The sequence below is a fragment of the Marisediminicola senii genome, assembly GCF_011057645.1.
In the GTDB taxonomy this organism is placed as follows: Bacteria; Actinomycetota; Actinomycetes; order Actinomycetales; family Microbacteriaceae; genus Marisediminicola; species Marisediminicola senii.
In genome coordinates this window covers 1-57,010 of record NZ_JAALGE010000015.1, presented here as the reverse complement: position 1 = coordinate 57,010, position 57,010 = coordinate 1, and the positions used below count along the sequence as shown (strand labels likewise).

Sequence of the window (57,010 nt, the reverse complement as noted above, 5' to 3'; positions counted from 1 at the left end):
ATGGCCGTGCTGTTCGGCCTGGCCATGGACTACGAGGTGTTCCTCGTCTCCGGCATGCGCGAGGAATTCGTCAAGAGCGGCAACGCGCGCTCCGCGGTGCGCCGTGGGTTCGGCAACGGGGCCCGCGTGGTCACCGCCGCCGCGCTCATCATGTTCTTCGTCTTCTTCGCCTTCGTTCCCGAGGGCTCCGGCACCATCAAGCCCATCGCGCTCGGGCTCGCCGTCGGTATCGCGTTCGACGCGTTCCTGGTGCGGATGACCCTGGTGCCCGCCGTGATGACCCTGCTGGGCCGCTCGGCCTGGTGGCTGCCTGCCTGGCTCGGCCGCCTCCTGCCCGACATGGACATCGAGGGCGAGAAGCTGCGCGAGCACCGCGAGGCCATCGAATGGGCCGAGACCCAGACCGCCGCCCAGATGACCGCGCGGGAGCTCGTCGTCGGAACCGCGGAGCGCGGCGTCGGGCCGATTGACCTCAGCGTGCCCCAGGGTGCCCTGGTGCTGACCTCCGGTGCCCCGCTCGACCGCCGGTTGCTCGCGGCGACGCTCGCCGGCCGCCTCGAACCCGTATCGGGCCTCGCGCAGGTGGCGGGGCATCCACTGCCGTCGGAGATGTCGGAGGTCGGCAGGCTCGTCGCCATCGCCGACACCGGCAGGAGCGACCGCGGCGACGGCGAGGTCACGATCGGTGAGCTCATCAGCGAACGCCTCGAACTGACCGGGTCGGTGTTCCGCAGCGGGTCGCTGCGCAGCCAGGCCGCGGCCTGGACGCAGCTGGTGACCGAGGCGATCGAGCGCTCGGCCGCGACCCGCACGGCCGGCGCCCACGCCGCCCAGGGTGCCGCGCGCACCCCCGTCGCCGTGACGCCGGACACCCTGGTGTCGCAGCTGCCCCAGCTCGAGCGGGCGGTCGCGCTCGCCGCGGCCGCGATCGCCGAACGCACCCCGGTGGTGATGCTCGACCTCAGCGACCCGTTCGCCGACCCGGCAGACACCGCCACGTTCCTCGACATCGTGTCGAGGCTCGCTCCCGTATCCACCACCGTCATCGTCGGATCCTCGGCGACCGCGGGCACCGGCACCCGCGACTCCGCGGGCAGGCCCGTCATCGTCGTCGCCATTCCGGGCGGCCCGCTTCCGTTGGCACCATCAGCCGCGGCATCCATCGCGAAAGGCAGCGCATCATGAGCCTGACCCCCGTCACCCCCGCGAAGCGCCGTCGGCGCCGCACGGCCGCGCTGGCCATCGTCACCGTGGTTCCCCTCGCCGTGGCCGGCTTCTTCATCGGTGCCCTCAGCCAGGCCGACGACCGTTTCGACACCATCCCGGCCGCGATCGTCAACTCCGACGAGCTCGTCTACCAGACGGCCGCCGACGGATCCGAGACGCCCGTATTCGCCGGACGGCAGCTCGTCACCGAGCTCACGAGCGAAGACAACGACGCGTTCGACTGGCAGATCACCAACGCAGAGGATGCAGAGGAGGCGCTCGCCGCCGGTGAGGTCTATGCCGTGCTGACAGTGCCGCAGGACTTCTCCGAGTCGATCCTGTCGCTGCAGTCCGACGACCCGCGCCAGGCACAGCTGTCGATCAGCACCGACGACGCGCACAGCTACCTCGCCTCGATCGCCGCCGAAACCGTCGGAACGGGCCTCGCCTCCACCTTCGGCCGTGAGATCACCGCCCAGTACCTCACCGGCATCTACTCGAGCATCGGCTCGGTGGGCGAATCGTTCGGAACGGCAGCCGACGGCGCCGACGGCATCGCCACCGGCGCCACCGACCTCGGCAACGGGCTCGGCGAACTCGCGACCGGCGCGGAGTCCGCCCAGACCGGTGCGACCAGCCTCGCCTCCGGCGTGCGCACCTATACCTCGGGGGTCTCCTCCCTCAGCAGCGGCCTCGCCCAGCTCGACACCGGGGCCAGCGGCCTCAGCGGCATCAGCACCGGCGTCACCGACTACACCTCGGGCGTCAGCGCCCTCGCCGGGCCGATTGCGGATGCCACGGCCCTGCTCACCGACGACAACCTGGCGAACGACCCCATCGCCGTCGCCACCCTGAGTGCCCTCTCGGGCAACCTCACCGGCCTCGCGGCCAACGGCCCGACGCTCGCCTCGCAGACCGCGAGCGGCATCACCGGCATCCAGGGCGGCATCTCGCAGAGCGCCACCGGGGCGTCGCGCCTGGCTGCCGGTTCGTCCGGGCTGACCACCGGAGCCGATTCGCTCGCCGGGGGACTCGGCGACCTCACGACGGGCGCGCAGTCTGCGGCATCCGGAGCCACCGCACTGGCCACCGGTGCCGGTGAACTCGCCGCTGGCCTGCGCACGGGTGCAGACTCGGTGCCCGCGATGGACGGAGATGCCGCGGCGGCGACCGTCGACGTCGTCACCGAACCCGTGGCCGTCGACGTGCAGCGCGAGAACGAGGTGTCGTCGATCGGCAGGATCATCGCGACCTTCCTCGTGCCCATCGGACTGTGGATCGGCGCCCTCGCCATCGTGATGGTGGCGCGCCGGGCAACCAGGAACGCGATGGCGTCGACGGGAAGCACTAGGCGCCTGGTGCTGTCGACACTCGCCAAGGCGGCGGGCATCGCGGCGATCCAGGCCGTCATCCTCGTCGCGATGCTGCACGTCGCGCTCGGCGTCGACTGGGCGCTGCTGCCACTGACCCTCGGGTTCAGCCTGCTCACCTCCATCGCGTTCACCGCGTTCCACCAGCTGCTGGTGGCGTGGTTCGGTCGAGCCGGCCTCGTCGTGTCGGTCGTGCTGCTCGCACTGCAGGTGACCGCGACGGGCGGCCTGTACCCGGTCGAGCTGCTCGCCGGCCCGTTCGAGGTGCTCAGCCCGCTGCTGCCGCTCACCTATGCCGTCTCGGGAATGCAGGCGATCATCGCCGGATCGGGTGCCAGCGTGCTGCTCACCTCGACCGTGGTGCTGCTCGGCTTCGGCGTCGTCAGCGCCATGCTCACCCTCAGCGCCGCCCGCCGTGCCCGCCGCACCAGCAATGCCGCGATCCTCGCGGTGCCCGTGACGGCGAGCCGGGAGGGCTCCACCACCGCCGGTCGAGTCAGGCCGGTTACGGCGGGCTGATAACCTTGGCAGCGCTCATGAGGCGACGCCACTCGGGCGATTCGACACAACGTGGGCACACTCGATGACACAGACAGCCGAACGTCCACCGGGGGACTACGACTTCGTCGTGGTGTCCAACCGACTGCCCGTCGACCGCGTCGTCGCGCCCGACGGATCCGCGAGCTGGCAGCAGTCGCCCGGGGGGCTCGTCACCGCCCTCGAGCCCGTGATGCGCGCCCGCGACGGCGCGTGGATCGGGTGGTCGGGGCAGCCTGACCTCGATTTCGAGCCGTTCGACAGTGACGGCATCCAGGTCGTCCCGGTTCGCCTGAGCGCCCGCGACGTCGAGAACTACTACGAGGGCTTCTCGAACGACACGCTCTGGCCGCTCTACCACGACGTCATCGCGCCGCCCACCTACCACCGCGAGTGGTGGGATACCTACGTCGAGGTGAACCAGCGGTTCGCCGAGGCTGCCGCCGCCGCGAGTGCGCCCGGTGCCGTCGTGTGGGTGCAGGACTACCAGCTGCAGCTCGTGCCCAAGATGCTGCGGCTGCTGCGCCCCGACCTCACGATCGGCTTCTTCGACCACATCCCGTTCCCGCCCTACGGCATCTACTCGCAGCTGCCCTGGCGCACCCAGATCATCGAGGGCCTCCTCGGCGCCGACGTGATCGGGTTCCAGCGGGTCGCCGATGCGAACAACTTCTCGCGCGCCGTGCGGCGGCTGAAGGGCTACACCACCAAGAGCCCGATCATCGAGGTGCCCCTCGTCGACGACTCCGAGGGCGTGCGGGTCACCGCCCCGATCCGCCGGGCCAAGGAATTCCGCCCGGTGATCGCCAAGGCGTTCCCGATCTCCATCGACTCCGCATCGTGGGAGGACCTCGCCCGTACCCCGTCGGTGCAGGCCCGCGCCAGGCAGATCCGCGCCGACCTCGGCAACCCCAAGACGATCATGCTCGGGGTCGACAGGCTCGACTACACGAAGGGCATCGGCCACCGGCTGAAGGCGTTCGGCGAGCTGCTCACCGACGGCAGCGTCGCGGTCGAAGACGTCACCCTCGTGCAGGTGGCCAGCCCGAGCCGCGAGCGCGTGCAGACCTACATGCGGCTACGCGACGAGATCGAACTCACCGTCGGCCGCATCAACGGCGACTTCGCGACCATCAGCCACACGGCGATCAGCTACCACCACCACGGCTACCCGCGCGAGGAGATGGCCGCGCTGTACCTTGCGGCCGACATCATGCTGGTCACCGCACTGCGCGACGGTATGAACCTCGTCGCCAAGGAATACGTCGCCACCCGCTTCGACGACGACGGCGTGCTCCTGCTCAGCGAGTTCGCCGGGGCGGCCGACGAGCTCAGCAAGGCCGTGCTGATCAACCCGCACGACATCGACGGCCTCAAGGAGGCCATCCTCGGCGCCATCGCGATGCCAGACCGCGAGCGGTCGGCGCGCATGCGCTCACTGCGCAAGCGCGTGCTCGGCAACGACGTCGAGAAGTGGTCGCGCGAATTCCTCGACGTACTGAACGACAGCGCAGCAGACGGCCGGAGAGGCTGAACCCCATGGTCGACGTAGACACCCCACCCCGGTACTCCCGCCTGCCGGAGCCCCTCGTCGGGGCGATGCGCGAACTCGCGAGGACCAGGCGCCTGCTGGTGGCCCTCGACTTCGACGGCACCCTCGCGCCCGAGGTCGACGACCCCGAGCGTGCGCGGGCGACCCCCGAAGCGCGCGAAGCGGTACTGCGTCTCCTCGCCATGCCCCACACCAGGGTCGCACTGGTCTCCGGGCGGGCCATCCGCAGCCTGGAGAAGGTCGCCGACCTGCCGGACACCACGCTGCTCGTGGGCTCGCACGGCATCGAGCTGCGCCTCGACACCCCCGACTTCACCGTCGACCTCGACACCCAGGAGATCAAGAACGTCGGGGTTCTGCACGACGTGCTCGCCGACGTCGCCGACTCGCTCGACGAGGTGTGGCTCGAGAAGAAGCCGGCCGGGTTCGCCCTGCACACCCGCCTCGCCACCGAGAAGGACAGCCGCATGGCGCACCTCGTCGCCATGAAGGAGACCGCGGCCGAGCTCGACGACCTCACCGTGCGCTCCGGCAAGAACGTGCTCGAATTCTCGGTGCGGTCAACCACCAAGGGCGAAGCCGTCGAACACCTCCGCGAGTACACGAAAGCCACCGCCGTGTTCTACGCCGGCGACGACGTCACCGACGAAGACGCCTTCGCGGCGCTCGGCGCCGACGACCTCGGTCTCAAGAGCGGGGAGGGATCGACCCTCGCCAACTACCGGGTTCCCGGACCGAAAGACGTCGCACGCGCTCTCGCGCTGCTCGCCGACCTGCGCGAGGGCGACGTTCACGAGCAGTAGCGGTACGCCGGCAATACCCCCGCGCGACGCCAGCGTGTCCCCCGGTCGGTCCACCGTCCGGGGGACCGCCGTCGGGGTCATCAGGGGGCGTCGGGTAGGCTTGACCCAGCTGCCGGAGGCTCCAGACACCCCTTCGCCAGTCCATTCGCCGATCTGACGAAGTGGGGGACACGTGACGATCCTCCTCGCCGTCTTCGCGATTGTTTCTGCATTCCTGCCCGCCCTGGCCAAGATTCTCGGCCGCCGGGTATTCCTGGTCGCCGCCACGGTGCCCCTCGCCGCATTCGTGCACACCATCTCGGTGGGCCCCGCGATCCTGCGCGGCGACGAGGTTCGCGAGAGCATCGCGTGGATCCCCGATCTCAGCGTGGTCATCGCCACCCGCCTCGACACGCTGTCGTGGGTGCTCGCCCTCATCGTCTCGGGCGTCGGCAGCCTCGTCATGCTCTACTGCGCCCAGTACTTCGGCAAGGACGAGAAGCACCTCGGGCGCTTCGCCGGCATCCTCCTCGCCTTCGCCGGGTCGATGTACGGACTGGTCGTCGCCGACGACGTCTTCGTGCTCTTCGTGTTCTGGGAGGCCACCAGCGTCTTCTCCTACCTGCTGATCGGCCACTACACCTCGAGCAAGACCAGCCGGGGTGCGGCCCTGCAGGCGCTGCTCGTCACCACCCTCGGCGGACTCGTCATGCTCGTGGGGCTCGTGATCCTGGCGGTCGAGACGGGAACGTCGCTGCTCTCGGAGATCATCGCGACCGCGCCATCCAATTCGCTCGTCACGACATCGGTCATGCTCGTACTCGTCGGGGCGCTCTCGAAGTCGGCGATCTTCCCGTTCCACTTCTGGCTGCCCGCCGCGATGGCGGCACCGACCCCGGTGAGTGCCTACCTGCACGCCGCGGCCATGGTGAAGGCCGGCATCTACCTCATCGCCCGCCTGTCGCCCGGGTTCGCCGAGACGCCGAGTTGGCAGCCCGTGCTCGTCGGCCTCGGCGTGTTCACCATGCTGCTCGGCGGCTGGACGGCCCTGCGCCAGACCGACCTCAAGCTCGTCCTCGCCTACGGCACCGTCAGCCAGCTCGGGTTCCTCACCGTGGTACTCGGATACGGGACCAGGGACGCCGCGCTGGCGGGCCTCGCGCTGCTGCTGGCCCACGCGCTGTTCAAGTCCGCGCTCTTCCTCCTCGTCGGCATCGTCGACCACCGCGTCGGAACGCGCGACCTGCGCAAGATCTCCGGGCTCGGCCGCCGGGAGCCCGTGCTCGCGACGCTCACCGTGCTCGCGCTCGCCTCGATGGCGGGCCTCCCGCCCACCTTCGGGTTCGTGGCCAAGGAAGCCATCTTCACCTCGCTGCTCGAGGGTGGGGAGGCGGGCGACGCCTGGGGCTGGATCGCGCTCGTCGGCGTCGCCATCGGCTCCGCCCTCACCGTCGCGTACAGCATCCGGTTCTTCTGGGGGGCGTTCGCCCGCAAGAAGGACGTCGACCCGGTCGGCGACGGCGACGCCGGTGCCGCGTTCATGTTCTCGCCGGCCCTCCTCGCCGCGAGCGGCCTGGTGCTCGGGTTCCTCGCGCCCGCCATCGACGACGCGATCGACGGGTACGCCGACAGCGTCGCCCCCGTCGAGGGCGAGGGGTACTACCTCGCGCTGTGGCACGGACTCGAGCCCGCCCTGTTCATCTCGGCAGGCAGCATCCTGGTCGGAATCCTGCTCTTCGTGGCGCGCAACCGCGTCATCGCCGTGCAGGAGCGCTTGAGCGGCGTGCCCACCGCCGATGGCGTCTACTGGCAGACCATGCGCTCGATCGACCGCATCTCGGCACGCACCACGAGCCTCACCCAGCGTGGCTCGCTGCCCTTCTACCTCGGCGTCATCCTGCTCGTCTTCGTCGTCGCGATGGGAACCGCGCTCGCCCTCAACGGCACCTGGCCGGCGGCGGTCCGCCCGTGGGACTCCACGGCCCAGGTCGCCATCGGCGTCGTGATGATCGTCGCCGCCATCGCGGCCACCCGCGCGGGCAAGCGGTTCCAGGGCGTGCTGCTGGTCGGCGTGACCGGGTTCGGAATGTCGGCCCTGTTCGCCCTGCAGGGTGCCCCCGACCTCGCCCTCACGCAGGCCCTGGTCGAAGTCGTGACCCTCGTCGCGTTCGTGCTCGTGCTGCGTCGCCTGCCCGCACGCCTCGGCCACCGCAACGGCACCGGCAGCCGCGGCATCCGCGCCGCCATCGGCATCTCGGTCGGACTCATCATGGGCGTCGCCGCGCTGGTCGCCCTCGGTGCCCGAACGGCCGACCCCATCTCGCTGGCCTGGCCAGAGCTGTCGTACATCGAGGCGCATGGACGCAACGTCGTCAACGTCGCGCTGGTCGACATCCGCGGCTGGGACACCATGGGCGAGCTGTCGGTCATCATCGCCGCCGCGACCGGCGTCGCCAGCCTCATCTTCATCAGTGGGCGCGCCGACGACGAGACCAAGGGCCGCCGCCGCGCCGCGAAGGCGGAGATGAAAGAGCGCCGCATCCAGGCCAAGGCCGAATCCGGCTCCGACAACCCCCGCACGTCCTGGCTGCTCGCCGGGCGCACCATCGCCCCCGAGAACCGTTCGATCCTGCTCGAGGTCGTCGTTCGCCTCACCTTCCACGCGACCATCGTGGTGTCGGTGTACCTGCTCTTCGCCGGCCACAACGCTCCCGGCGGCGGCTTCGCCGGTGGCCTGGTCGCCGGCCTCGCCCTCGTCGCCCGCTACCTCGCGGGCGGCAGGCACGAGCTCGCCGCCGCGGCACCGATCGACGCGGGCAAGATGCTCGGGGCAGGGCTCATCCTCGCCACCGGCGCGGCGGTCGTTCCCCTGTTCTTCGGACTCGACGCCCTCACCTCGCAGTTCTGGGAGGCGGAAGTGGCGCTGTTCGGGCACATCGAGTTCGTGTCATCCACCATCTTCGACGTCGGCGTCTACTTCGTCGTCGTCGGCCTGGTGCTTGACGTGCTGCGCAGCCTCGGCGCCCAGGTCGACCGCGACCTCGAAGAAGACGGCACTGCGAGGTCAGTGATGCCAGAAGCCGATGCCCCCGACACCACACCACAGACGGAAAGGACCGTCTCGTGAGCGCGTCACTGACCCTCGTCGTCATCATGGCGGTGCTGTACTCGTGCGGCATCTACCTGATGCTCGAACGCAGCCTCACCCGGGTGATCCTCGGATTCCTCATGGTGGGCAACGCCACCAACCTGCTGCTGATGATCGTCGCGGGGCCAGCCGGCCTCGCGCCGCTGGTCGGCGGGGGAGTCGACGCCGCCGAGATGACCGACCCGCTGCCGCAGGCACTCACCCTCACGGCGATCGTCATCACGTTCGGCGTCTCCGCCTTTCTGATGGCACTGCTCTACCGCTCGTGGCGGCTCTCGTCTGAAGACAACCTCGAAGACGACGTGGCCGACGTGGCCATGCGCGACAGCCCGGAGGCGCTGCCCGACGACGCGCCAGGTGTCGAACCACGCGTCGAAGCGGCAGACGAACCGGTCACCAGCGCAGACGGCACGACGAACGGAGGCACGCGATGATTTCGCTCGTTCCCCTCGTCGTCCTCATCCCGCTCGTCGCCTCGGCCCTCGCCCTCATCGTCGGACGTCGCCCCGGCGTGCAGCGCCTGCTCACCATCGGTGCGCTCACCGCGGTGCTCGTGATCAGCGTGATCCTGTTGGTCGTCGTCGACGGTGACGCCCCGCTGGTGATGGAGCTCGGCGGCTGGGAGGTGCCGTTCGGCATCGTGCTCGTCGTCGACCGGCTGTCGGCCCTCATGCTCGTCGTCTCGGCGACCGTGCTGCTCGCGGTGCTGATCTTCTCGGTCGGGCAGGGCCTCGCCGACGGTGACAGCGAGACCCCGGTCTCCATCTACTACCCGACCTACCTGATCCTGGCGGCGGGCGTATTCAACGCGTTCATCGCGGGCGACCTGTTCAACCTGTACGTCGGATTCGAGATCCTGCTGGTGGCGAGCTACGTTCTCATCACCCTCGGCGGCACCGAGCAGCGCATCCGTGCCGGCACGACCTACATCATCGTGAGCCTGCTCTCGTCGGTGCTGTTCCTCGCCTCGATCGCCATGATCTACGGCGCGGTCGGCACGGTGAACATCGCCCAGATCTCGGAGCGCATGGGCGGCATCCCCGTCGATGTGCAGATCATCCTGCACGTGAGCCTGCTGGTCGCGTTCGGCATCAAGGCGGCGGTGTTCCCGCTGTCGTTCTGGCTGCCGGACTCCTACCCGACGGCGCCCGCGCCGGTCACCGCGGTCTTCGCCGGCCTGCTCACCAAGGTCGGCGTCTACGCGATCATCCGCGCCGAGACCCTGATCTTCCCCGGCCCCGAACTCAACCCGGCGCTGATGGTGCTCGCCCTGCTGACCATGGTGATCGGCGTGCTCGGCGCCGTGGCGCAGGCCGACATCAAGCGGCTGCTCTCGTTCACCCTGGTCAGCCACATCGGCTACATGATCCTCGGCGTCGCCCTCGGCACCGCCGCGGGCACCTCGGCGGCGATCTTCTACATCGTCCATCACATCGTGGTTCAGACCACCCTGTTCCTCGCCGCCGGCCTGATCGAGCGCAGGGGCGGCAGCACGTCGATCAACCAGCTCGGCGGGCTGCTCAAGGCCGCCCCGCTGATCGCCGTGCTGTTCTTCGTGCCCGCGCTGAACCTGGGCGGCATCCCGCCGTTCTCGGGCTTCCTCGGCAAGCTCGCCCTCTTCCAGGCCAGCGCCGAGCAGGGCACCCCGCTCGCCTACATCCTGATGGCTGCGGGCGCCGCCGTGTCGCTGCTCACCCTGTACGCGTTGGTTAGGGTCTGGAACCTCGCGTTCTGGCGCCCCGCCTCCGACGTCGAGGGCTACGAGTCCGACCTGCTGGCCAATGTCAGCGAGGCCCCTGGGGCGACGACGACGCAGGTCAATCGCACCACCCCGAAGCTCATGACCGCAGCGACCGCCGGCATGGTCGTCGTCAGCGTCGCACTGACCGTGTTCGCCGGCCCGCTCTACGCGATCAGCGCCCGTGCCGGCGAGAACCTCGAGGGCCCGTCGTACTACGTCGACGTCGTCTTCCCCGGGTCGAACGATGAGTGACGGCAACGGCAACGGCAACGGCACCGTCGCGGTCGGCTCGGCGGTCGACGCCGGTGACCTCCACCCCTCGGTTCCCAGCGACCGCCGCACCTACTGGGAGCAGGCGCCCCTGTTCGTCGTGCTGGTCATCCTGTGGATGCTGCTGTGGGGCAATATCTCCTGGCTCAACCTCGCGACCGGCGCTGTGCTCGCCGTCGTGGTCATGCGGTTCTTCTACCTGCCGCCGATCCAGCTCTCCGGCCGCACGAACCCGCTCTGGTTCGTGGCGTTCCTCGGTCAGTTCCTGTTCGAGCTCACCATCGCGTCGTTCCAGGTCGCCGCGCAGGCGCTGCTCGGGCGCCGCGACGTGAAGAACTCGATCATCGCCGTGCAGCTCAGAACCCGCTCCGACATCGTGCTGACCCTCACCGCCATCGCGATGTCGCTGATGCCGGGCTCCTACGCCCTCGATGTCGACAGGAGGCGCTCCATCATCTACTTCCACGCCCTCAACACCCGTGACGCCGACGGGGTGCAGGCCGTTCGCGACGCAGCCCTGAAGACCGAACGGATGCTGGTGCGCGCGTTCGGCTCGTCAGCCGACCTGAGGAGCATCCGATGACCGTCACCCTGGGCGTGCTCTACATCACGATCGGCGTGCTCTTCACGGGCGGCGCTCTCGCCGCGCTGTACCGCATCGTCGTCGGGCCGTCGCTGCTCGACCGGCTGATCGCCTCCGACGTGCTGCTCACCACGCTGATCCTCGTCGTCGGAGCCGAGATGGTCTACAACGGCCACGAGCGCTCCATCCCGATGATGCTCGTGCTCGCCGCGACCGCCGTGCTCTCGACCATCGCGGTAGCGCGCTACGCATCAGGCCAGGGCACCAGAACGAAGGAGGGGTCATGAGCCTCGACGACGTCCTCGACATCATCTCCGCGCTGCTCGTGCTCGTCGGCGCGTTCCTCACCCTCGCGGCGGGCGTTGGCCTCGTGCGCTTCCCCGACGCGCTCGCGCGACTGCACGCCGCCACCAAGCCCCAGGTACTCGGCCTCATCGCGATCGTCATCGCGGTCGCCATCGAGGCGCGCAGCTGGCAGGTGCTCCTCACGCTCATTCCGGTGTTGCTGTTCCAGGTGCTGCTTGCACCCATCGCGGCGCAGATGGTCGGGCGTGCCGCCTACCGCACCGACAACTACCGCGCCGACCTGTCGCTCGTCGACGACCTCGCCGCCGACGTCGAGCGCGCGACGTCTGACGCCGAGCGCGCGAACGTCGATACCGACCGCACAGACCGCGACGATCGCGCCTGAGGGTCGCCGCCCCGGCGGGCAAACGCCGGGTGTGAGGGTTCTACACTCGTAACATGGCTGAAATAGACCCAAAACCCCGCTCCCGCGTCGTCACCGACGGCATCGAGGCGACGACCTCACGGGGCATGCTCCGGGCCGTCGGCATGGGCGACGCCGACTGGGACAAGCCGCAGATCGGCATCGCGAGCTCGTGGAACGAGATCACGCCATGCAACCTCTCCCTCGACCGTCTCGCGCAGGCCGCCAAGGAAGGCGTGCACGGCGGTGGCGGCTACCCGCTGCAGTTCGGCACGGTCTCCGTCTCCGACGGCATCTCGATGGGCCACGAGGGAATGCACTTCTCCCTGGTGAGCCGCGAGGTCATTGCCGACTCCGTCGAGGTCGTCATGCAGGCCGAGCGCCTCGACGGCTCCGTGCTCCTCGCCGGCTGTGACAAGTCGATCCCCGGCATGCTGATGGCATCGGCGAGGCTCGACCTGTCGTCGGTGTTCCTCTACGCGGGATCCATCGCGCCGGGCTGGGTCAAGCTCAGCGACGGTACCGAGAAGGACATCACGATCATTGACTCGTTCGAGGCGGTCGGCGCCGTCAAGGCCGGCCGGATGAGCCCAGAGGACGCCCACCGCATCGAGTGCGCATTCGCGCCCGGCGAGGGTGCCTGCGGCGGCATGTACACCGCGAACACCATGGCCAGCGTCGCCGAGGCCCTCGGGCTCAGCCTGCCCGGCTCGGCGTCGCCCGCCGCCGCCGACCGTCGGCGCGACTACTACGCGCACCGCTCGGGCGAGGCCGTCGTCAACCTGCTGCGCCTCGGCATCACCACCCGCGACATCCTCACCAAGCACGCCTTCGAGAACGCCATCGCCGTGGCCATGGCGCTCGGCGGATCGACCAACGTGATCCTCCACCTGCTGGCCATCGCCTACGAGGCCGAGGTCGACCTCACCCTCGACGACTTCAATCGCATCGGGGACAGGGTGCCGCACCTCGGCGACCTCAAGCCGTTCGGCAAGTACGTCATGAACGACGTCGACCGCCAGGGCGGTCTCCCCGTACTGATGAAGGCGCTGCTCGACGCCGGGCTCATGCACGGCGACGCGCTCACCGTCACCGGCAAGACGCTGGCCGAGAACCTCGCCGAACTCGCTGTCGACCCCCTCGACGGCGAGGTGCTGCGCACCCTCGACAACCCCATCCACGCGACCGGCGGACTCACGGTGCTGCACGGATCCCTCGCCCCCGAGGGCGCGGTGGTCAAGACCGCCGGTTTCGACGCCGACGTGTTCGAAGGACCCGCGAGGGTCTTCGAGCGCGAGCGCGCGGCGATGGATGCCCTCACCGAGGGCACCATCGGTGCGGGCGACGTCGTCGTGATTCGCTACGAAGGACCCAAGGGCGGTCCCGGCATGCGGGAGATGCTCGCCATCACCGCAGCCATCAAGGGGGCTGGCCTCGGCAAAGATGTATTACTCTTGACCGACGGGCGATTCTCAGGCGGCACAACCGGACTGTGCATCGGCCACGTAGCACCCGAAGCAGTGGACGCAGGGCCCATTGCCTTCGTGCGCGATGGTGATCTCATACGGGTCGATATCGCAGCTCGATCACTCGACCTCTTGGTCGACCCCGCGGAGCTGACCGCTCGCCGTGACGGCTGGAACCCCCTTCCCCCGCGCTACACCCGCGGCGTACTCGCCAAGTACTCGAAGCTCGTGCACTCCGCGGCCGTCGGCGCCATCACCGGGTAACCGGGCGTCGCCGCGACCACTCGCTACAACTAAGGACCCCCATACCCATGTCCACGGAATCCATCCCCGTGCCGACCGCCCGGCCCACCGCGCCGAGCGCTCCCACCGCGCCACGCGGCGCGACACCCGCAGAGCCGCTCGTGCTCACGGGGTCCGGCGCCATCCTCAAGTCCCTCGAGCACCTCGGCATCAAGGAGGTGTTCGGCCTCCCCGGCGGCGCGATCATGCCGTTCTACGACGAGCTCATGTCGTCGGAGGGCATCCGGCACATCCTCGTGCGGCACGAACAGGGTGCTGGCCACGCGGCGGAAGGCTACGCGTCATCCAGCAACCGACTCGGCGTGTGCATCGCCACGTCCGGGCCCGGCGCGACCAACCTCGTCACGGCGATCGCCGACGCGCACATGGACTCCGTGCCGCTGCTCGCGATCACCGGACAGGTGTTCAGCACATCGATGGGAACCGACGCGTTCCAGGAGGTGGACATCGTGGGCATCACGATGCCCATCACCAAGCACTCGTTCCTCGTCACCAAGCCGGAGGACATCCCGGCCACCCTGCAGGCCGCGTACCTCATCGCCACGACCGGGCGCCCCGGCCCCGTCCTCGTCGACGTGACCAAGGACTGCCAGCAAGCCAGCGCCGAATTCGTCTGGCCGCCCAAGGTCGACCTGCCCGGCTACCGCCCGGTCACCAAGGCGCACGGCAAGCAGATCCAGGCCGCGGCGCAGCTGCTCGCCGCAGCCAAGCGACCGGTGCTCTACGTCGGCGGCGGCGTCATCCGCGCGCAGGCGTCCGATGAGCTGCTGGCCCTCGCCGAGAGCACCGGCGCCCCGGTCGTCACCACCCTGATGGCCCGCGGCGCGTTCCCCGACTCTCACGACCAGCATCTCGGCATGCCCGGCATGCACGGCACCGTTCCCGCGGTGCTCGCCCTGCAGGAGGCCGACCTGCTGATCGCGCTCGGCGCCCGCTTCGACGACCGCGTCACCGGCAAGGCGAGTGAGTTCGCTCCCCACGCCAAGGTGGTGCACGTCGACATCGATCCGGCCGAGATCTCGAAGATCCGCCATGCCGACGTGCCGATCGTGGGCGATGCGAAAGACGTGATCGCCGATCTGACGGTCGCCTACGCGCTCGCTACCAGCGACGCACGCCCCGACATCGCGGAGTGGTGGACGCGCCTGAACGACCTGCGCACGCAGTTCCCGCTCGGTTACGACGAGCCAGACGACGGTCTGCTCTCTCCCCAGTACGTGATCGAGCGCATCGGCCAGATCACCGGCCCGGAGGGCGTCTACGCCAGCGGTGTCGGCCAGCACCAGATGTGGGCCGCGCAGTTCATCAAGTACGAGCGCCCGAACTCGTGGCTCAACTCCGGGGGAGCCGGCACCATGGGCTACGGCGTTCCCGCGGCGATGGGCGCGAAGGTGGCCCAGCCCGACCGCACCGTGTGGGCGATCGATGGTGATGGATGCTTCCAGATGACCAACCAGGAACTGGCGACCTGCACGATCAACAAGATCCCGATCAAGGTCGCGGTGATCAACAACTCGTCGCTCGGCATGGTGCGGCAGTGGCAGACCCTGTTCTACGAGGGCCGCCACTCGTTCACCGACCTCAACACCGGGCACGACACCGTGATGGTGCCGGACTTCGTCAAGCTCGCCGAGGCGTACGGCGCCCTGGGCATCCGCGTGACCCGCAAGGAAGACGTCGACGCCGCGATCAGGCTCGCCAACGAGACCAACGACCGCCCCGTCGTCCTCGACTTCATCGTGAGCCGCGACGCCATGGTGTGGCCGATGGTTCCGCAGGGGGTCGGTAATTCGTCCGTGCAGTACGCCAGGGAGCACGCTCCCGAATGGGAAGAGGAGTAGGCCATGAGCCACGTACTGTCGCTCCTCGTCGAGGACAAGCCGGGCCTGCTGACCAGGGTCGCCGGCCTGTTCGCCCGCCGCGGGTTCAACATCGAGAGCCTCGCCGTCGGCAAGAGCGAGATCGAGGGCCTGTCGCGCATCACGGTGGTCGTCGACGTCGAGGACCTCCCGCTCGAGCAGGTCACAAAGCAGCTCAACAAGCTGATCAACGTGATCAAGATCGTCGAGCTGGAGCCGTCGCAGACCGTCGAGCGCGAGCACATGCTCATCAAGGTGCGCGTCGACAACACCACCCGCAGCCAGATCCTCGAGGCCGCGAACCTGTTCAGGGCGCGCATCGTCGACGTGTCGACCGACGCCCTCGTGATCGAGGTCACCGGCGACACCCCGAAGACCCAGGCGCTGCTGCGCGTGCTCGAGCCCTACGGCATCAAGGAGATCGCGCAGTCCGGCCTCCTTGCCATCGGGCGCGGTTCGAAGAGCATCACCGAGCGCGTCTTCAAGAGCTGACCCGGAGGGCCCTCACGCGTCCAGGCGCGTCCACCAGCGTGCCCCGTCACGCACTCGACCACACCAAGCCCCGTCCAAACAAAGGAGTCATACCCATGACCGAAATCTTCTACGACAAAGACGCCGACCTGTCGATCATCCAGGGCAAGAAGGTCGCCGTCATCGGTTACGGTTCGCAGGGTCACGCCCACGCGCAGAACCTCCGCGACTCCGGCGTCGAGGTCGTCGTCGGCCTCAAGCCCGACTCGAAGTCCAAGGCCAAGGCCGAGGAGGCCGGCTTTACCGTGCTGCCCTCCGCCGAAGCGGCAGCGTGGGCAGACGTCATCGTCATCCTCGCGCCCGACCAGCACCAGCGCCACCTGTACGCCGACGACATCGCCGCGAACCTCACCGAGGGCAAGGCGCTCGTCTTCGGCCACGGCTTCAACATCCGCTACGGCTACATCACGGCCCCCGCCGGCGTCGACGTTCTGCTCGTCGCCCCCAAGGGCCCCGGCCACACCGTGCGCCGCGAGTTCGAGGCCGGCCGCGGCGTTCCCGTCATCGTCGCCGTCGAGCAGGACGCCTCCGGCGCAGCATGGGACCTCGCATGGTCGTACTCCAAGGCCATCGGCGGACTCCGCGCGGGTGGAATCAAGACCACCTTCACCGAAGAGACCGAGACCGACCTGTTCGGTGAGCAGGCCGTGCTCTGCGGCGGAACCTCGCAGCTCGTGCAGTACGGCTTCGAGACGCTCATCGAGGCCGGCTACCAGCCGCAGATCGCCTACTTCGAGGTGCTCCACGAGCTCAAGCTCATCGTCGACCTGATGTGGGAGGGCGGCATCGCGAAGCAGCGCTGGAGCGTCTCCGACACCGCGGAGTACGGCGACTACGTCTCCGGCCCGCGCGTGATCGACCCCTCGGTCAAGGAGAACATGCAGGCCGTGCTGAAGGACATCCAGTCCGGTGCATTCGCCGAGCGCTTCATCGCCGACCAGGACGCGGGAGCCCCCGAGTTCCTGTCGCTGCGCGAGAAGGGTGCAGCGCACCCGATCGAGGCCACCGGCAAGGAGCTGCGCGCGCTCTTCGCCTGGAAGCAGCAGGACGCCGACTACACCGACGGCAGCGCGGCCCGCTAGCTCGCGGCGGCCCCTCGCACGAACGACAGCGGGGCAGTCACGATCGAGAGATCGTGACTGCCCCGCTTCGCTGTATCCGGCGCCCATCAGGGGGCAATGGATGCAGGTGCCGCCGCTATCCGGTGTGCACGACCGAGCGCGCACCCGCGACGGTCACCCGACGGTCCTCGGGGGTGACGACGTGCTCGTCGCCCACCAGCTCGACCGACCCGGTGGTCTCCTTGTCAGCGCACGATCCGCCGACCCACAGTTCGACCTGCCCCGGCTCGACGATGCGATGGCCTGAGCGACCGGTGAACGCGAGCCTCGTGGTCGGAACGTCGAAGTCGACGATGGTGTCCTGCCCCGCCTCGAGGTCGACGCGGGCGTAGCCGAGCAGCTGCGCGACCGGACGGGTGACCTGCGCGTGCACGTCGCGGGCATAGAGCTGCACCACGTCGGTGCCTGCCCGCTCGCTCGTGTTGGCCACGCGGACCGACACCCGGAACGACGTCGCGGTGGGCGCTGTCTGCTCCACGGTCAGCTCGTCGTGGGTGAACGACGAGTACGACAGGCCGAAGCCGAACGGGCGAACCGGTGCGCTGCTCGCGCTGGTGATCTCGTTCGGTCCACCGAGCGTCGGGTGCAGGTACGAGTACGGCTGCGCCCCGGCCGACCGGGGGAGGGACACCGGCAGGCGGCCGCTCGGGTTCACCACTCCGGAGAGGATGCCGGCCAGCGCCGGTGCTCCTTCTTCGCCCGGGAAGAACGCCTGCAGCACCGCGTCGGGTACCGTCGCGGAGTCCAGTGCCCACGACAGCGAGTACGGCCGACCGGTCAGCAGCACCATCACGACGGGGGTTCCCGTCGCAACGATCGCCTCAACTAGTTCGCGCTGCACGCCGGGGAGCTCGAGGCTCTCGACGTCGTTGCCTTCGCCGACCGTGCCGCGCCCGAAGAGCCCGGCCCGGTCTCCGACGACCACCACGGCGACGTCGGCGGCGGTGGCCGCAGCCACCGCGTCGGCGATCGCGGAACGGTCGTGGCCCTCCACGGCGCAGCCGGCGACGTGCGTGATGTCACTGTCGGCGAACTCCGATCGGATCGCGTCGAGAACGGTGGGGATCTCGAACCCGATCTCGGTTTCCGGGTGGTGTGCCAGCACGTGGTTCGCGAACGAGTAGCAGCCCATCAGTGCCTCCGCCGAGTCGGCGTTGGGTCCGATCACCGCGAGGCGTGCTGGCGCGGCGAGGGGCAGCACGGAGTGGTTCGCGAGCATCACGACCGACTCCTCTGCGAGGCGCCGCGCCACGGCCCGGTGCGCCGGGCTGTCGAGCTCGATCTCGGTCGGCGGGGTGTCGAACGTCTCATCGAGAAGGCCGAGGCGCTCCTTCTGCATGAGCACCCGCAGCACCGCGATGTCGACGACCGACGGGTCGATGCCGCCATCCTGCAGCAGGCGCAGCAGCGGCTCGCCGAAGGCATCAGTGGTGGGCAGCTCGACGTCGAGTCCCGCGGTCAGGGCGAGGCGCGCGGCCTCCGCGCCATCCCTGGCGACGCCGTGCATCGTCTCGAGGAACCGCACGGCGAAGTAGTCGGAGACCACCACGCCCTCGAAGCCCCACGCGTCGCGCAGCAGGTCGGTGAGGTACTCGGATGTCGCGGCGACGGGCATGCCGTCGATCTCGGCATACGAGTTCATCACGCTGCGCGCTCCACCGTCGCGCACTGCCATCTCGAAGGGAGGGAGCAGCACGTCGGCGATCTCGCGGGGACCTGCGGATACCGGCGCGTGGTTGCGGCCGGAGCGCGACGCGGAGTAGCCCACGAAGTGCTTGAGCGTCGCGTCGATGCCCGCGTCCTGCAGTCCGCGCACGTAGGCGGTACCGATGGTGCCGACCACGTACGGATCCTCGGCGATGCACTCGTCGACCCGACCCCAGCGAGCGTCGCGGATGACGTCGAGCACCGGGGCGAGGCCCTGGTGAATTCCGAGGGCGTGCATCGAACCGCCGATGGTGCGGGCCATCTCCTCGACCGTATAGGGGTCGAACGACGCACCCCACGCGAGCGGGGTGGGGAAGGTCGCGGCCTTCCACGCCGCGAGGCCGGTGAGGCACTCCTCGTGCACGATGGCCGGGATGCCGAGACGGGTCTCCGCACGGAGGCGCCGCTGCTCGGTCCACAGCCAGTCGGCGCGCTCGATCGGGTCGACCGGCCGGGTGCCGTACACCCGGCTGAGGTGTCCGATGCCGTCCTTGCTGGCCTCGTCGTACTTCGTCGACGACGCCATCTCCCCGGCCATCGGGGCGACGAGGTCGTCGCCCTGGTCGACCCAGAAGCTGCCGAGCTGTCCGATCTTCTCGGCGAGGGTCATGGACTCCAGCAGCGCGAGTACGCGCGCTGAAGCCACGGTGTTGTCGGTAGTCATTGCGGATCAGCCCTTCACGGCGCCGGTGAGGCCACCGACGATGCGACGTTCGAACAGGCTGAAGAACACCAGTGCCGGGATCATCGACAGTGCGGTGAACGCGAGCACGCGGGCGGTGTCGACCGAGTACTGCGATGCGAACACCTGGGTTCCGAGCGGGAGCGTATACAGCGCGGGGTCCGCGAGGATGAACAGCGGGAGCATGTAGCTGTTCCAGCTGGCGATGAACGCGAGGATACCGACGGTGATCACCCCGGGGACCGACAGCGGGATCACCATGCGCCAGAAGAACCCGAGGCGCGAGCATCCATCGATCGATGCTGCCTCCTGCAGTTCATTCGGAATGGCTGCGAGGAATGGCACCAGGATGATAATCGTGATCGGCAGGGCGAATGCCACCTGGGGAATGATGACACCGGCGAGGGAGTTCGTCAGGCCGAGGTCGCGCACCAGGATGTAGAGCGGCGTGATCGCCACGGTCATCGGGAACATGAGGCCGGCGGCGAACAGGGCGTAGATGACGCCGCGGCCCCTGAATTGGTAGCGCGCGAGGCCGAATGCCGCCATGAGCCCCAGCCCGACGACGATGAGCGTCGTCGTGATCGCGGCGATCGACGAGTTGCCGACCTGCTGCCAGAACACCGCGTTGGTCAGGACCTCGGCGTAGTTCTGCCACTGCCACTCGACGGGGAAGCCCGACGGGTCGACGGTGATCGACGAGTTTGAGCGGAAGCCGCCGAGGATGATGAAGAGTACCGGCGTGAGCATCAACCCGATCAGCACGAGGGCGACGAAGTAGATGATCGGCGTTCCGCCGCGCTTGATGGAGGCGGGAGCCGGCTTCACGCGCGGCTCGGCCGCCTTCTGCGGCTTCTCGGAGATTGCGGTGGCCATCAGTTCTTTCCTCCGGTAACGGCGCCCGCGGTGTCGCGGCGCAACAGGAAGCGCTGGTAGATCAGCGCGACGATGAGCGACAGCACGAACATGACGACGGCGACGGCGCTTCCGTAGCCGTAGCTGCCCGAGTTGCGCCCGTTAGCGACCATGTAGGTCGCCATGGTGGAGGTTCCCGCCGTTCCGGCGACGTATTGACCCCAGATGATCCACACCAGGTCGAACAGTTGCAGCGAACCGATGATGGAGAGGAACGCCCAGATGCGGATGGTGGGCCCGAGCAGGGGCAGCACGATGTATCGCTGTACCTGCCAATAGGTCGCACCGTCGATCGATGCCGCCTCCGAGAGCTCCTCCGGCACGCCCTGGAGTCCGGCGAGGAAGAGGATCACGGCGAAGCCGATGTACTTCCAGGTGATGATGACGACGAGGGTCCAGATGGCGATTGCCGGGTTCGACAGCCAGTCCTGGGCGAGGTCGCCGAGTCCGACCTTCACGAGAAGGCCGTTCAGCGCGCCGTTGGACTGGAGCATCAGGCTCCACCCGATACCCACGACGACCTCGGCGATGACGTAGGGCACGAAGATCAGCACGCGGATGATCGACTGTCCACGCATCTTGCGGTTGAGCAGGAGCGCGAGTCCGAGGGCGAGGGGGCCCTGGAGGATGAGGGAGGCGACGGCGATGAATACGTTGTTGCCGAGGGCCTCGTGGAACGACGAGTCCGTGAGGATCGTCACGTAGTTGCGGATGCCCACGAAGTCGACGGCCGGGCCGTAGCCGGACCAGCTGAAGAAGCCGTAGTAGGCGGCGATGGCCACGGGGAAGATAACGAACGCGACGAACGTGATCAGCGCGGGGCCGATCAGGAGCGCCAGTTCGAGGCGGGGGATCCAGCCGCCGGATCGGCGACGCTTCTCCCCCGCGGGAAGACGGGCGGGCGACGCCGACGGGGGCAGCTTGGCTGAGCTGCCCCCGGCGGTGTTCGTCGCCCCTGGCGCGCCCGCGATGTCGCGGGACGTGTCCTGGGCTGATGTCATGGTTCTGTCGTACTAGCTACGCGACGCGGCGTCGCTGACCGCGTCAACGATGTCCTGGGCGGTACCACTGCCGGCGAACATGTCGACCACGGCCACGTTCAGCGCGTTGCCCACGTTCTGTCCGTAGAGGGTGTCGAGCCAGACGATCACGTACGGCGCCTCGTTGTAGGCCTGGAGCACGTTCTGCAGCGAGGGATCGGTGACGGCGCTCTGCGCGTCCTGCGACGCGGGAATGGTCACGAAGGCTTCTGCATACGCCTCCTGGTTGGCCTGCTCAGCCGTGAAGTTCAGGAAGTCGATGCACTCGACAGGAGCGTCGACCCAGCACGAATAACCGTCGACGCCGCCCATCATCGCACCGGCTTCACCGTCGCCGCCCTCGACCTCGGGGAACGGCATCCAGCTCAGGTCGGGCAGCGGCTGCTCGTCGGGGGTCAGCGAAGCGATGACGCCGGGGTTCCAGGCTCCCATGAGCTCCATGCCGGCCTGCTTGTTGGCAATGAGGCCCGCGGAGGACCCTGCACCCTGCTGCGCGGCGGTGGTGAGGTAGCCGTTGTTGAACGGTTCGGTGTCGAGGAACGACTGGAGGTTCTCCCCGGCCTCGAGCCAGCACGGGTCGTCGAAGCTGCGGCTTGCGGCCGCATCGTTCATCGCATCCTGCGAGCATGCGCGTAGTGCGAAGTTGTAGTACCAGTGGGCTGCGGGCCAGGCGTCCTTGGCGCCGACGGCGATCGGGTCTACGCCGGACTCCTTGAGGGCGTCGGTCGCGGTCTCGAGGTCGTCGATCGTCGCGACGGGCGTGGTGACCCCCGCTGCCTCGAGCAGGTCGCCCGAGTAGAAGAGGCCAGACGGCAGAACGGCTGTGGGTACGCCGTAGATCTTGTCGTCGATGGCGAATGCGTCGAGCACGGCGTCGCCCAGGGCGGAGCGCGTCTCTTCGGTGATGCCCTCCGTGAGGTCCATGGCCTGGCCAGCCTCGACCACGTCGGCGAGCTTGCCGCCACCGCGAGCCATGAAGATGTCGGGCGCGTCACCCGAGTTCAGGGCGGTCTGCAGGCGGCCGTCCATCTCTTCGTTCTGCACCTGCTGCACATCCACGGTGACGCCGGGGTTGGCAGCTTCGAATGCCGCCGCGGTGGTGTCCCAGTACTCCGCGCCCGGTCCGGTGGTGGAGTTGTGCCACATGGTCAGCGTGACGCTGCCGTCGGCGTTCTCCTCTGCAGCGCCGCCGCCGGCACAGCCGGTGAGGACCATGGCGCTTGCCATGAGCAGGGCTGACCCCGCCAGGATTTTCTTGGTTTTCATCTGTGCTGTGTCCGTTCTCTTCTTCGAGTGGTACCTGTCGCGGAGGGGCGTGCATTCGCACCAGCGACAGCAGACGGCAGCCTGCGCGTCCCAACCCCAGCGTCCAAGAGTGAGTTCAGTGTCGCCGCAGAAATAAGTCATGTCAAACGTTTTCGAAAACCTTTTCCATTCGTTATAGTCAGCCGAATGGGACGCAGGGCAACAATCAATGACGTCGCCGCCGCCGCAGGTGTTTCGGTGTCGACGGTCTCCAAGGCCGTGCACGGACGCTACGGGGTGTCACCGGACACGGTGCGCAGGGTCATCGAGGTCGTGGACAGGCTGGGCTACCAGTCGAGCCTCGGCGCAAGCAGCATGCGTTCGCGTCGCACCGGCGTGATCGGGGTGCTGGTTCCCGAGTTCGAGCCGTTCAGCGCCGAGGTTCTCAAGGGCGTCGGGTCGGCGATGCTCGGCACCGGGTTCGACCTCCTCGCCTATGCGGGCTCCCAGGACGGCCCGGGGGAGGGCTGGGAACGACGGTCGGTCTCGCGGCTCAGCGGCACCCTCGTCGACGGCCTGATCATGGTCACGCCGTCGATCGTCTCCGTCTCGGCCGACGTGCCCATCGTGGCTATCGACCCGCACACCGGGCGGGCAGACCTCCCGACGATCGAATCCGACAGCTACCACGGCGCGCAGCTGGCCACCCGCTACCTGATCGGCCTCGGCCACACCCGCATCGGCTTCATCGCCGGTCGCCCCGACCTGCGATCGGCGGGACTCCGCGACGCCGGGTACCGCAGCGCCCTCATCGACGCGGGCATCGCCTTCGACCCGCGCCTGGTCGGTATCGGCCGGTACGAGGTGGATGCCTCGCGCGAGCTCGCCCACGAGCTGCTGTCGCAGGAGATGCGGCCGACCGCGATCTTCGCCTCGAACGACCTCTCGGCGATCGCCGTGATGGCGGCGGCGGCGGAGCTGGGCATCTCGGTTCCCGAGCAGCTGTCGGTGATCGGGTTCGACGACATCCCCGAGGCGTCACGGCACACCCCGCCCCTGAGCACCGTTCGCCAGCCCATCCAGCGACTGGGGGAGGTCGCGGCATCCATGCTGTTCGCCCTCCTCAGGGGCGAGAAGCCCGACGTCACCCACGTGCAGCTGCCGACGAGGCTGGTGCCCCGCGGCACGACCGGACCGCCGCGCTGAGTTTGCGGCGCAGGATCTGTGCCGCCGAATAGTTTTCGAAACACAGAACGGGCAGCCGCGATCCGAAGACCGTGACTGCCCGTCGCTTTCTGTGGCCGGGTGCAGCGGGCGGGTGCTGCTAGCCGCTGAACAGCGCCGTGACCCTGATCAGCGTCATGGTGACGCCGTAGGCCAGCGGAATGCCCACGAGGGCCCAGGCGATAGCGAGTCGAGCCTTCATGTCATCGGTCCTTTGCTGCGGTGCGGGGCGCCGCGGTGGGCGCTGAGGTGTCGGACTTCTTGGCTTCCCAGTACTTGGATGCCACGGGGCTGACCAGCAGGTTGGCGATGAAGCCGATGACCAGCAGGCCGACCATCGTCAGCAGCGCCGGCTGGTAGTCCTGGGCGACCAGCTCGCCGGGGGTGCCCCTGGCGTCGAGGAAGCCGTTCACGATCAGCGGCCCGGCGATGCCGGCTGCCGACCATGCGGTGAGCAGTCGGCCGTGGATGGCGCCGACCTGGTAGGTGCCGAACAGGTCGCGCAGGTACGCGGGGATCGTCGCGAAGCCACCACCGTAGAACGAGATGATGACGAACGCGAAGACCACGTAGAGGATGGTCGTGTTGTAGCCGAACAGGGCGAGGCAGACGTAGAGCAGCGCGCCGACGCCGAGGTAGACCATGTAGATGCGCTTGCGGCCGATGATGTCGGAGGTCGACGACCAGACGAAGCGTCCTGCCATGTTGCCGATCGACAGCAGGCCCACGAATCCACCGGCGGCGACCGCGGTGACCAGCGACGAGCCGTCGGACTGGCGGAAGAAGTCCTGGATCATCGGGGCGGCCTGCTCGAGGATTCCGATGCCGGCGGTCACGTTGCAGAACAGCACGGTCCAGAGCAGCCAGAATTGGCGGGTCTTGATGGCGTTCGCGGCCGAGACGTTCTCGGTCGAGACGAGGGCGTTCTTCTTGACCTTCGACGGGTCGAAGCCGTCGGGCTTCCAGCCGTCGGCCGGCACCTTGATGGTGAACGCGCCGAACATCATGTACGCGAGGTAGATGACGGCGAAGGTGAGGAACAGCTTGCCGACGGCGTCACCGCTGGCGACCCATCCCTCGGTTCCCGAGTTGGGGTCGTAAGCGGTCAGCAGTGCGGTGGACACGGGGCTGGCGATCAGTGCGCCACCACCGAATCCCATGATCGCCATGCCGGTCGCGAGGCCCGGGCGGTCGGGGAACCACTTGATCAGGGTCGACACGGGCGAGATGTACCCGATGCCGAGGCCGATGCCGCCGATGAAGCCGTATCCGACGTAGACCAGCCAGAGCTGGTTCGTGAAGATGCCGATGGCACCGATCACGAAGCCGGAGGTCCAGAACAGGGCAGACGTGAACATGGCCTTGCGGGGCCCGTTCTTGTCGACCCAGGTGCCCATGACGGCGGCGGAGAGGCCGAGCATCACGATGGCGATCGAGAAGATGATGCCGATCTGCGTCAGGCTGGCGTCGAAGTGCTCGACCAGCGAGGTCTTGTAGACGCTGGTCGCGTAGGCCTGGCCGATGCAGAGGTGAACCGCGAGAGCGGCGGGCGGAATGAACCACCGGTTGAAACCGGGGGGTGCGATCGAGTGCTCGCGGTCGAGAAAACCCATGGGTTGAGTACCTATCGTCGTAGTCAAGGGATGTCAGCGACCCGCATGCAGCATCGTCGCTTGGAAAACACTAGTCGCGATTTATTCACCTGCATGAACCCGGTGGCAACCCGGTACCGGGTGGGAGGCCCCGGTGGTATAACCCCCGCCCCGCGCACGGGGTGGCACGGATGCGGCTCCTCCATACTGGAACGATGCGCCCAGACGACACCGACGATGCCCTGTCGTGGGGCGACGGGGCCGACGACCCGAGCCACGTCGACGGAACGCGGGGCAGCGCGATCGACGCGCCTGCGACCCGCGTCGACGGCGACGGGGGCGCAGCGGCATCCACCGCTGCCCAGGCGAACGGCACCGTGACGGCGCCCCACGCCGCGGTCGGCGCTTCGGTGCTGCTGGTCGCCTACGGCATCCTCGGCGGCGTCTACCTGCTCTACTCGATCGGCTGGATCATCGCCGTGCAGCGCGACGGGTTCAGCGCGGGCAACATCCTGTTCGACGTGATGTACCAGCTCGGGCAGTTCCTCGCGATCGCCGCCCCGATCGGCTGGGCCACGGCGACCCTGCTGTTCACGCGCGACCGCGCGCCGCTCGCCCGCGTGCTGTGGCTGCTCGCCGGCATCGTACTGCTCGCGCCGTGGCCGTTCATCCTCGGGGGCGGGGCATGAGCCGCGACACCGGGCGTGAGAAGAGCGGTGGGGTGGATGCCGCGGCCGCCGGCCAGCGCACCCCCGGCCCGCGCGTGCCCGGAGTGCGCACCATCGCGGTACTCGTACTCTTCGGGTTGTTCTACGCCTACGACCTGTTCGAGGCGATCTCGAACCTGCTCGGCGTCACGGCGCAGCTCGCCGAGTACAACGCCGCCGCGCGCGAGATCGGCCTGAACGGCGTCGAGGTTCCGTGGGCGCTCCTGGTCGCGAACATCGCGATCGTGCCGGCCGCCTACGGCGTCGCCGTGCTCGTCGCGCGAAAGCGCGGGCTCGGCGCGCTCGCCCTCGCGCTCGCCGTGGGCCTCGCGGTCGTCGCGGCGGTCACGCTCAGCCTGGCCGCGCTGGCCTGAGCCAGCGATCGCCGGTCCGCGAACAGCAGGGCAGGCCGCTACACCGCCGACAGCACCACCGCGAGGATCAGCACGAGCTGCGCGAAGTAGCGGCGCCAGAACGGGATGGCGATCGACCCGAAGCGGTCCGGATGCTGCGCCGCATAGGCATTGGCCGGAAACACCGCGACCAAGAACAGCACGAGGCAGACCGCGGCGGCCCACTGGGTGGCGGGTACCAGCAGGCCGATGCCCCCGGCGATCTCGCACAGGCCGGTGAAGTACACCAGCGCCATCGGGCTCGGCAGTCCGCGTCGACGCAGCGAGGGCGGGATGAGCTTCGCCATGGTGCGCGCCGGCCCCGGCACGAAGTGCGCGACGCCCATGCCCACGAACGCCGCGGCGAGCACGAGCCGCAGCACGACCTGGGAAGTTTCGAAAACCATCTGCCCAGTGTGCTCCACCGCACGGGCGTCACACGGCGATACGCGCTGTCGCGGTCCGACTAAGCTGGCGGCGGTATTTCCCGGCAACCGAAGGACTGTATTCGTGGCGAAGCCGATCGTGTTGATCGCAGAAGAACTCTCACCCGCAACAGTCGAGGCCCTCGGGCCGGATTTCGACATCCGCTCGGTCGACGGCACCGACCGTCCCGCCCTGCTGTCGGCCCTGGTGGATGCCAGTGCCATCCTCATCCGTTCGGCGACGCAGATCGACGCCGAGGCCCTCGCTGCCGCGCCGACCCTCAAGGTCATCGCCCGTGCCGGGGTCGGCCTCGACAACGTCGACATCAAGGCGGCGACCACCGCCGGCGTCATGGTCGTCAACGCACCCACCTCCAACATCATCTCGGCCGCCGAGCTCACCGTCGGGCACATCCTCGCGCTGGCCAGGCACATCGCCCCGGCCCACGCCGCCCTCGCGCAGGGGCAGTGGAAGCGCTCGAAGTACACCGGAACCGAGCTGTACGAGAAGACCGTCGGCATCATCGGCCTCGGCCGCATCGGCGCCCTGATCACCGCGCGCATGCAGGCGTTCGGCGTCAGGGTCGTCGCGTACGACCCCTACGTCACGGCCGCCCGCGCGCAGCAGCTCGGCGTAACCCTGCTGTCGTTCGACGAGCTGCTGCAGCAGTCCGACTTCGTCACGATCCACATGCCCAAGACCCCCGAGACCACGGGCATGATCTCCGACGCGCAGCTCGCGCTCATGAAGCCGACCGCCTTCATCGTCAACGTCGCCCGCGGCGGATTGATCGATGAGGATGCCCTCTACCGCGCGCTGACCTCGAAGACCATCGCGGGCGCCGGGCTCGACGTCTTCGTGCACGAGCCCCCGGTCGATTCGCCGTTGCTCGCCCTCGACAACGTCGTGGTGACCCCGCACCTCGGGGCGTCGACCGACGAGGCACAGGAGAAGGCCGGGGTGTCGGTCGCGAAGTCGGTGCGGCTCGCGCTCTCGGGCGAACTGGTTCCCGACGCGGTCAATGTGGCCGGTGGCGTCATCGACCCGACCGTGCGCCCCGGCATCCCGCTGATGGAGAAGCTCGGACAGGTCTTCTCCGGACTCGCCGACAGCCCGGTTACCAGCGTCGACGTCGATGTTCGCGGCGAGATCGTCGAATTCGACGTGAGCGTGCTCAAGCTCGCCGCCCTCAAGGGCATCTTTACGAACGTCGTCTCGGAGTCGGTCTCCTACGTCAACGCGCCACTGCTCGCCGAGCAGCGCGGGCTCGACGTTCGCCTGATCACCGACGCCGTCAGCGACGAGTACCGCAACGTGCTCACCATCCGCGGCGCGCTCAGCAACGGCGCGCAGATCTCGGTGTCCGGCACCCTGACCGGGCCGAAGCAGGTCGAGAAGATCGTCGAGATCAACGGCTACGACGTCGAGGTGCCGATCGCCGACCACCTCATCGTGATGGTCTACCGCGACCGCCCGGGCATCGTCGCGATCTACGGCCGAGAGTTCGGCGAGGCCGGCATCAACATCGCCGGCATGCAGATCAGCCGCCGCGAAGCGGGCGGCGAGGCGCTGTCGGTGCTGACCGTCGACTCCCCGGTGCCTGACGGGCTACTCGAGTCGGTGCGCTCCGCGATCGACGCCAGCCTGCTGCACGAGATCGACATCACCGAGTAGGCACGCGCCCAGCGAAACGCAGAACGGCGCGACCAGCAGGTCGGGCCGTTCTGTCGTAGCCCCTGGTGGGGCTTGTCGTCTTGGGAAGGCTCAGACGAGCGGGTCGGTGTCGCTGCGACGCTCGCGCTGGGTGACCTGCTCCGCGCCGCGGTTGTCGACGCTGCGCACGGTCTCGATGCTGGAGCGCTTACGCGTCATCATGACCAGGGAGATGATGAAGACCAGCAGGCCTGCACCCATGAGCAGGTAGCCGACCAGGTCGAGGTCGATAACGCTGGTCTCGATGTTGAGCGCGAAGGCCAGGACGGCTCCCACGACGAAGAGGAAGATTCCGGTTCCGATACCCATGGCAGGCGTCCTTTCATCAGTCGGCCTTGCCCAGGCTGGGCCAGATCCCGACGTGTCTGCGTGCTTACTGTAACCACGCGCACCCGCAATACCGAGGATTCGGCGCCGTGACGCGCTGCCCCAATGCCGGGGGTACGCCGGTATGCGCGAGTCGCCCGCGCGAGCCCCGGCCGCCGTCACGCGCCCCGCGGCCCGGGCGATACCCTGAACGGTATGCCTCGCTCAGTCAGTCTCGCCGTCATCGCCGGCGACGGAATCGGACCAGAAGTCATCGCCGAGGCGCTCAAGGTGCTGCGCGCGGTCGTGCCGGGCGACGTTGACGTCGATGTCATCGAGTACCCGTTCGGCGCCACCCACTTTCTCGCGACCGGCGACATCCTCGGCGAGGCCGACCTCGAGGCGCTCGCCCGCCACGACGCCATCCTGCTCGGCGCCGTCGGGGGAGACCCGCGTGACCCCCGCCTCGCCGGCGGCATCATCGAACGCGGGCTGCTCCTGAAGCTGCGCTTTGCGTTCGACCACTACGTCAACCTCCGGCCCACCGTGCTCTACCCGTCGGTCGAGTCGCCGCTCGCATCCGCCGGTGACGTCGACTTCGTGGTCGTGCGGGAGGGCACCGAGGGCCCGTACGTGGGCAACGGCGGCGGCATCCGCGTCGGCACCCCGCAGGAGATCGCCAACGAGGTGAGCGTCAACACCGCGTTCGGCGTCGAGCGGGTCGCGCGGTTCGCCTTCGACACCGCGATGGCGCGCCGCAAGAAACTGACCCTCGTGCACAAGACGAACGTGCTCGTGCACGCCGGGGCGCTGTGGCAGCGCATCGTCACCGCCATGGCGGCGCAGTACCCCGAGGTCACCGTCGACTACCTGCACGTCGACGCGGCGACCATCCACCTCGTCACCGACCCCGCGCGGTTCGACGTGATCGTGACCGACAACCTGTTCGGCGACATCCTCACCGACCTGGCCGGCGCCATCAGCGGCGGCATCGGCCTCGCGGCGTCGGCGAACATCAACCCCGACCGGGTGTTCCCGAGTATGTTCGAACCAGTGCACGGCTCCGCCCCCGACATCGCAGGGCAGCAGGTGGCCGATCCGACCGCAGCGATCCTGTCGGTCGCGCTGTTGCTCGAGCATTTAGGACTCGTGGATGCCGCGGCATCCATCACCTCGGCCGTCACCGCCGACCTCGCCGAACGCGGCGCGGCCCGGCGTCCCACGTCGCAGACGGGTGACGCGATCGTCGCCCGGCTCGCGCACCCCTGACCTATCCCGACCACCGCACCACCAGCCGAGAAAGACACCGATATGTCCGTCGACACTCCCGTGGCACAGTCCCCGCTCGCCTTCGAGGTCATCCCCAACGACAGTGGCGCCGCCGAGGCCGAACTCGAGGAGATGCTGCGCAGCCCCGGTTTCGGCAAGCAGTTCACCGACCACATGGTGAACCTGCGCTGGACCGAGGACGGCGGCTGGCATCAGGCGCGCGTCGAGCCGTACGGCCCGATCGCGATGGATCCCGCGGCAGCCGTGCTGCACTACGCGCAGGAGATCTTCGAGGGGCTCAAGGCCTACCGGCACGCCGACGGCTCCATCTGGTCGTTCCGCCCGGAGAAGAACGCCGAACGCATGCAGCGCTCGGCCCGTCGCCTCGCGCTGCCGGAGCTGCCGACCGACTACTTCATCCAGACCCTCGAGCAGCTCATCGCGGTCGACTCCGCGTGGGTGCCGTCCGCGCCCGAGACGAGCCTGTACCTGCGCCCGTTCATGTTCGCCAGCGAGCCGTTCCTCGGGGTGCGCGCTGCGGCCGAGGTCGCCTACTACCTGATCGCGAGCCCCGCCGGCGCGTACTTCACCGGCGGCGTCTCGCCGGTGTCGATCTGGCTCTCGGCCCACTACTCCCGCGCGGGCAAGGGCGGAACCGGGGCGGCCAAGACCGGCGGCAACTACGCATCGTCGCTGCTCGCCCAGTCCGAGGCCGCGAGCCACGGCTGCGCACAGGTGCTGTTCCTCGACTCGGTGGAGGGCAAGTACATCGAAGAGCTCGGTGGCATGAACGTCGTGCTCGTCTATAAGGACGGCACGCTCGTCACCCCGCAGTCCGACAGCATCCTCGAGGGCATCACGCGCGACAGCATCCTGCAGCTCGCCGAAAACCGCGGGCACCGGGTCGAGCGACGGCGGGTGTCGATCGACGAATGGCGCGACGGCGTCGAGTCCGGCGAGATCACCGAGGTGTTCGCGTGCGGCACCGCCGCCGTCGTGACCCCCATCGCCCTGCTGGTCGGCGAGGGATTCACTGCGGGTCGGGCGGATGCAGCGGCAGGCGAGCTCACCATGTCGCTGCGCCAGGAACTCACCGACATCCAGTACGGCCGGGTAGCGGACCGCCACGGGTGGCTCACCAGGCTCGACGCGCCGACAGAAACGACAGGCCAGTGAGGATCGCCCGCTTCAGCACGGGAGGCGGCGACCCGCGCTACGGCATCGTCGACGACGACGAACTGGTCGTGCTCGCCGGCGATCCGATGTTCAGCGGCTTCGACACCACGGGCGAACGCGTGCCGCTCTCCCGCGCCAAGCTGCTCGCGCCGGTCATCCCGCGCTCGAAGGTGGTGTGCGTCGGCCTCAACTACGCCGAGCACCGGGCCGACATGGGCGAGACCGGCCCGTCGACGCCGCTCATCTTCCTCAAGCCGAACACCGCGGTAGTCGGCCCCGGCGACGCCATCCTGATTCCGCCGGTTGAGGGCAGGGTCGTGCACGAGGGCGAGCTGGTGATCGTGATCGGTCGCATCGCCAAGCAGGTCGATGCCTCGAACTGGCAGGACTACGTGTTCGGCTACACGGTCGGCAACGACGTGTCGGCGCGCGACGTGATGTTCTCCGACGGGCAGTGGGCGAGGGCCAAGGGCTACGACACGTTCGCGCCGATCGGCCCGTGGATCGAGACCGACCTCGACGCGCAGAACGTCGCGATCACCACGTTCGTCGACGGCGAGCTGCGCCGCAGCGGCTCGACCGCTGACATGATCCACAGCATCCCCGAGATCATCGCCTTCGCGTCCGACGTGTGGACGCTGCTTCCCGGCGACATCATCATGACCGGTACCCCGGCCGGCCTCGGCGGATTCACCGACGGCCAGACCGTCGACATCACCATCGAGGGCATCGGAACGCTCTCGAACCCCGCGCGCAACCGGTGAGCCCAGCCCCGACGTCGCGCGCCATGCTCCCGGGCGTCGCCGTCTCGGTGGGGGTCGCGCTGCTCGCGTCGGCACTCGCGCTCGTGCTGCCGGTGGTGCCCATGCTCACCATCGCGGTAGCGCTCGGCATCGTCGTCGGGCAGGTGCCCGCGGCCCGCGGCGTGCTCGACGGCCCGCTCGCGCCCGGCCTGAAGTTCGCGTCGAAGACCCTGATGCGGTTCGGAATCGTGCTGCTCGGGCTCAAGCTCAGCCTCATCGACATCGCCGACCTCGGCATCGTCGCGGTCGTGGCGGTCATCGCCCTCGTCGTCGTCACGTTCTTCGCCACCTGGTGGTTCGGCCGGCTGATGCGCCTGCCGGGTAACGAACCGCTCCTCGTCGCGGCCGGGTTCTCCATCTGCGGGGCCTCCGCCATCGGTGCGATGGGGTCAGCGACGAGAAGCGATGCGAAAGAGCAGGCGACGCCGGTCGCGCTGGTCACCCTGTGCGGAACCCTCGCCATCGTCGTGCTCCCCGCCGCCGGTGCCGCGCTCGGACTCGACGCCGAGCAGTTCGGCCACTGGGTCGGGGCGAGCGTGCACGACGTCGGGCAGGTCGTCGCCACCGCCCAGACCGCGGGAACCGCGGCGCTCGCCATCGCGGTGGTGGTCAAGCTCACCAGGGTTCTCATGCTCGCGCCGATGGTCGCCATCGCGACCGGCGTCTCGCGTCGAATGGATGCCGCGGCCGCCCGCACCGCCCAGGCCCCCGGGTCGCCGACCACTGCTGCGCAGACCACCACCCCCGGGGCACCCGCCGCCCCCGCAACACCCGCCGCCGCACCCGCCGCACCCCGCGCCCCGCTCGTGCCGCTGTTCATCGTCGGCTTCCTGCTCGCCGTGCTCGCCAACACTTTCCTCCCCATCCCCGAGCCCGTGCTGTCGGCACTCGACACCCTGCAGGTGCTGGTGCTGGGCGCGGCCCTGTTCGCGCTGGGCACCGCGGTGCGCCTGGCGAGGCTCGTCACCACCGGGTGGCGCGCGCTCGTGGTCGGCCTGGCGTCGTGGGCGTTCATCGCGGTGCTCGCGCTCGGCGTCATCCAGCTATGAAATTCACGGCGCTGAGCCCGCGCTCCTGAACGTGACCTGAGTATCCGGCCCCGTTCCCGACAGGCATTCCGTAGCGTGGATGACCGAAACGAGCACATCCACCGCGTAAATCATGGAGGAATGCCATGCGTCGTGCACTGTCCATCGTCATCGTTCCCCTCACCGCCCTCGCCATCGCGGGATGCACCGGCGGGCCGGGCGTGGTCGACGCCCAACCCTCGAGTACGCCGAGGCCGACACCGTCGTACGAACGGTGTAGCCCCGTGACGGCCACCGCGATCGACTGGGGGAGCCGTCGAGTGTCGACCCCGCCGACGTGGGGTTCCAGGTCATGACGATCGACCAATCGGGCAACCTCGTCTCGGCATCCACGTCCCAGCAGGGGTATGACACGACCGTCACGCGCGACGTCGCCGGCGGAGCCACCGGATGGAGCGACGCGGAGAATATCGACGCCCTGCTCGAGAGTGCCAATGGCCAGGACGTGGCCCCCACCGACCTCGGCGACCCGTTCATCGACTTCAGTTCGAACACCGTCGAACCAGAAGGGGCCGGCGACTACGTCGTGGGATACCGCCTCCAGCAGGTCGCCGTCGACTTCACGATCCAGTGCGACCGCGACCTCACCGGGCAGGGGGTCATTACGACGTCGGGCGGCGGCCTCGGCACGACACTCGTCGGCTGCGACGGCCCGCCGGTCGGCGACACCGACCGCGAGTACGCCCTGAGCCTGCAGGAACAGTGCCCGGAGTGACCCCGGCTGGGAGGGCGCGCACCGCCCGTCACCGTAGAATCGGGGAGCCATGCCAGCTACCGTCACCACAGCCACCGGAAGCGACGTTCGCGTTCGCTTCTGCCCGTCGCCCACCGGAACCCCGCACGTCGGGCTCATCCGCACGGCCCTCTTCAACTGGGCGTATGCCCGCCACACCGGCGGCAAGCTCGTCTTTCGCATCGAAGACACCGATGCGGCCCGCGACAGCGAGGAGAGCTACGCCCAGCTGGTCGAGGCGCTCACCTGGCTGAACCTCGACTGGGACGAGGGCATCGACGTCGGCGGGCCGGATGCGCCATACCGGCAGTCCGAGCGCACCGGAATCTACCAGGACGTCATCGCCCGCCTCATCGAATCCGGGCACCTCTACGAGAGCTTCGCGACGGGCGAGGAGATCGAGGCCCGCAACGTCGCCGCCGGCCGCGACCCCAAGCAGGGCTACGACAACTTCGAGCGCGACCTCACCGACTCCGAGCGCGCGGCATTCCGCGCCGAAGGCCGCACACCGGCGCTGCGCCTGCGCGTGCCAGACACCGAACTGTCGTTCGACGACCTGGTTCGCGGCGAGATCACCTTCCCCGTCGGCAGCTTCACCGACTTCGTCGTCGTGCGGCCGAACGGCGCCCCGCTCTACACCTTCGTGAATCCCCTCGACGATGCGCTGATGGGCATCACGCACGTGCTTCGCGGCGAAGACCTTCTGTCGTCGACCCCGCGGCAGATCGCGCTTTACCACGCACTGATCGACATCGGCGTGGCATCCGCCGTTCCCCGTTTCGGACACCTGCCGTACGTGACGGGGGAGGGCAGCAAGAAGCTCAGCAAGCGCGACCCCGAGTCGAACCTGTTCCTGCACCGCGAGCGCGGCTTCCTGCCGGAGGGGCTGCTCAACTACCTCGCGCTGCTCGGCTGGTCGCTCACCCACGACCGCGACGTATTCAGCATCGACGAGATGATCGACGCGTTCGATGTCGTCGACGTGAACCCGAACCCCGCCAGGTTCGACCTCAAGAAGGCCGAGTCGATCAACGGCGACCACATTCGCATGCTTCCGGCCGACCAGTTCGCCGCGCGCCTCGTGCCGTACCTCGGCGAGCTCGTCGAGACCGACGCCGACCGAGAGAAGCTCATCGCGGCGGCCCCGCTCGTGCAGGAGCGCATGCAGCTGCTGGGCGAGGCGCCCGGCCTGCTCGCCTTTCTGTTCACGGCGGATGACGCCATCACCGTCGACCCCGACGTGAAGGTCACCGCAGACGCCCGCCCGGTGCTCGACGCAGCCCGCGACGCGCTCCGTGCCCTCGACGCCTCGACTCCGAGTAACGCCTGGAGCACCGCGAACATCGAGGCGGCCCTGCGCGCGGCCCTCATCGACGGGCTCGGCATGAAGCCGCGTGTCGCGTTCGGACCGCTGCGCACGGCCATCTCGGGCCGCCGCATCAGCCCGCCCCTGTTCGAGTCGATGGAGCTGCTGGGGCGCGAGTCCACCCTGGCCAGGATCGAGAGGCTCACGGCGAGCTTGTGAGCACCGAACCAGTTCGCGAGTCGCCCGACGTCTACGACGTCGCGATCGTCGGCGCGGGGCCAGCCGGCCTGAGCGCCGCACTCAACCTCGTGCGTGCCCGCCGCCACACGATCGTGATCGACGGCAACCGGCCCCGCAACGCCGCCACCTTTCACTCGCACGGCTTCATCACGCGCGATGGGGTCTCCCCGCTCGAGTTGCGAAAGCTCGCGCGGCAGGAGCTGCAGGAGTATCCGCACTACGAGTACCACCAGGCCATGGTCACCGCGATCACGCGCGTCGACGGCGGCTTCAGCGTGGCATCCAAGGCCGGACTGCAGAAGAGCGAATACACCGCACGCACCGTGGTCATCGCGACCGGTGTGACCGAGGTGATGCCCGCGCTGCCGACGCTGCGCGCGTTCTACGGCACGAGCATCCACAGCTGCATCGAGTGCGACGGCTACGAGGAGCGCGGGGGACACCTCGCGATGATCGGCGAGACCGACGACCTGGCCGACCGCGCCATGCTGCTGTCGCAGTGGAGCAGCGACATCATCGTGTTCACGAACGGCGTGGGCACGGTGACGGACATGGATGAAGCGGTCCTCGCCGACCGCGGAATCACCGTCGACCGTCGCGCGCTCGACGACGTGGTGGGCGACCAGACCGGGCTGACCGGCATCCGCATCGCGACCGGCGAGGTCGTGCCGAGGAGCGCCGCGTTCGTCCGTCCGATCTATGAACCTGCGCTGGCGTATGTGGATTCGCTCGGGCTTGCGACGGGCATCGACGGGCACCTCGTCGTCGACGCGGAGGGCCGCACGTCGCTGCCCGGCGTGTACGCGGCGGGGGACTCGGCGGAGCCTGGGCCGCGGCAGCTCATCGTCGCCGCCGGCCAGGGCGCGCGGGTCGCATCGGCCCTCAACGGCGACCTCGCGCGTGCGGTGTTCGCGAATCCTGCCGCGCCCGCATACGCCGGGGCGCCCAGCGCCGCACCCGTCGACTCCCTACCCGCCACTGTCGAACCTGCCCTCGCGCGCGACCGGCACTAGCGAGTGACCGACCCGACCCCGGTGGCCGAGAAGCCCCGGTTGCCCCGCGACGTCTACGTACTCGGCGTCGTCGCGTTCTTCGTGATGCTCGGGTTCGGCGTCGTCGTTCCCGTGCTGCCGGTTTACGCCCGCAGCTTCGACGTCGGGTACACCGAGGTCGGCGCCGTCGTCTCGGCCTTCGCCCTCATGCGCCTCGTCGCCAGCCCCTTCGTCGGAAGGTTCATCGACTGGGGAGGCGAGCGCCTCATCCTCGGTATCGGGGTCGGCATCGTCGCCGTATCGAGCGGCCTGGTCGGCATCGCGCAGGACTACCCGCAGCTTCTGCTGCTCCGGGCGGCGGGCGGCATCGGTTCCGCGCTGTTCTCGGTCTCGGCAATGACCCTCCTGCTCGGCGCCACGTCGTCGACGCTGCGCGCTCGTGCGATCGGCTTCTACCAGGGCGGGTTCCTCATCGGCGGTATGGCCGGTCCCGCACTCGGCGGCGTGCTCGGCACCATCTCGCTTCAGGCGCCGTTCTTCTTCTACGCGGCCACCCTCACCGTCGCGAGCCTCATCGCGCTGGTGTTGCTGCGCCGGTCGAGAGGGGGTGTGGATGCCGCTGCGCCCGTCACCCCGGTGCCCCTCCGTACCGTGCTCGCCGACACCCGCTACCGCGCGGCCTGCGTCGCGAACTTCGCCTCCGGCTGGACCTCGTTCGGCGTGCGCAGCGCCCTCGTCCCCCTCTTCGTCGTCGAGGTGCTGCGCGGCACCAGCGTGTGGACCGGCATCGCGTTCGCCATCGCCGCGGTGGTGCAGGGTATCGCGCTCGCGCCCGCCGCCCGCTTCGTCGACACCGTCGGCAGGCGCCCCGCGATCATCGGTTCGTACTCGCTCGCCGCGGTGATCGTCGTCGCCATCCCGTTCGCTCCGAACATCATCGTGCTCACCGTGCTGCTCTGCCTCTACGGCGTCGCCGCCTCGTTCATGGGCACCGCTCCCGCCGCCACCGTGGGCGACGTGGCTGGACCCCGCAGTGGTCGTCCGGTCGCGCTCTTTTCGATGTGTGCGGATGTCGGAGCCATCGTCGGCCCCCTCGTCGCGGGCTTCCTCGCCGACACCGTCTCGTACCCGGTGGCCTTCGCGGTGGGTGCTGCCCTCTACGCCGCCACCGCCCTCTACGCCACGAGGATGCAGCGCGCCCGAATATGAACTTCGGCCCGCCATGGGCTAAGCTCTATAGTCGGCCCGGGCTTCGGTTCTGGCCATTGGGGTATGGTGTAATTGGCAACACGGAAGATTCTGATTCTTTTGTTCTTGGTTCGAGTCCAGGTACCCCAGCTGTAGCCCCGTAGTTTCTACGGAGACCGGGGGCCTTTTTCTTTGCAGACGCGGTCCGAGTCCGCGGACACTCCGTGTGGCGCAGCCGCGAGTATTCGAGGGTCCTCATTCCCGCGGCAGAGAGTGGGCCTCCGCTGCGCGTTGCACCCGGGTCCGGTGTTCCGCCCAGAAGGCAGCGTCTCCTGCGGGGATGTTGTCGTTGACCTCGTACAGCCCGACTGTCCCGTCGATCAGTTCGCGAATGATGTCCGCCTGCCCGGCGTGCCGATGGGTTTCGGCAATCATGTGAACCAGGATCCGATGGAGTGTGACTTGCCGGCTCTCGGGCCGCCACCAGTCCACCACGCCCGTGTCTTCGAGGTCGAGTACCCGAATCGTCTCGTCGGAGTGCGCCCAAGCGCGCTGGTAGAGGCCGATGATTTCTCCCCGCGACTCGTCGGCTGTTGCCCACATGTCGACATTGGGCTCTGTCTCGTCGTCAAGCCACGCTGGGGAGTTTTCGAGGGGCCGCCCGAAGACGCCGCCGAAGTACCCGATCTCACAACCCGCCACATGTTTCACCAGACCCAGGAGATTGGTCCCGGTGGGGGTAAGCGGCCGTCGGATGTCATACTCCGAGAGGCCGGTCACTTTCCATACCAGCGCATCGCGGCCCTCTTGCAGGTAGCGGTGAAGCATGTCTTTCGGCGTGAGCGGTGGCATGAGCCCAAGCGTGCCACAGACGAGAGGCATGCCTGAGGCGGGTGAGAACGGCGCAACGATGCACCCCTCGAACACCAGCAGGGTCGGTCAATCACCGAAACCGGATGTCGAACTGGGCGCCGCGCGGCGCATCAATCAACTGGGTGGGTCGTGGAGCAAGTCACCGATTCTCTTGGTTGGCAGGGCAATCCAGCCTTCACGTTGGGCCCGCTCCAGCAACTCCACGGGAGGCCGGGCGTAATAGCCGAGCGAGGCATTTCGGGCCGCGAGCGATGCAATGACTGCGTCGAAAGCGTCAGCAGAGCTGATTAGCTGTTCCGAGAAGGCCGCCACGTCCAGCCAGGGGGCGGCCTCGAGAATCTCTCGCAACAGCCGTGCCCTACTGGTGCTGTCGGTGCGGTACCCGGTGGTGTTGAACCCCCACAGCCGCAGTGACGCACCAGGGTAGATCTCGACCACAGCCCCCGATCCGGCTCGATCGGTAGAGAGGCCGCTTTTCTCGAGGCGCGCGAGAAGGCCAGCGCACCGCATCGCGGTCAATCCGAGGCGGTCGGTGGAGACACTGAGCGGCCAACGGCCCGTCTTCTCCCGAACATGGCGGTCCGTCTCGCGGTAGGCGAGTGTTCGTCGCCATGCCATCCCGCCTTCCGGACCGGAGGGGTTCGGCACACGGCCCGAGTGGCCGGTCACGAAACGGACGAACTCGTCGGGCCACCCGAAGGCGCAGTCGATCCCCAATTTCTCAACCCCGACCGCGGCGGCGACAATCTGTTGGTCGTCAACCCCAAGGTGCAGCTCACGCAGTGTCGCCCCGAGGGGGGTCCAATCCATTATCGCGAGGGCGGTGCCCTTGCTCTCGGCAGCGAGATCGACTCCGGCCGTCCGCATCCACCAAGAGTAGAGGCTCACTCCCGGACAGTACGTCTCTGAACCCTGTCCACAACGCGGGCTGAAGCTCCAGAGTTACCCGAACCGGGGGTACTCCGGAGGTCCGTCTAGGCTCATCCGCGTGCCCGGATTACCGTTCGACCTGCGTATCGAGTTGTCCGATCCTGGGCTGCTCGACGACCTGGCCGCGGCGGGGGAGCGGCGGATAGGGCTCGACGAACTCATGGCCGTGCGCGGCCAGCGGGCCTGGCCGGCGTGGGCGCGGGGTGCTGCCGCCGGGCACGCATTCCGTTGGAGCCTGCGCGACACCTTCGACTCCACGTGGTGGCCGCAGGGCATCGATGTGGCCCAGCGCCACGGTCGTCGCATCCTCGCGGTGAGTTGGTACGCCCACCCGGTGCGCGGTGTCGAACAGGGGGTGCGCGTAACCTTCGTCGACCTCCGGTCGCCGCGCCTGCCGCGCTACCACCACGTCTTGCTCGTTGAGCTGGCGCGGGCCGCCGACGGCGACGTTCGCCCACAGCCCGTGGTCGTGCATGCGGGCGGTATTGCCTTGCTGGGTGAGCGTCTCCTCGTGGCGGACACCTTCGGCGGATTGCGCGAATTCCACCTGGACGACCTCCTGCTGCTGCGCGAACCGATGTTCGGCTACCGGCACGTGCTCCCGCAACACGCACAGCACCGTGCCCGAAAGGTCGAGGGCGATCGCGGCATGCGGTTCTCCTTCGTGTCCATCGAGCACCGAGACGGACCTCCTCGTCTCGTGGCGGGCGAGTACGGAGACGGCAGTCGCCCCGACCGCCTGGTGAGGTTCGACCTCGACGGCGGTGACGGCGGTGACGGGGGAGAGCTGGTCGAGCCCGGCCTGTATCGAATGCAGGGCGCTTGCATTGTCGACGGCACCTGGTTCGTGACGACCAGCAACGGCAAGCGCAACCGCGGTGATCTCTGGGTCGGCACGCCCGGCGCCATGACCCGGCATCGACACGTGCTGCCCCCGGGTCCCGAGGACCTCGCCTACGACCGCGACACACGTCGCCTGTGGTCCCTCAGCGAGTGGCCGGGACGCCGCCGGGTGTTCACGATCGACCCGACGCGCTGGCAGCCGGCACCTGCATCCATACCTGCACCGGCAAGGCAGTGAGACGTCAGGCCAGCGGGGCCAGCAGCAGCGCTGCCTGCCTCAGCCTGGCGACGTTGACGGGTTCCCCGTCGTTCTGCGACTCCCAGTAGTACGACGCGATGTACCGCGCGAAGGAGAGGGCGTGAGCCGTCGAGAAGTCGACTTCTGCCGCCTCGGTGAACCGCCGTGTCCAGTTCACCAGCAGGGCGCTGGGGTCGTCAGAGCCGATCGCGGTAGCCAGGTGGCTCCGCGTGACCGTGTGCGCCTCGTTGGCCGGGGTCCCGACGAGCAGGAGGGGATCGATGGCGACCCACCGATCGCCATCCGCCTGCAGGATGTTCGCGAGGCTGAGATCGCCGTGGGTGAGGGTCGAGGTGCCGTCTGACGCGAGGCGGTCGATGGCCTCGAGGGCGACCTGCAGGTGCTCGTTCGACAACGCGGCACCAGACCGTTGCGCGACGAGGTGCTGTTCCCGCAGCTGCGCCGACCAGCCATTCGCCTGCCCCGCGAGGCTGGGTGCGTCCGGCGGCGGGGTCGCACCGGCCAGCTCGCGGCTGAGGCGCCCGGCGATGGCCATCGCGGCAACCGTGTCGTGCAGCTCGCTGAGCGCGGTCCCGTCGATCCACTCGAGCAACATGGCCTGGCGGGTGGTGTCGGCATCGAGCAGCCTCACCGCCCCGCGCCCGGCGAACGCGCTCAGCGCCGCCACCTCGGGGTCGATCCGGACCACCGGACTCGCCAACTTCACGGCCGCCCGCACACCGGAGCGGGTGACCACGGGAACGACGAGCGACGTTGCGCCGTTGCGCGTGGGGCCGTCGATCTCCACGCCCCATTCGGTCGACAGACTGCGCCAGAGACCAGGGAGGCCGTCGAGCCATCGGGCCGCTGAGGTGTCGCGGCGCAGGATCTCTGCGCTGAACGTCGCCGTGACTGTCGGACTTGTTCCCACCGGGCCATCCTCTCCCGGCATGCCGCTAGAGCCGACGTTCGTGGCGCACCGGCTTGAGGCGGGGTGGCGCGTCGGTCGCGGGCGGGAACTCGCAGGTGAACCACCCGTCGTACCCGAACAGGAAGCCGAACACGCGGTTGCGCACTTCCAGGGTGATGTGGAACGCCTCGCGGTCGTCATCCCAGCGCTCGTGCAACTCGGCCCGCCCCGAGAACACCATCGGAAAGCGAAACCCGAATGGCCCCTCGTAGAAGCGCTGGTCGGTCGACCGCAGAACGAGCCCGCCGGATTCGTCGACGTCGAGTTCGAGGTCGACCGCGAGGTGCTGGTGCGTGCCCAGGTAGTCGACGATCACGCCCCGGCGGGTATCGAGCACCATGGTGGCATCGAACCTGGCCGGTTTTCGGCGCACGCGGTACTCCCGCACGAAGGTGACGGTTTCGCGGCCGAACGGGTCGCGGTACGGGTAGTTCTCGATAGTGAACGGCACCTTCGTGCCGGTGTCGGCGACGAGGATGTGGCGCAGCCTGCCGATCCAGAGGAATGGGACCGTCCACCAGGGTCCACGCCGGATGCTGTCCATGGTTCCGTGTCCGACGCACGCGTACCCCGCGTCGAGGGAGACACCGAAGCGGCGCTGCAGCATGGGGTGCAGTTGCGCGAAGCGGTCCTCGCCGAGGGCAGCGCGGAACATCGGCGTGGTCACGGCAGCTCCGTGAGAGTGGTCGGGGCGCCGGCCATGGCGCCGTCGCGCGGCGGCCGGGTTCGGCAGCGGCCCGCGCGCGGGCGTTCCGAGTTCCACCAGGCGAACACGGTCAGCAGGCCCCACTTCTCGGGCGGAATGCCCGTCTCGGCCCAGATGCGAAGCCGGTCGAAGCTCCACGCAGTCATCCAGCTGACGAGGGGCCGCATGACCAGGTCGGGGATCCGCCCGAAACCGGGCGAGTAGTCGTACCCGGTGATGAAGCGCACACCTTCCGGCGTCGGTTCGTAGCGCCAGTAGCCGCGACCACTGCGCAGGGGCGACAGTCGGTCGTCGGTCATGAACGACAGTGCCGAGGTTCGGGTGCCGTCCGGACGAACCTTTTCGCCCAACGAGATCCCGGTGCCGTCGATGCGGTGAAAGGGCAGGGAGCGCTCGTATCGAAAGTGGGTACGACCGTGATCGTCGGTATCGAGGGGAACGATGGCACTGAACCGCAGGTCCCACCGCGGATGCAGCACCGGATCCTGGGTGAGCCTCCACACGGTGTCGAGGTCGGCGCGCACGAGAGTCTCGACGTACAGCGCCCGCGATCCAGCCTTCATGTTTCCCCCGTCGCGACGATATCTCACTCTCCTGCCGCCGGCGATACCTGGGCTGGAACAGCGGGCGTGCGCCGGCCGGTCACGGAGTACGCCCGATGACTGCTGCGACCCGGTCAGCTCCGCGCAAGCCACCGGTCGCAGAATGACTGCATGACCGACGCCACTTTTCCCGACTGGTTCTTCGACCGTGACGACCCGACCTCCGACGGCGACTTCTATCGCGCGCCGCGTTTGGTCACGCATATCGACGATGGTGCGGTGCGGGCGGTCGGGGAGCTCTACCGCGAGCTCGGCATCGACGGGACCGCACCTGGCGCTCCGTCAGTGCTCGACCTCATGTCGTCGTGGGTGTCGCACTTCGTCACCCCGCCACCGCGTCTGACCGTACTCGGCATGAACCGCGCAGAACTCGACGCCAACGAGGCGGCGACCGAGCGCGTCGTGCAGGATCTCAACGGCGACCCGTCGTTGCCCTTCGCTGACGGCACGTTCGACGCGGTCACCTGCTGCGTCTCGATCGACTATTTGATCCGGCCCGTCGAGGTGCTCGCCGAAGTCGCCCGGGTGGTGAAGCCCCACGGCCCGGTGGTGATCACGTACTCGAACCGATGCTTTCCGACCAAGGCCATCCAGGGCTGGCTGGCCACCACGGACGCGCAGCATGGCGAGGTGGTGAGCCGTTATCTCGCCCTGGCCGGTGGCTTCGGCCCCGCCGAGGTATCACTGCGCACGCCGGAGACCGGGTATCGCGGGGATCCGTTATGGGCTGTGGTGGCACGAGCACGCTGACGAGCTCAGCCCGCGCCGCCAACGGGCTGGTTTTCACTCAGAACCCGGTATCGTTCGCTGCCGTGGCCCACGTCCACCCTGACCTGACGGGAACCGATTTCATGATCACCTCGACCGGCGACCGCGGCGACTCCGCGGGCCCCGCTGACCTGTGACTGCTCCGAGCGTCACCCCATCGACCCTGGTGGTCATTCCCGCGTTCGGATCGCCGGAGCTGACCGATGCCGTGGTGAGCGACCTCTGCCGCGACGGAAGCGACCTCGACCCGTCCGTGCGCATCGTGGTGGTCGACAACGCCGGTGACTACGTCCTCCCGGAGGGACGCATTACGGTCCACCGCCCCGGGCGCAACCTGCGGTGGATCGGCGCCGCGAACTGGGCACTGCAGACGGCGTCACGCGATGGGCAGGCGGTCTGCGTGGTGCTGAACAACGACATCCGGCTGTCGCCCGGATTCCTCGACGGGCTGATCGCCCCGTTCTCGACTAGCGGTGACGGTGGCGGCGACATCGCGATCGCGGCGGCCTGCTACGACGACTTCTGGCTGCACCAGCGGGCCAACCCGGTTCCGCCGACCGCCGCCGAATACGTGCCGCGCGGCGCGCTTCGTGACGTCGACTTCTGCGACGGCACCGCGATCGCGTTCGCGGTGTCGCCCATCGTCGAGCTGGGGGGTCTCGACGAGGTGGCATTCCCAGCACACGGCTACGGTGCCGATATCGACCTCGCGATCCGGGTGGGCGCGGCCGGCCTGCGGTGCGTGGTCACCGAGGGCGCCTACGTCTCGCACCTGCGTCGACAGACGATGAACAGAACAGGCCAGACGTCGGAGGGAAACCGGGCGGAGATCCTCGACGGCCTGAACGCCAAGTGGGGCGACGGGTGGCGGGCAGAGGTCGGGCTCGGGCCCGGGTCGTTCCCCGCCCACAACACCGGGAGCGGCGCGTCGTGGTACCTGGCCCCGCCGGCGTGATGAGCCGCGCCGTGCCCTCTCCCGGGCGGATCGTCTACGCGGGTTTCGCCACTCGTCATCACAGCGGCGGCGTGCACGTGATGACCCAGCACGTGCGGCTGCTGCGCGACAGCGGACACGAGGCCTGGTTGTGGCTTCCCGATCGGGCGGACCGCACCGACTGGATCGCGAACGACGTGCCGATGGTGTTCGGCGCCAGCACTCCGATCGGCGCGAACGATCTCCTGGTGCTGCCGGAGACACCGACCGTCCAGGGCCGCGACCCGGCGCCCGGAGCGCGCAAGGTCATCTTCAACCAGAACCACTTCTACACGTTCGCCGCCGGATCACCCAGCGACGACTTTCCGGGCTGGGCGCCGCCGCCGGCGATCTGGGCGGTGACCGCCGAGAGCCGCGACGTGCTGGCCGCGGCGCTGCCCGCACTGCCTGCGACGGTGGTGCCGAACCCGGTAGACGGCGACCTGTTCACCCCGCGCGCGACCGACCGGCTCCGCGTGAGCTGGTTCCCCAAGAAGAGGCCGCGCGAGGCCTCCCTGCTGAAGCGGCTGCTGGCCGACGACCCGCGGTTCGCGGGGGTGGATCTGGTCGAGCTGGTGCAGGCGCCGAGGGCAGAGGTGGCCGCGACCCTCGGCACATCGGCGGTGTTCGTGGCGCTCGGGCACACCGAGAGCTTCGGCCTTCCGGTCGCCGAGGCGCTGGCGTCAGGCTGTCTCGTGGTGGGCTACGACGGCGGAGGCGGACACGAGCTGTTCGACGCTCCCGGCGCGTGGCGAATCCCCGACCAGCGACCGCTGCTCATCCGCGACCGGGTGGCAGACCTCATCCACGACATCGGCGCCCTCGCGGAGATGCGCGCCGCGAACCGCCACTGGGTGCTGGAGCGCTACCCGTTCGCCCGCACGCAAGCGGCGCTGCAGGAGGCGGTGGCCGCCGCGTTCGCCCGTCCCGGCGCCGACTCCCTGGCAGTGCACCCGGTCGCCTGGCTCGACAGCCTCGGTCCGAATTTCACCGCCTACGCCTGAGGGCGCAGTCGCCGGCAGCCTCAGGCGCCCGGGCACCCAGTCGCCGGCAGCCTCAGTAGGCACCCTTCACGACGTTGGTGAGTTCGTCGCCGGCCACGTATCGGCGTAGCTGCTCGTTGACGAGAGCGAAGGCACGCGGTCCGGCCTGAGTGATGGAACCGGCCGCGTGCGGGGTGATGATCAGGTTCGGTGCCGTCCACAGCGGGTGGCCAGCGGGCAGCGGCTCCGGCTCCATCACGTCCAGGGCGGCACGCAGCCGGCCGGTCGTCAGCTCGGCGAGCAGCGCATCGGTGTCGACGACCCTGCCGCGTGCGACGTTGACCAGCAGTGCACCGTCGGGCAACGCGGCCAGGAACTCGGCATCCACGAGCCCGGTCGTGTCCTCGGTGAGCGGAACGGTGAGTACCACCACGTCGGCCCCGGGCAGCAGGGTGGGCAGTTCCGAGGTGGCATGGATGCCGTCGCGCGCCGTGTGCGCGACGAGCACCGGGGTGGCGTCGAAGCTCTGCAGCCGGCGGGCGGTCTGCTCGCCGAGGTCGCCGGCACCGATGATCAGCACCCGCTTGTAGCGCAGGTCGTCCGCCTCCATCGGGCTCCACGTGCCTTCACGCTGCGCCTCGCTGAAGTGGGGGAGACGACGGAGCGTGGCCAGGATCAGGGTCAGGACCAGCTCGGCAACGGCCGAACCGTGCACCCCGCGGGCGGTGCAGAGCGTGACCCCGTCCGGGACGTGTTCGATGATGTCCTCGACGCCTGCGCTCGTCAGCTGGGTGACTTCGAGTTTCGGCATGGCCGCGAACTTCTCGGTGAGGTTGGTGGAGTCCTCGACCTGTGGCACCCAGAACACGGTCTCAGCGAGGTGCTCGGGCTTGTCGCCCTCGCCGTCCCAGACGATCACCTCCACCCCGTCGGGAACGGCTCCGAGGAGCTCTCGAGCGTTGGAGTCGGGTACGCACGCGATAATCACGGCCCCAGCGTACCCAGTGCCGTCCCGGGCGTCGGCTGCACGGTCGCTGGGACTTCCTCAGAAGAGGCCAGTTCCCCCAGCGGGATTAAATAGAGTCGTCGAGCATCGAATGGTTCGCGTGCCGGTGGGATCGCTTTACGGATCAGTGCAGCTCCGAGGCAGTACCGAGCTTCAAGAGGAGATGTGCGATGAGTATCATGCGGCTGGCCTACCCCCATCAGGAACCGGAGCTCACCGGCGAAGACACCCGGCTCCACAACTGGGCCAAGAACTCCCGGTTGGGTCCCCCCGGTTCGGTCATCGCCCCGGCCACCGAGGCAGAGTTGTGCGCCTTCCTGTCCGCCAGCGATGGCCCGGTCCGGATGATCGGAAGCCGAATGTCACCCGGCCGCTTGATCGAGGTCGCGAACGGGAGTGGAACGCTGCTCGACCTGAGCATGCTGAGCGGACTGATCTCCAGCACCGCCGATACCGTGACGTTCGCCGGTTCGACCCCGTTGGCCGACGTGTACGAATTCCTGTCCGCGCGCGGGCAGATGCTGCCGGCGTCGCCCGGTGTGATCGCCGAGCAGACGCTGGCCGGCGCCCTGTCGACCGGCACCCACGGCCAAGGCCTGCAGCAGAGCTCGATCGCCGGCGCCGCGCTGTCGATCCGCATGGTGCTCGCCGACGGCACCGTGGCGGAGTTCGACCGCGACCACCCGCATTTTGCCGCCGTGCAGCTCAGCCTCGGTTCGCTGGGCGTCATCACCGCGGTAACGCTTCGTGCGCGTGAATCAGTGATCTACACCTGCGTCAAGAACGCCGTCGACGCCGACACCCTGGAGACAGACCTCGAGGTGTGGAACAGGGAGAACGTGCTGGTCAAGGCGTGGTGGTTCCCCCAGGAGGGGCAGGTGCAGGTCTGGACCGCCAACGAGGCCACCGACGATGAGGTCACGCGGTATCACGCCGCCGGTGGCGCGCTGCTGGAGCACGCGACCACCAACGCGACGATGAACGACACCATCGAGTCGACGCTGCGGCAGCTTCGCGACGACAGCAGGGGTGTCGCCGATGACGGAAAGCCGCTGCAGACCGTGACTCGCTTCAGGGACTTCACCGACGTCACGGGTGACATCTACCAGGTCTTCACCCGGGGCATCGCGACCCCGCAGATCAACGTCGAGATCGGCATCCCCCTCGCCCGCGCCGGAGCGGTGATCACCAAGATCAAGGAATGGCACGCGGCGACCCGTCCGCGAATGCACTACCCGGTGATCCTGCGCTGCACCGGTCCGTCCGATGGATGGCTCAGCCCCTCTCACGGCGAGGACACCTGCTACTTCGGCTTCGTCGTCTACTACGCGGCGGACGGATCACTCTCGGAGGAGGGCGACAGTTTCCTGCGGGCGGTCGAACGTGCCCTGGCCGAGGAGGGCGGCAGGCCCCACTGGGGCAAGTACTTCGACGAGTCCCTGTACGACTGGCCGGCGCTCTACCCCCAGTGGGAAGCGTTTCGCCGGGTCCGCGAGACGCTCGACCCGCAGCACCGTTTCGCCAACGCCTTCACGGCGGCCCTCCTTGACTGATGCGGGCCGCCACGCCCCCGACGCCGGTGGCGGGGTGCCACCGAGGAACGCCTGGGTGACCCTGTTGACGCAACCCGGCTATGTGGTCGGCGTGCGCACGCTGCGAGCCTCGCTCGCCGCTTCCGGCAGCCAGGCCCCCCTCGTCGTCATGGTGACGGAGGGAATCGACGAGCAGACCCGGCGTCTCCTTCAGGACGATGGATGCCTCCTCCGCGACGTGGCACCGCTGCGTCCGGGCGGCGGGTCCGACGACAGCTACGCGAATAGCCGGTTCGCGGAGGTGTGGACCAAGCTGGCCGTGTGGGGACTCACCGACTTCGACCGTGTCGTCTTCCTCGACGCCGACATGCTGGTGACCCGCACCATGGATGAGCTGTTCACGCTCGACCTGCCCGATGGAACCATCGCCGCCTGCCACGCCTGCCGGTGCAACCCGAACCGGATCGCGAGCTATCCGGCGAGCTGGACGCCCGACACCTGCTTCTACAGCCACTGCCGGGGCGTGGACCATGTCACCGAACCGGAAGCGACCGACAATTACCTGAACGGCGGCTTTCTCGTGTTGGCGCCCGACGACGCGGTGCTCGCCGACATGCTGGGGAGGCTGGCGGCGCTGGACGACCTGACCGGCTACCCGTTCGCCGAACAGGACTTCCTCAACGAGTACTATCGCGACCGATGGCGCCCGCTGCCCTACGTGTACAACGCGCTGAAGACCCTGCCGCACCAGCACCCGTCTGTCTGGGATCTGGCGTCGGTCGCAAACATCCACTACATCATCGACAAGCCGTGGGAGAAGCCGCTCGATCCGACCGATCGGTACTTCGAGGTGAACCGGCTCTGGTGGCAGATGGCCGACACCCTTGGTGCACCCGTCGGTACGTGACCCGACGGTTCTACGGGCCACGAGTCGCTTGCGGGTCCCTCCAAGGTTGCGCATAGCGAGTTTCTTGTAGGGTGGGGGCAACAAGGGGAGTACTCCCGCCTGCGGTTGGTCCGTCAATACGAATGCAGTCCTGCATTCCGGGCCGCCGGTTCTGACTCGGTCAGAGCGGAGGAGACCTTGGTGTTCTGTCAACGCCACCCCTTTGGAGTACCCCCATGCAGGTAACACCCCTGATCTGGCTCATCACGATCGCCGTGACGATCGCGTTCTTCGTCTACGAATTCTTCGCCCACGTGCGAAAGCCCCACGAACCGAGCATCGGTGAAGCCGCCCGGTGGTCGGCCTTCTACATCGGCTTGGCCCTGCTCTTCGGTGTGGGGATCGGCACCGTCTCGGGATGGACCTACGGCGGCGAGTACTTCGCGGGATACCTCACCGAGAAGGCGCTGTCGATCGACAACCTGTTCGTCTTCCTCCTGGTCATGGGCGCGTTCGCGGTGCCGAAGATCTACCAGCAGAAGGTGCTCATGGTGGGCATCATCATCGCCCTCATCCTGCGCGGGGGGTTCATCGCCGTCGGCGCGGCCCTCATCGAGAACCTGTCCTGGATTTTCTACGTCTTCGGTGCCCTGCTTCTCTTCCTGGCCTACCGCCAGGCCTTCTCGAACCACGAGACCGACCCCGCCAACAACGCGTTCATGCGATTCGTTCGCCGTCACCTGCCCATCACCGACGAGTACCACGAAGACAAGTTGACGGTGAAGCTGGGCGGCAAGCGGTTCGTCACCCCGATGCTGCTCACCATCGTCGCCATCGGCTTCGTCGACCTGATCTTCGCGGTCGACTCGATTCCCGCCATCTACGGGCTCACAGAAGAGGCCTACATCGTGTTCACCGCGAACGCCTTTGCGCTCATGGGGTTGCGTCAGCTGTACTTCCTCATCGGCGGGCTGCTCGAACGCCTCGTGTACCTCGCACAGGGCCTCGCGGTCATCCTGGCCTTCATCGGCGTGAAGCTCATCTTCCACGCCCTGCACGTGAACGAACTGCCGTTCATCAACTCCGGCGAACCGCTGCTGTGGGTGCCCGAGATTCCGATCTCCGTATCGCTGCTCTTCATCGGTGCCACGATCACCGTCGCCACGGTGGCGAGCCTCATCAAGACCCGCCGTGATCGGCCGGAGTCCGCCTCGGCTAAGCCGGTAGACGAAGCATCCCCCACGGAGTACAAGTCATGAGCAAGTTCTCGAAGCTCGCCCGCCTCGCCCAGGATGCACTGAGCAAGTCCGGATCGACGGATAGGAGATCCGGTGGTGGCCAGACAGACTGGCGATCGGTCGTTCGCAGCGCCGCAGATTCCCTCACCGGTGACGCACGCGCGGGCGAACCGAGTCGGTCCACCGGCGTGCCTCCTGGATCGCGGGCACAGGCGCAGGCGCGGTCGGCAACGCCGGCTCGACCGAACTCGAGCCCGGCATCGGCAACGGTGAGCGACGCCGATCGCGCCGCTATCGCCCGCTACGACTACCTCCTCGAGACGGCAGACCCGCGCCAGATCGAGCAGGTTCACCGCGAGGCGTTCGGGCGCCTCACCCCGGCGCAGCGCGAAGCGATCCAGCGACGTATGGACGAGGAGCTTCCCGAGCGTGAGCGCCCTCGAACGTCGGATGCGGATGCGCTCGCGCGCGCGGCGACCCGAACAGAGGCGACCAGGCCGGGGTTCCTCCGTGGTCTCCTCGCTCGCGCCGGTAACGCCGGTAGCGCCGGGTCGGGCCCCGGCGGAGGTCTCGGTCGCGGCGCAATGGTCGGCGGCGCTGCCGCGGGAGTCGGCCTCGCCGCGGGCGGCGTTCTCGCCGCGGTGGCCGGCGGTGCTGTGCTCAGCTCGGTCGCTGGCCCGCTTCTCGAGCAGGCCGCGAACATCGGAGTCGACTTCACCGCGCTCGGCGAAGGCCTCGACGCGGAGGCGCTCACCGGCGGCCTCGGCGACGCCGTCTCAGGCGCCGGCGACACCGTGTCGGGGTTCGGCGATCAGGTGAGCGATCTCGGATCCGGCTTCACCCTGCCCGGCCTGGACGACTTCTTCGGGCGCTGACCGACACCCCCGGACAAGCCTCATCACTGACGCGCCAGGGCCTGAACCTGTTCGACCACCAGGTCGGGACGGGAGATGAATGGGTGGTGACCGGTCGGCAGCTCGACACTGCGTGTCGCCCGGTTCGCGTGAAAGCGTTGCAGCCCGATGGACGTACTGCGGTCCTGCCCGCAGACGAGGTAGGTCGAGTCGACGCCGTGCCACCCCGCGTTGGTGGTCGGTGTCAGAAAGGCTCCCACCGCTTGAGCGGTCACGCGCTCCCACGCCTGGTTACGGGCGAGGTCGTCGGCGTCCTGCAGGAACCTGGCCCCGAACGAGTCCGGATCGTAACCAGCCAGGTTCAGGGTGCCGTCATCGCCGCCCGCGACGGACACCGGATCGCTCTCCCCGCTCATGATCGCCCCCTGCGACTGCCCGACCTCCGGCAGGTACGACGAGATGTAGAGCAGGTGGGAGACCGCGGGGTGTTGCCCCGCTTCGGCGATGACGGTGCCGCCATAGGAGTGACCGACGACGATCGCGGAATCGACATCGTCGAGCTCGCGGCGAAGCGCAGCCGCGTCGGCGACCAGTCCGCCCGCGACCTCGCTCGAGGTGGTCTCGCCGCAGGACGGCAACAGAACAGAGCGGCTATGGATGCCGGCGCGCTCCCTCAGCAGGTCGGCAGTCCGCTGCCACCACCACTGGCCGTCACGCACCAGGGCACCGTGTACGAAGATCAATTCCATCGGAGTTCCTCTCTCCAGCTTTCCCGTATTCAACGGTACATGTATGAGTTATTACGTGAAAAGATGGCCTCGTGGGCAGACAGCGACAACCGGAGATAGCGGACGAGCTCCTCGACAGGTGTACCGATCACGCCCTGGAGTACGGGCTTCCCGACCGGCTCGATCCTCTCGTCCGCGCCACCGGTACGTCGGCCCGTATGCTCCTCTACCATTTCGGTACAAGGGACGAGCTGTTGCGGGCGATCCTGCGGCAGGCGCGACAACGCCAGCTCGACAGTTTCGGCGAGTTGCTGCGCGTGCGCCCCGATGAGGCGTACACCGCCACGCTGGCTCGAGCGTGGTCCGCGATGACCGGTCCCGACGGGCGGCCGTACCTGCGCATGTTCAGTCAGTTACGCGAGAACGCGGAGCAGTCGCTGTGGCCAGGGTTCCGGCGCATCGCGACCACCGACTGGCTGCAGCCGCTCGAGGAGGGCCTGCGTAGTATCGGTCGTCCGGAGTCTGCAACTCTCGTCCTCGCCGTGATCCGCGGCCTGCTGATGGACCTCGATGCCACCGCCGACACCGCCCGCACCGACCGGGCCTTCCACGAACTTCTCGACGCCCTCGACCCCGCACGTGATGTGACCTAGGACTCGTTCCGGGGCTTCTGCGCGCGGTCGCTGCGGTCTGAGGCTCACAAGCGGGCATGCGAGTATTGGCGGGTCGAGGGGTACGCTCGCTGCGTTTGCGAGTCCGGCAGTCATGACGGGCCGAGCCGTCTTCGGAAGCACGGCCCCGGCTCGCGGCCGCCGGGAAGAATCCCGGGCGCGGGCAACCCGCCATCGAAGTTGAGCGTGTCGCCCACGGAAGGAATCACCATGAGCATGGAAGGCGCGGCCTGGAGCTCGCTCTACAAGATCTCGACTGCCAGGGACGGCAAGCACGGCATCTCCCGTGAGTCCGTGCGGCGCATCATGACGTTCGCGGTGCCGTACCGGTCCAAGCTGCTGGTGTTCATCACGCTCTCCATCGTCGGAGCGTTCCTCGCGGTCGCGACACCGGTACTCGCCGGGCAGGTGGTCGACGTCATCGTCGCCCAGGGTGAGGTCGGCACGATTGTCCGGCTCGCTGTCGTCATCGCCCTCGTGGCCGTGGCCGACGCCGGCGTATCACTGGTGACGCGCTGGTTCTCCGCGCGGATCGGCGAGGGCGTGATCCTCGACCTCCGCACCGCAGTGTTCAACCACGTGCAGAAGATGCCCATCGCGTTCTTCACCCGCACGCGAACTGGTGCCCTGGTGAGCCGCCTCAACAACGATGTGATCGGCGCGCAGCAGGCCTTCAGCGGCACGCTGTCCGGCGTGGTCACGAACCTCGTGGCGTTGATCCTCACCCTGATCGTCATGCTCAGCACGTCCTGGCTCGTGACCGTTCTCGCCGTGGTCATGCTCCCCATCTTCCTGGTGCCCGCGCGCCGCATGGGCAGCCGCCTCGCCGCGCTGCGCCGCGAGGCGGCCGACCACAACTCCGCCATGAGCACGCAGATGACCGAGCGGTTTTCTGCGCCCGGCGCCACTCTGGTCAAGCTGTTCGGCCGGCCCGACGAGGAGGCCGAAGAGTTTCGCGTGCGCGCCTCCCGTGTCCGCGACATCGGAGTCCGGACCGCCATGCTGCAGTTCGTCTTCTTCACCGCGCTGATGCTCGTCTCTGCCCTCGCCCTCGCACTCGTGTACGGGCTCGGTGGTTTTCTTGCACTCGCGGGCCAGCTGGATACCGGCGAGGTGGTCACCCTGGCGCTCCTCCTCACCCGCCTCTACGCCCCGCTGACCAGCCTCGCGAACGCACGGGTCGAGATCATGAGCGCGGTCGTCAGTTTCGAGCGCGTCTTCGAGGTGCTGGACCTCGAACCGCTCATCCAGGAGAAGCCCGACGCCGTCGTCGTTCCCCAGGGGCCGGTGGCCGTCGAGTTCGATGACGTCCGGTTCGGCTACCCGTCCGCAGACAAGGTGTCCCTGGCCTCCCTCGAGGAGGTCTCGACACTGGATACCCGCGGCGGAGAAGAGGTGTTGCACGGCGTCTCATTCCGAATCGAGCCAGGGCAGACCGTTGCCCTGGTCGGAACGTCCGGTGCCGGCAAGTCGACGATCGCCCAGCTTCTCTCGCGCCTGTACGACGTCGACAGCGGCGCCGTGCGCCTCGCGGGAACGGATGTCCGCGACATCAGTTTCGTCTCTATGCGACACACCCTGGGCATGGTGACGCAGGATGGCCACCTGTTCCACGAGACCATCCTCTCCAACCTTCGCCTCGCGAGACCGGAGGCGTCTGACGCCGAGGTGTGGGACGCCGTCCGACGTGCGCGGCTCGAGCCGCTCATCCGATCCCTGCCGGACCAGCTGGACACCGTGGTGGGGGAGCGTGGCTACCGACTCTCCGGGGGTGAGCGCCAGCGGATGACCATCGCGCGGCTCCTGCTCGCCCAGCCGCGCGTCGTCATCCTCGACGAGGCCACGGCGGCGCTGGATTCGACGTCGGAGGCCGCCGTGCAGGAGGCGCTCAGCGAGGCGCTCGAGGGACGCACGGCGATGGTGATCGCCCACCGCCTGTCCACCATCCGCAGCGCGGACCTGATCCTCGTGGTCGAGGACGGCTCGATCGTGGAACGCGGTACGCATGAGCAACTGCTCGCTGTGGGTGGGCGCTACGAGGAATTGCACCGGACCCAGTTCGCGGTGCAGAAGAACGTCGCGGCAGATGAGCAGGCGCTGAGCGGCACCTGATCCCATCTGGCCTACAGTGAGCTGATGCTGCACTCGACCCGGCAAGGCTCAGGTAAGCCACTGCTGTTGATCCATGGGCTCGGTTCCAGTATCGGCAACTGGAACCCCATAATCCCTGCACTGGCCGCGGAACGCGATGTGATCGCGATTGACCTCCCTGGTTGTGGCAAATCCGCGCCGTTGACCGGCGAAACCACCATCGCTACCCTGACCGACACCGTCGAAGCCTTCATCCGCGACGCGGAACTCGGCGACATCGATGTGGTCGGCAGCTCAATGGGCGCCCGGATGGCAATGGAAATGGCGCGTCGAGGGCACGCCGGCACCACTGTCGCACTGGACCCTGGTGGGTTCTGGAATGACCGGCAGGCCGCGATCTTCGGTGCGACTATCAGGGCCTCCGTCGCACTGGTGCGCCGCATCCAACCGGCGCTTCCCTTCCTCACGGGTAACCCCGCAGGCCGTACTGCCCTGTTGGCACAGTTCTCCGCCCGTCCCTGGAAGCTGCCGCAGGATCTGGTCCTGCACGAGCTTCGCGGATTCACGACATCAACCAGCCTGGACCCAGCTCTCGACGCGCTGGTTCACGGGCCGCGCCAGGAGGGCGCGCCGGCCGGTTCGCTCACGGGCACAATGGTCATCGGATGGGGGCGCAAGGACAAAGTCACCGTTCCCAGCCAGGCAGCGCGGGCCACGGAGCTGTTCCCAGACGCGACGCTGCACTGGTTCGAAAACTGCGGTCACTTTCCGCACTGGGACCAACCGACCGCTGCGGCGCGCCTGATTCTCGACAGCACCGCATAACCTGCGGCTGGGCGTCGGTCGCCGCCCGCCCAGTTATTCCTCGTCGGCCTCGCCCATCATGAGCCCCTCGATATCGTGCTTCTGCGTAATGGGCTCGAGCACGTCGACGACCGGGCAGGGGAGGTGTTGGCGCACCCGTTCGGGAAGCGCGTCCCAGTAGGCGTGGGTCACCGCCATGTCGTGATGGTCCGCATTGCCCGCACCCGGGGCATCCACTCCGAGCACGAGCACCGGACGCGACTTGTCCGAATAATTGCGCGTGCCCCGGTGGATAGTCAGGGCAGAGCGCGCCGAGATGTCGCCCATCTTCGGATACTTTCGTTCCGCCCGTTCCTCGAAGACCGGGTAGACGTCCTTCGGCGGGAACATCCCGTGCTCGAAGCTCTCCGACCAGGCCCACTGGGTTCCCGGGGCGATCTCGAAGGGACCCATTTCCTCCTCCGTGTCGACCGCGGTCAGGTTGAAGGCCAGCGAGGTCAGCCGCTTGTTCTCGCGGGTCTCGTCGGGCATCGGAAAGTCGCGGTGCCACGGTTGGTTCATCGCGCCAGGGCCGGGGACGTCGAAGCCGAGCTCGACGATCTCGTAATGCTCGCCGAGCACCGCTGTGCACACCGTGCGCACCCAAGGGTGGTCGACGAGCTCCACGAATCCGCGCAGCTGCTCGGGATGGATCTCCACGTAGTAGCGATTCGGACCGCGCCCGACCGCGCCATTGGGCCGGGACTTCGCGTCGGCCAGGGCCAGCTCGATGTCTTCGCCCATGCGCGCCGCCCACTCGCTGCTGAATGCGCCCTTTCGGCCGATGATGCCCGCCGTGTAGAGACTCTCGACGGCCTCCGTCGCATCCGCATCTCCGTCGCTCGGGGTCGGGATCGTGTCTGGGGTGAGAAAGGCGACCTCGGTCATGGTTCCTCCTTGAACGTCATGAGTAGTTGCCGGTCGGCAGAACTGCTTTCGCAGAATGTAACCGATGTGCCGTTGCTCGCGAGCAACTGGACGGTTACTGGACCGGAACGCTTGCGACCCTAGCGTGGACTGACGTTTCTTCGCACATGCTCGACCGGGCCAGGCGTGGTTGGTGTCCAATGAGCGGGATGCTGCGTGGTTCACCGACGGGAAACGGCTGAGCGAGCATCTCGCGCGGGAGATGCAGGGCGTTGCCTCTATCCAGTACGAAGGGTTCTGACGCGACCGCTGTCTACGTGCGATCGGATCTGGGTAGCGGCGGCCGAGAGTGGATCCCCCGGTCAAGTCCCCGGTGGTGGTGTAGCGGTGTCCTTCGGTTTGGGGGTTAGGCGCTGAGTCCGAGGGCGGGTTCGGTGGTCACCTCGGTTCCGGTGTCGGGGACGAGGGTGAGGCGGGATCTGGCGA

General features: G+C 68.4%; 53 protein-coding genes and 1 tRNA gene (1 of these 54 cut by a window edge). 38 read left to right on the top strand and 16 right to left on the bottom strand.

Translation table 11 applies throughout. The features are described 5' to 3' along the window. From G5S38_RS07265 to ilvC, 14 genes are all read left to right on the top strand, one after another. Window positions 1-1,185, top strand: part of the annotated coding region (locus G5S38_RS07265; protein WP_165066552.1) for an MMPL family transporter (this coding region is incomplete at its 5' end). 887 nt of the annotated region lie to the left of the window's left edge; 1,185 of its 2,072 annotated nt are in view. After that, a complete protein-coding gene (locus tag G5S38_RS07260) occupies window positions 1,182-3,095 on the top strand; it encodes a YhgE/Pip family protein (protein ID WP_165066549.1) in 1,914 nt (637 codons plus the stop codon). The genes G5S38_RS07265 and G5S38_RS07260, both read left to right, overlap by 4 nt. Before the next feature lie 64 nt (window positions 3,096-3,159). Beyond that, on the top strand, window positions 3,160-4,647 hold the full coding sequence (locus G5S38_RS07255; RefSeq protein ID WP_165066546.1) for an alpha,alpha-trehalose-phosphate synthase (UDP-forming): 1,488 nt from the start codon (window positions 3,160-3,162) through the stop codon (window positions 4,645-4,647). A 5-nt stretch (window positions 4,648-4,652) separates the two neighbouring features. Beyond that, window positions 4,653-5,468 (top strand): trehalose-phosphatase, encoded by an 816-nt coding sequence (otsB, locus tag G5S38_RS07250; RefSeq protein WP_165066543.1) that lies wholly within the window; start codon window positions 4,653-4,655, stop codon window positions 5,466-5,468. A gap of 172 nt (window positions 5,469-5,640) precedes the next feature. Continuing rightward, on the top strand, window positions 5,641-8,574 hold the full coding sequence (locus tag G5S38_RS07245; RefSeq protein WP_165066540.1) for a Na+/H+ antiporter subunit A: 2,934 nt from the start codon (window positions 5,641-5,643) through the stop codon (window positions 8,572-8,574). Next, on the top strand, window positions 8,571-9,029 hold the full coding sequence (locus tag G5S38_RS07240) for a Na(+)/H(+) antiporter subunit C (RefSeq protein WP_165066537.1): 459 nt from the start codon (window positions 8,571-8,573) through the stop codon (window positions 9,027-9,029). The genes G5S38_RS07245 and G5S38_RS07240 overlap by 4 nt, the downstream gene beginning before the upstream one ends. Further along, window positions 9,026-10,588, top strand: coding sequence for a Na+/H+ antiporter subunit D (locus G5S38_RS07235; protein WP_165066534.1), 1,563 nt, complete (start codon window positions 9,026-9,028; stop codon window positions 10,586-10,588). Before G5S38_RS07240 ends, G5S38_RS07235 begins: the two co-directional genes overlap by 4 nt. After that, window positions 10,581-11,189: a Na+/H+ antiporter subunit E gene (locus G5S38_RS07230; protein ID WP_165066531.1), complete on the top strand. Its 609-nt coding sequence runs from the start codon at window positions 10,581-10,583 to the stop codon at window positions 11,187-11,189. The genes G5S38_RS07235 and G5S38_RS07230 overlap by 8 nt, the downstream gene beginning before the upstream one ends. After that, complete coding sequence (locus G5S38_RS07225) at window positions 11,186-11,476, top strand: monovalent cation/H+ antiporter complex subunit F (RefSeq protein ID WP_165066528.1); 291 nt, start codon at window positions 11,186-11,188, stop codon at window positions 11,474-11,476. The genes G5S38_RS07230 and G5S38_RS07225 overlap by 4 nt, the downstream gene beginning before the upstream one ends. Continuing rightward, window positions 11,473-11,880 carry a monovalent cation/H(+) antiporter subunit G gene (gene mnhG, locus G5S38_RS07220; protein WP_165066526.1) on the top strand — a complete coding sequence of 136 codons (408 nt, stop codon included), beginning with the start codon at window positions 11,473-11,475 and terminating at the stop codon, window positions 11,878-11,880. Before G5S38_RS07225 ends, mnhG begins: the two co-directional genes overlap by 4 nt. 53 nt (window positions 11,881-11,933) lie before the next feature. Continuing rightward, a complete protein-coding gene (gene ilvD, locus G5S38_RS07215) occupies window positions 11,934-13,628 on the top strand; it encodes a dihydroxy-acid dehydratase (protein ID WP_165066523.1) in 1,695 nt (564 codons plus the stop codon). A gap of 47 nt (window positions 13,629-13,675) precedes the next feature. After that, window positions 13,676-15,508, top strand: coding sequence for an acetolactate synthase large subunit (locus G5S38_RS07210; protein ID WP_165066520.1), 1,833 nt, complete (start codon window positions 13,676-13,678; stop codon window positions 15,506-15,508). Window positions 15,509-15,511: 3 nt separating this feature from the next. Beyond that, window positions 15,512-16,018, top strand: a complete 507-nt coding sequence (gene ilvN, locus G5S38_RS07205; protein WP_165066517.1) for an acetolactate synthase small subunit — start codon at window positions 15,512-15,514, stop codon at window positions 16,016-16,018. A gap of 95 nt (window positions 16,019-16,113) precedes the next feature. After that, window positions 16,114-17,139, top strand: coding sequence for a ketol-acid reductoisomerase (ilvC, locus tag G5S38_RS07200; protein WP_165066502.1), 1,026 nt, complete (start codon window positions 16,114-16,116; stop codon window positions 17,137-17,139). A 115-nt stretch (window positions 17,140-17,254) separates the two neighbouring features. On the opposite strand, the gene G5S38_RS07195 is transcribed toward ilvC, so the two are convergent. The 4 genes from G5S38_RS07195 to G5S38_RS07180 are packed head-to-tail and all read right to left on the bottom strand — an operon-like array spanning window position 17,255 to window position 22,788. Further along, entirely contained in the window at window positions 17,255-19,549 is a 2,295-nt protein-coding gene (locus G5S38_RS07195; protein ID WP_165066499.1) for a beta-xylosidase/alpha-l-arabinosidase, read from the bottom strand. 6 nt (window positions 19,550-19,555) lie between these two features. Next, entirely contained in the window at window positions 19,556-20,443 is an 888-nt protein-coding gene (locus G5S38_RS07190) for a carbohydrate ABC transporter permease (RefSeq protein WP_165066497.1), read from the bottom strand. Continuing rightward, window positions 20,443-21,483, bottom strand: a complete 1,041-nt coding sequence (locus G5S38_RS07185; RefSeq protein ID WP_165066495.1) for a carbohydrate ABC transporter permease — start codon at window positions 21,481-21,483, stop codon at window positions 20,443-20,445. Before G5S38_RS07185 ends, G5S38_RS07190 begins: the two co-directional genes overlap by 1 nt. Window positions 21,484-21,495: 12 nt before the next feature. After that, window positions 21,496-22,788: an ABC transporter substrate-binding protein gene (locus G5S38_RS07180; RefSeq protein WP_165066493.1), complete on the bottom strand. Its 1,293-nt coding sequence runs from the start codon at window positions 22,786-22,788 to the stop codon at window positions 21,496-21,498. 186 nt (window positions 22,789-22,974) lie between these two features. Here G5S38_RS07180 and G5S38_RS07175 point away from each other — a divergent pair, with 186 nt between their 5' ends. Further along, complete coding sequence (locus G5S38_RS07175) at window positions 22,975-23,973, top strand: LacI family DNA-binding transcriptional regulator (protein ID WP_165066491.1); 999 nt, start codon at window positions 22,975-22,977, stop codon at window positions 23,971-23,973. Between the two features lie 118 nt (window positions 23,974-24,091). On the opposite strand, the gene G5S38_RS16000 is transcribed toward G5S38_RS07175, so the two are convergent. Beyond that, window positions 24,092-24,193: an MFS transporter small subunit gene (locus tag G5S38_RS16000; RefSeq protein WP_456237992.1), complete on the bottom strand. Its 102-nt coding sequence runs from the start codon at window positions 24,191-24,193 to the stop codon at window positions 24,092-24,094. A gap of 1 nt (window position 24,194) precedes the next feature. Next, on the bottom strand, window positions 24,195-25,604 hold the full coding sequence (locus G5S38_RS07170) for an OFA family MFS transporter (RefSeq protein ID WP_165066489.1): 1,410 nt from the start codon (window positions 25,602-25,604) through the stop codon (window positions 24,195-24,197). 194 nt (window positions 25,605-25,798) lie between these two features. Between G5S38_RS07170 and G5S38_RS07165 the strand changes: the two genes are divergently transcribed. Both G5S38_RS07165 and G5S38_RS07160 read left to right on the top strand, forming a co-directional pair. Then, window positions 25,799-26,272 carry a hypothetical protein gene (locus tag G5S38_RS07165; protein WP_165066487.1) on the top strand — a complete coding sequence of 158 codons (474 nt, stop codon included), beginning with the start codon at window positions 25,799-25,801 and terminating at the stop codon, window positions 26,270-26,272. After that, window positions 26,269-26,664 carry a hypothetical protein gene (locus tag G5S38_RS07160; protein ID WP_165066485.1) on the top strand — a complete coding sequence of 132 codons (396 nt, stop codon included), beginning with the start codon at window positions 26,269-26,271 and terminating at the stop codon, window positions 26,662-26,664. The genes G5S38_RS07165 and G5S38_RS07160 overlap by 4 nt, the downstream gene beginning before the upstream one ends. A 38-nt stretch (window positions 26,665-26,702) precedes the next feature. Here G5S38_RS07160 and G5S38_RS07155 read toward each other — a convergent pair whose 3' ends face one another. Next, window positions 26,703-27,089, bottom strand: coding sequence for a DoxX family protein (locus tag G5S38_RS07155; protein WP_165066483.1), 387 nt, complete (start codon window positions 27,087-27,089; stop codon window positions 26,703-26,705). A 103-nt stretch (window positions 27,090-27,192) separates the two neighbouring features. On the opposite strand from G5S38_RS07155, the gene serA reads away from it, so the two are divergent. Beyond that, window positions 27,193-28,782: a phosphoglycerate dehydrogenase gene (serA, locus tag G5S38_RS07150; protein WP_165066481.1), complete on the top strand. Its 1,590-nt coding sequence runs from the start codon at window positions 27,193-27,195 to the stop codon at window positions 28,780-28,782. A gap of 90 nt (window positions 28,783-28,872) precedes the next feature. Here serA and G5S38_RS07145 read toward each other — a convergent pair whose 3' ends face one another. Continuing rightward, window positions 28,873-29,130, bottom strand: a complete 258-nt coding sequence (locus tag G5S38_RS07145) for a DUF6458 family protein (RefSeq protein ID WP_165066470.1) — start codon at window positions 29,128-29,130, stop codon at window positions 28,873-28,875. A 213-nt stretch (window positions 29,131-29,343) separates the two neighbouring features. Between G5S38_RS07145 and G5S38_RS07140 the strand changes: the two genes are divergently transcribed. The 9 genes from G5S38_RS07140 (at window position 29,344) to G5S38_RS07100 (ending at window position 38,072) form a co-directional block, all read left to right on the top strand. Continuing rightward, on the top strand, window positions 29,344-30,396 hold the full coding sequence (locus tag G5S38_RS07140; RefSeq protein WP_165066467.1) for a 3-isopropylmalate dehydrogenase: 1,053 nt from the start codon (window positions 29,344-29,346) through the stop codon (window positions 30,394-30,396). Window positions 30,397-30,438: 42 nt separating this feature from the next. Then, a complete protein-coding gene (locus G5S38_RS07135; RefSeq protein WP_165066464.1) occupies window positions 30,439-31,572 on the top strand; it encodes a branched-chain amino acid aminotransferase in 1,134 nt (377 codons plus the stop codon). Continuing rightward, window positions 31,569-32,336 carry a fumarylacetoacetate hydrolase family protein gene (locus G5S38_RS07130; RefSeq protein WP_165066461.1) on the top strand — a complete coding sequence of 256 codons (768 nt, stop codon included), beginning with the start codon at window positions 31,569-31,571 and terminating at the stop codon, window positions 32,334-32,336. The genes G5S38_RS07135 and G5S38_RS07130 overlap by 4 nt, the downstream gene beginning before the upstream one ends. Beyond that, window positions 32,333-33,424, top strand: a complete 1,092-nt coding sequence (locus tag G5S38_RS07125; protein WP_407943829.1) for a YeiH family protein — start codon at window positions 32,333-32,335, stop codon at window positions 33,422-33,424. Before G5S38_RS07130 ends, G5S38_RS07125 begins: the two co-directional genes overlap by 4 nt. A gap of 331 nt (window positions 33,425-33,755) precedes the next feature. Next, window positions 33,756-34,178 carry a hypothetical protein gene (locus G5S38_RS07120; RefSeq protein WP_165066458.1) on the top strand — a complete coding sequence of 141 codons (423 nt, stop codon included), beginning with the start codon at window positions 33,756-33,758 and terminating at the stop codon, window positions 34,176-34,178. 49 nt (window positions 34,179-34,227) lie between these two features. Further along, window positions 34,228-35,721, top strand: coding sequence for a glutamate--tRNA ligase (gltX, locus tag G5S38_RS07115; RefSeq protein ID WP_165066455.1), 1,494 nt, complete (start codon window positions 34,228-34,230; stop codon window positions 35,719-35,721). After that, a complete protein-coding gene (locus tag G5S38_RS07110) occupies window positions 35,718-36,755 on the top strand; it encodes an NAD(P)/FAD-dependent oxidoreductase (RefSeq protein WP_165066452.1) in 1,038 nt (345 codons plus the stop codon). The genes gltX and G5S38_RS07110 overlap by 4 nt, the downstream gene beginning before the upstream one ends. Before the next feature lie 3 nt (window positions 36,756-36,758). Next, entirely contained in the window at window positions 36,759-37,943 is a 1,185-nt protein-coding gene (locus G5S38_RS07105; RefSeq protein ID WP_235928952.1) for an MFS transporter, read from the top strand. Window positions 37,944-38,000: 57 nt separating this feature from the next. Further along, window positions 38,001-38,072 (top strand) — tRNA-Gln (locus tag G5S38_RS07100). A gap of 105 nt (window positions 38,073-38,177) precedes the next feature. Here G5S38_RS07100 and G5S38_RS07095 read toward each other — a convergent pair. Beyond that, window positions 38,178-38,774 (bottom strand): DinB family protein, encoded by a 597-nt coding sequence (locus G5S38_RS07095; protein ID WP_165066449.1) that lies wholly within the window; start codon window positions 38,772-38,774, stop codon window positions 38,178-38,180. Window positions 38,775-38,909: 135 nt separating this feature from the next. Further along, the gene (locus tag G5S38_RS07090) at window positions 38,910-39,683 is read right to left on the bottom strand and encodes a DUF429 domain-containing protein (RefSeq protein WP_235928951.1); all 774 of its coding nucleotides are present in this window, start codon (window positions 39,681-39,683) and stop codon (window positions 38,910-38,912) included. 100 nt (window positions 39,684-39,783) lie between these two features. Here G5S38_RS07090 and G5S38_RS07085 point away from each other — a divergent pair, with 100 nt between their 5' ends. Then, window positions 39,784-40,806 carry a hypothetical protein gene (locus G5S38_RS07085; protein ID WP_165066446.1) on the top strand — a complete coding sequence of 341 codons (1,023 nt, stop codon included), beginning with the start codon at window positions 39,784-39,786 and terminating at the stop codon, window positions 40,804-40,806. Window positions 40,807-40,810: 4 nt separating this feature from the next. On the opposite strand, the gene G5S38_RS07080 is transcribed toward G5S38_RS07085, so the two are convergent. From G5S38_RS07080 to G5S38_RS07070, 3 genes are read right to left on the bottom strand one after another with little or no spacing between them, the layout of a single operon-like run. Further along, window positions 40,811-41,737 (bottom strand): aminoglycoside phosphotransferase family protein, encoded by a 927-nt coding sequence (locus G5S38_RS07080; RefSeq protein ID WP_165066443.1) that lies wholly within the window; start codon window positions 41,735-41,737, stop codon window positions 40,811-40,813. 25 nt (window positions 41,738-41,762) lie between these two features. Then, window positions 41,763-42,443 (bottom strand): DUF4166 domain-containing protein, encoded by a 681-nt coding sequence (locus tag G5S38_RS07075; RefSeq protein WP_235928950.1) that lies wholly within the window; start codon window positions 42,441-42,443, stop codon window positions 41,763-41,765. Then, entirely contained in the window at window positions 42,440-43,045 is a 606-nt protein-coding gene (locus tag G5S38_RS07070; protein ID WP_235928949.1) for an SRPBCC family protein, read from the bottom strand. Before G5S38_RS07070 ends, G5S38_RS07075 begins: the two co-directional genes overlap by 4 nt. A 150-nt stretch (window positions 43,046-43,195) precedes the next feature. Between G5S38_RS07070 and G5S38_RS07065 the strand changes: the two genes are divergently transcribed. From G5S38_RS07065 to G5S38_RS07055, 3 genes are all read left to right on the top strand, one after another. Then, a complete protein-coding gene (locus tag G5S38_RS07065; protein ID WP_165066440.1) occupies window positions 43,196-43,834 on the top strand; it encodes a class I SAM-dependent methyltransferase in 639 nt (212 codons plus the stop codon). Window positions 43,835-43,985: 151 nt separating this feature from the next. Next, window positions 43,986-44,807, top strand: coding sequence for a glycosyltransferase (locus tag G5S38_RS07060; RefSeq protein ID WP_165066437.1), 822 nt, complete (start codon window positions 43,986-43,988; stop codon window positions 44,805-44,807). Between the two features lie 11 nt (window positions 44,808-44,818). Beyond that, window positions 44,819-45,829: a glycosyltransferase gene (locus tag G5S38_RS07055; RefSeq protein ID WP_165066434.1), complete on the top strand. Its 1,011-nt coding sequence runs from the start codon at window positions 44,819-44,821 to the stop codon at window positions 45,827-45,829. Window positions 45,830-45,881: 52 nt separating this feature from the next. Here G5S38_RS07055 and G5S38_RS07050 read toward each other — a convergent pair whose 3' ends face one another. Further along, entirely contained in the window at window positions 45,882-46,796 is a 915-nt protein-coding gene (locus G5S38_RS07050; RefSeq protein ID WP_201276614.1) for a 2-hydroxyacid dehydrogenase, read from the bottom strand. Between the two features lie 188 nt (window positions 46,797-46,984). Here G5S38_RS07050 and G5S38_RS07045 point away from each other — a divergent pair, with 188 nt between their 5' ends. The 4 genes from G5S38_RS07045 (at window position 46,985) to G5S38_RS07030 (ending at window position 51,345) form a co-directional block, all read left to right on the top strand. Then, on the top strand, window positions 46,985-48,367 hold the full coding sequence (locus tag G5S38_RS07045) for a D-arabinono-1,4-lactone oxidase (protein ID WP_165066431.1): 1,383 nt from the start codon (window positions 46,985-46,987) through the stop codon (window positions 48,365-48,367). 55 nt (window positions 48,368-48,422) lie between these two features. After that, window positions 48,423-49,253, top strand: a complete 831-nt coding sequence (locus G5S38_RS07040; protein ID WP_201276613.1) for a glycosyltransferase family 8 protein — start codon at window positions 48,423-48,425, stop codon at window positions 49,251-49,253. 215 nt (window positions 49,254-49,468) lie between these two features. Further along, entirely contained in the window at window positions 49,469-50,491 is a 1,023-nt protein-coding gene (locus G5S38_RS07035) for a TerC family protein (protein WP_165066428.1), read from the top strand. Continuing rightward, entirely contained in the window at window positions 50,488-51,345 is an 858-nt protein-coding gene (locus tag G5S38_RS07030) for a hypothetical protein (RefSeq protein WP_165066425.1), read from the top strand. Before G5S38_RS07035 ends, G5S38_RS07030 begins: the two co-directional genes overlap by 4 nt. Before the next feature lie 23 nt (window positions 51,346-51,368). Here G5S38_RS07030 and G5S38_RS07025 read toward each other — a convergent pair whose 3' ends face one another. Beyond that, the gene (locus G5S38_RS07025; protein ID WP_165066422.1) at window positions 51,369-52,073 is read right to left on the bottom strand and encodes an alpha/beta hydrolase; all 705 of its coding nucleotides are present in this window, start codon (window positions 52,071-52,073) and stop codon (window positions 51,369-51,371) included. Between the two features lie 71 nt (window positions 52,074-52,144). On the opposite strand from G5S38_RS07025, the gene G5S38_RS07020 reads away from it, so the two are divergent. From G5S38_RS07020 to G5S38_RS07010, 3 genes are all read left to right on the top strand, one after another. After that, on the top strand, window positions 52,145-52,705 hold the full coding sequence (locus G5S38_RS07020; protein WP_165066419.1) for a TetR/AcrR family transcriptional regulator: 561 nt from the start codon (window positions 52,145-52,147) through the stop codon (window positions 52,703-52,705). Between the two features lie 228 nt (window positions 52,706-52,933). Further along, window positions 52,934-54,835 (top strand): ABC transporter ATP-binding protein, encoded by a 1,902-nt coding sequence (locus G5S38_RS07015; protein ID WP_165066416.1) that lies wholly within the window; start codon window positions 52,934-52,936, stop codon window positions 54,833-54,835. A gap of 24 nt (window positions 54,836-54,859) precedes the next feature. Beyond that, window positions 54,860-55,639, top strand: a complete 780-nt coding sequence (locus G5S38_RS07010) for an alpha/beta fold hydrolase (protein ID WP_235928948.1) — start codon at window positions 54,860-54,862, stop codon at window positions 55,637-55,639. Window positions 55,640-55,672: 33 nt separating this feature from the next. Here G5S38_RS07010 and G5S38_RS07005 read toward each other — a convergent pair whose 3' ends face one another. Next, a complete protein-coding gene (locus G5S38_RS07005; RefSeq protein WP_165066413.1) occupies window positions 55,673-56,545 on the bottom strand; it encodes a phytanoyl-CoA dioxygenase family protein in 873 nt (290 codons plus the stop codon). Between the last annotated feature and the right edge of the window lie 465 nt (window positions 56,546-57,010).

What these genes read in the sequence shown, in the direction of transcription:
- G5S38_RS07260 (WP_165066549.1), top strand. Translation starts at nt 1,182, where the DNA reads ATGAGCCTGACCCCCGTCACCCCCGCGAAGCGCCGTCGGCGCCGCACG.
- G5S38_RS07255 (WP_165066546.1), top strand. Translation starts at nt 3,160, where the DNA reads ATGACACAGACAGCCGAACGTCCACCGGGGGACTACGACTTCGTCGTG.
- otsB (WP_165066543.1), top strand. Translation starts at nt 4,653, where the DNA reads ATGGTCGACGTAGACACCCCACCCCGGTACTCCCGCCTGCCGGAGCCC.
- G5S38_RS07235 (WP_165066534.1), top strand. Translation starts at nt 9,026, where the DNA reads ATGATTTCGCTCGTTCCCCTCGTCGTCCTCATCCCGCTCGTCGCCTCG.
- G5S38_RS07230 (WP_165066531.1), top strand. Translation starts at nt 10,581, where the DNA reads ATGAGTGACGGCAACGGCAACGGCAACGGCACCGTCGCGGTCGGCTCG.
- G5S38_RS07225 (WP_165066528.1), top strand. Translation starts at nt 11,186, where the DNA reads ATGACCGTCACCCTGGGCGTGCTCTACATCACGATCGGCGTGCTCTTC.
- mnhG (WP_165066526.1), top strand. Translation starts at nt 11,473, where the DNA reads ATGAGCCTCGACGACGTCCTCGACATCATCTCCGCGCTGCTCGTGCTC.
- ilvD (WP_165066523.1), top strand. Translation starts at nt 11,934, where the DNA reads ATGGCTGAAATAGACCCAAAACCCCGCTCCCGCGTCGTCACCGACGGC.
- G5S38_RS07210 (WP_165066520.1), top strand. Translation starts at nt 13,676, where the DNA reads ATGTCCACGGAATCCATCCCCGTGCCGACCGCCCGGCCCACCGCGCCG.
- ilvN (WP_165066517.1), top strand. Translation starts at nt 15,512, where the DNA reads ATGAGCCACGTACTGTCGCTCCTCGTCGAGGACAAGCCGGGCCTGCTG.
- ilvC (WP_165066502.1), top strand. Translation starts at nt 16,114, where the DNA reads ATGACCGAAATCTTCTACGACAAAGACGCCGACCTGTCGATCATCCAG.
- G5S38_RS07195 (WP_165066499.1), bottom strand. Translation starts at nt 19,549, where the DNA reads ATGACTACCGACAACACCGTGGCTTCAGCGCGCGTACTCGCGCTGCTG.
- G5S38_RS07190 (WP_165066497.1), bottom strand. Translation starts at nt 20,443, where the DNA reads ATGGCCACCGCAATCTCCGAGAAGCCGCAGAAGGCGGCCGAGCCGCGC.
- G5S38_RS07185 (WP_165066495.1), bottom strand. Translation starts at nt 21,483, where the DNA reads ATGACATCAGCCCAGGACACGTCCCGCGACATCGCGGGCGCGCCAGGG.
- G5S38_RS07180 (WP_165066493.1), bottom strand. Translation starts at nt 22,788, where the DNA reads ATGAAAACCAAGAAAATCCTGGCGGGGTCAGCCCTGCTCATGGCAAGC.
- G5S38_RS07175 (WP_165066491.1), top strand. Translation starts at nt 22,975, where the DNA reads ATGGGACGCAGGGCAACAATCAATGACGTCGCCGCCGCCGCAGGTGTT.
- G5S38_RS16000 (WP_456237992.1), bottom strand. Translation starts at nt 24,193, where the DNA reads ATGAAGGCTCGACTCGCTATCGCCTGGGCCCTCGTGGGCATTCCGCTG.
- G5S38_RS07170 (WP_165066489.1), bottom strand. Translation starts at nt 25,604, where the DNA reads ATGGGTTTTCTCGACCGCGAGCACTCGATCGCACCCCCCGGTTTCAAC.
- G5S38_RS07165 (WP_165066487.1), top strand. Translation starts at nt 25,799, where the DNA reads ATGCGCCCAGACGACACCGACGATGCCCTGTCGTGGGGCGACGGGGCC.
- G5S38_RS07160 (WP_165066485.1), top strand. Translation starts at nt 26,269, where the DNA reads ATGAGCCGCGACACCGGGCGTGAGAAGAGCGGTGGGGTGGATGCCGCG.
- G5S38_RS07155 (WP_165066483.1), bottom strand. Translation starts at nt 27,089, where the DNA reads ATGGTTTTCGAAACTTCCCAGGTCGTGCTGCGGCTCGTGCTCGCCGCG.
- G5S38_RS07145 (WP_165066470.1), bottom strand. Translation starts at nt 29,130, where the DNA reads ATGGGTATCGGAACCGGAATCTTCCTCTTCGTCGTGGGAGCCGTCCTG.
- G5S38_RS07140 (WP_165066467.1), top strand. Translation starts at nt 29,344, where the DNA reads ATGCCTCGCTCAGTCAGTCTCGCCGTCATCGCCGGCGACGGAATCGGA.
- G5S38_RS07135 (WP_165066464.1), top strand. Translation starts at nt 30,439, where the DNA reads ATGTCCGTCGACACTCCCGTGGCACAGTCCCCGCTCGCCTTCGAGGTC.
- G5S38_RS07120 (WP_165066458.1), top strand. Translation starts at nt 33,756, where the DNA reads ATGACGATCGACCAATCGGGCAACCTCGTCTCGGCATCCACGTCCCAG.
- gltX (WP_165066455.1), top strand. Translation starts at nt 34,228, where the DNA reads ATGCCAGCTACCGTCACCACAGCCACCGGAAGCGACGTTCGCGTTCGC.
- G5S38_RS07095 (WP_165066449.1), bottom strand. Translation starts at nt 38,774, where the DNA reads ATGCCACCGCTCACGCCGAAAGACATGCTTCACCGCTACCTGCAAGAG.
- G5S38_RS07070 (WP_235928949.1), bottom strand. Translation starts at nt 43,045, where the DNA reads ATGAAGGCTGGATCGCGGGCGCTGTACGTCGAGACTCTCGTGCGCGCC.
- G5S38_RS07065 (WP_165066440.1), top strand. Translation starts at nt 43,196, where the DNA reads ATGACCGACGCCACTTTTCCCGACTGGTTCTTCGACCGTGACGACCCG.
- G5S38_RS07045 (WP_165066431.1), top strand. Translation starts at nt 46,985, where the DNA reads ATGAGTATCATGCGGCTGGCCTACCCCCATCAGGAACCGGAGCTCACC.
- G5S38_RS07035 (WP_165066428.1), top strand. Translation starts at nt 49,469, where the DNA reads ATGCAGGTAACACCCCTGATCTGGCTCATCACGATCGCCGTGACGATC.
- G5S38_RS07030 (WP_165066425.1), top strand. Translation starts at nt 50,488, where the DNA reads ATGAGCAAGTTCTCGAAGCTCGCCCGCCTCGCCCAGGATGCACTGAGC.
- G5S38_RS07025 (WP_165066422.1), bottom strand. Translation starts at nt 52,073, where the DNA reads ATGGAATTGATCTTCGTACACGGTGCCCTGGTGCGTGACGGCCAGTGG.
- G5S38_RS07015 (WP_165066416.1), top strand. Translation starts at nt 52,934, where the DNA reads ATGAGCATGGAAGGCGCGGCCTGGAGCTCGCTCTACAAGATCTCGACT.
- G5S38_RS07010 (WP_235928948.1), top strand. Translation starts at nt 54,860, where the DNA reads ATGCTGCACTCGACCCGGCAAGGCTCAGGTAAGCCACTGCTGTTGATC.
- G5S38_RS07005 (WP_165066413.1), bottom strand. Translation starts at nt 56,545, where the DNA reads ATGACCGAGGTCGCCTTTCTCACCCCAGACACGATCCCGACCCCGAGC.